Below are 57,671 nucleotides of genomic sequence, written 5' to 3'. Positions count from 1 at the left end.
GCCGCAGCCGTCCATGTCCGGCCGGCAGATCCCTTCGCTGCTCGACTGGCCGGCCGGCGAACGCCCGGCGCTCCGGATCGTCGAAAACGCCGGCCGCCGCCATTCCGACAAGGTCATCCAGCTCGAGGAGCGTCGCTCCAACCGCCGCGACGGGCTGACCCCCGTCGAACAGGCTGCTTTCCGCGAGATCGCCCGCCAGCTCGACAATTTCGTCGGCCGCCGCAACGAGGAAAAGAAGCCGGAGACCTCGACCGAGGCGGAGGTACCCGCTGTCGAACCGAACGAGCCGACCGCGATAGAGCTCACCCAGCTCGAACATGAGACTGTGCGCGAGGAACCTGTCGCCCCCGTTTCAGAAGAGATTTCCGAGGAAGAGGCGATCGCATTCGCCGAAGAAGCGAACGAGGCTTTTGCCGACGCGCCGATCGAGCCCACTGAAGAGGTGGAAGATGCCGCAGAGGCGCCCGCCGACCCGCATCCGGAGCTGTCCGATCGTGAACTGTTGAGCCAGATGATCCCGGTCCGCGAGCGGATCGGCCTTTCCGCGGAGATCGTCGACCAGATGCCGGTGGCGCTTCTCGTGCACAGCGGCGACCTTTTGATCCACGGAAATCCGGAATTCCTGCGGCTGACCGGTTATGCTTCGATCGACGAACTGGCGGACGTCGGCGGTCTCGATGCATTGCTGCAGCGCCAGGATCTCGAAGGCAAGACGGCGGAGGCCGGCGGCATGGTCGTGGTGCGCGCCGACGACGAACTGGTGCCGGTGACGGCACGCCTTCAATCCGTCCGCTGGGACAATTCGACTGTCCTCATGCTGGCGCTGATGCCGGTCGTGGCCGAGGTACAGGGCTCCACCGAGGACGGCCAAGCGGCAGAAGTCATTCCGTTGCGCGCACCCCGCGCCGCCGACCAGCTGGCAAAGCTGCAGGTCGAGGTAACGGAACTGCGCGCGATCCTGGAAACCGCCACCGACGGCGTGGTCATCATCGGTGCGGAAGGCGACATCCGCTCGGTGAACCGGGCGGCGAGCGCGCTCTTCAACTACGACAATGAAGAGATCAGCGGCAAACCCTTCGTCACGCTGTTTGCGCACGAGAGCCAGCGGGCGATCCTCGATTATCTCGCAGGCCTTGCCGGCCACGGCGTCGCCAGCGTCCTCAACGACGGCCGCGAAGTGATCGGCCGCGAAGCTTCCGGCGGATTCCTGCCGCTGTTCATGACGATCGGCAAGCTGACCTCCTCGAACGGTTATTGCGCCGTCATCCGCGACATCACCCAGTGGAAGCGCACCGAAGACGAGCTGCGTACCGCCAAGCGCGCCGCCGAGACCGCAAATGCCCATAAGAGCGAATTCCTCGCCCATGTGAGCCATGAAATCCGCACGCCGCTCAACGCGATCATCGGCTTTGCCGACATGATGGCGAGCGAGCGCTTCGGCCAGATCGGCCATGCGCGTTACGTCGAATATGCCAACGACATCAGCCGCTCCGGCCGGCATGTGCTCGATATCGTCAACGACCTCCTCGACATTTCCAAGATCGAGGCAGGCGAGATGGAGCTCGATTTCGTCGCCGTCGGCCTCAACGAGGCGGTGTCGGAAGCCGTCTCGCTGGTGCAGCCGCAGGCAAACAGCCAGCGCGTCATCATCCGCACGGCGCTCTCGCATGCCGTGCCGCAGGTGGTCGCCGATCCGCGCTCGATCAAGCAGATCGTGCTGAACATCCTGTCGAACGCCATCCGCTTCACGCCCTCGGGCGGCCAGATCGTCGTCTCCACCGCCTACGAGACCAATGGAAACGTGGTACTTCGTGTCCGCGATACCGGCATCGGCATGACCCGCTCGGAGCTGGAGCTTGCCATGAAGCCGTTCCGCCAGGTATCGAGCGCCTCGCACAAGCGCGGCGACGGTACCGGTCTTGGCCTGCCGCTGACAAAGGCGATGGTCGACGCAAATCGCGCCGCCTTCGCGATCACTTCGGCGCCGAACGAGGGCACGCTGGTGGAGATCACCTTCCCTTCGCCGCGGGTGCTGGCGAACTGATCAGGAGATTGTAACCGGATTTGGCATGCCGCAGGTAATACCCTGTTTCTCGCCAACGGGACACGGTTGAGATCGAACCTATCGGCATCTCAGAGTTGAGAATAACGTGAAAAGAAAGGCAGCCGAAGCTGCCTTTGAAGTTTAATGCTGTCCAACGAGGGTCGGTGGAGACGTCATGTCTATGAAAGCTCGCGGCTAGGCGTATTTCATACACGAGACGAAACCATGTTGCTCCACTTTTGATCAAAGCGGCTTAATAGCGCGTTAACGGCGCTCCATTTCTGGAATTTATGCTGGAGATGTACCGCATCGATACATCTCGCCTCATCGAGGATACCCGGCCATTCAGCTTTTCAACTCGGCAAGGCCGTCGAACAGATCAAGCGCTTCCGGGTTGGCGAGCGTCTCCTTGTTCCTGACCGCCCGGCCGTGCACGACGTCGCGGACTGCGAGTTCGACAATCTTACCGGACTTGGTGCGGGGGATATCGGCGACCTGGATGACCTTGGCCGGCACGTGGCGCGGCGATGCGCCGGTGCGGATGCGGGCCTTGATCGCCCTGGCAAGATCGTCACTCAGCGCCAGGCCGTTCGCGAGGCGGACGAACAGGATGACGCGGACGTCGTCGTCCCAGTCCTGGCCGATGCAGATGGCTTCCACGACCTCCTCCATTTGCTCCACCTGATTGTAGATCTCGGCGGTGCCGATCCGCACGCCGCCCGGATTGAGCGTCGCGTCCGAACGGCCGTGGATGACGATGCCGTCATGTTCGGTCCATTCGGCGAAATCGCCGTGGCACCAGACATTCTCGAAGCGCTCGAAATAGGCGGCGCGATATTTCTGGCCTCCGGGATCGTTCCAGAACATGAGCGGCATGCACGGGAAGGCCTTGGTGCAGACGAGCTCGCCCTTTTCCCGGCGCACCGGCTTGCCATCGTCGTTCCAGACGTCGACGGCAAGCCCCAGGCCTGGCCCCTGGATCTCGCCACGCCAGACCGGCTTCAGGGGATTGCCGAGCACGAAGGTGGAAACGATGTCGGTACCGCCCGAAATCGAGGCCAGATGCACGTCGGATTTGATGCCTTCGTAGACAAAGGAAAAACCTTCCGGCGAGAGCGGCGAACCGGTGGAGATGACGAGCCTGAGCGCGGCCAGATCGTGGCTCTGCTTCGGTGCGATGCCGCCCTTGCGGACCGCGTCGATATATTTTGCCGAGGTGCCGAACACCGCGAACTTTTCAGCTTCGGCATAGTCGAACAGGACGTTGCCATCCGGCGCAAACGGCGAACCGTCGAACAGGCAGAGCGTGGCGCCGGCTGCAAGGCCTGACGCCAGCCAATTCCACATCATCCAGCCGCAGGTGGTGAAATAAAACAGCTTTTCGCCGGGCTCGAGGCCGCAATGGAAGCGATGTTCCTTGAGATGCTGTAGCAGCGTGCCGCCGGCCGAATGGACGATGCATTTCGGCACCCCGGTCGTACCGGACGAGAAGAGAATGTAGAGCGGATGGGAGAACGGCAACGGCTCGAAGTCGACGGCCCTTGCTTCATAAAGCGCCGTGAAATCCGCAAGCATGCGGCCATCGGCAAGCGATGCGGCCAGTGTCAGCGCGTCGCCCGCATAAGGCACGACCAGAACCGGCGTCTTCAGCACCTCGGAAACTGCCCTCACCTTGGCGGCGACGTCCTGGAGCTTGCCATTGTACCAGTAACCGTCGCAGGTGATGAACAGTTTTGGGTCGATCTGGCTGAAACGGTCGAGCACGCCCTGTTCGCCAAAATCAGGTGAACAGGAAGACCAGATGGCTCCGATCGAGGCGGCGGCCAGCATGCAGGCAACGGTTTCCGGCATATTCGGCATCATCGCGGCGACACGGTCGCCCTTCTCGATGCCAAGCCCCCTGAAGGCCTGCTGCAGGCGGGAGACTTCGGCGCGAAGCCTATCCCAGGACCAGCGATAGCTCGCCTTGTCCTCGCCGCGGAAGATCAGCGCGTCTCCGGCGCCTGTTCCGGAAAGTAGATTTTCTGCGAAATTCAGCGTGGCATCAGGGAAAAAGCGGGCGGCAAGCATGTCTTCGCCGTTGATCAGCACTCGGTCGCCACGCTCGCCCTTGACGCCGCAGAATTCCCAGACCGCGGACCAGAAATCGGCGCGCTCGCCGATCGACCACGCGTAGAACGCATCATAGTCGGGAAAACTTTTGCCAAAGCGCTCGGCGCACCAGCTGATGAAATGATAAAGCGGGGTTTTCTGCTGCGCTTCTTTCGAGGGCTTCCAGAGCGGCTGTTCATTGCCCATTCCCATTCCTCCACCCTCGGAGAACCCCACCCCGACATCGGAACCAGGGTTCTGCCCCATCTCCATCCACGCCAGATCCTGCGAGGTCGCAGCGTATCGGTTTTTATAGCATGTTGCACCGCATTATAAAGGAGACCGCCAGGGAAGTTTCCCGGATTTGCGCGAACCCAGCATTTCCTATAATGCGCGTGTGATCATGCTCACCAACCCGTTCGGACATCTACGGAAGAACCTGAGCCGCCCGCTGGGCCGGCGATCGCGCCGCGTTCTGATCGGCGCCATCATCGCAGTGTGCCTCTTTTCGCTTTTCCAGCTCATCGCGCCGTTCCTGATTTCATCGACCGTAGTGCGCGAAAGCATGGAGCGGGCGGTCGCCGAATGGACCGGCCACGATGTAACGATTGAGGGGACGCCGGATATTCGCTTCTGGCCGGAGCCCAGGATCACGCTCAGGGAGATCACCATCCGCAAGCAGGCGGAGGGTGGCGAGCGGGTGCTCGGCCGGGTCTCGCGGCTTTCGGCTTCTTTCGATCTTCTGCAGGCTCTGCTCGGGCGGCCGGAGTTCAAGGATTTTCGCCTCACAAACCCGGAGATCTATGTCCTCAGGGAGGCCGACGGCAGGCTCGACTGGGCGAATGACGGGCTGCTCAGCCGCGCCGTGCGCGATGCGCGGCCGGACGGCAGCAGTCAGGCACTGGCGACGGATGACGATGCGCGGATGGGCGATGTCCGCATCAGCAACGGGACATTCGAGATCTCCGACATCGCCAGCGGCCGGATCACGCGGTTCCAGTCGATCAACGGCACGCTCGACTGGCCCTGGCTGTCCCGGGGCTTGGAACTGAAGGCAGATGCCAATCTCAACGGCCAGGCGCTGACGCTGGATATGAGTTCGACGCAGCCGCTGCTGCTGCTCTCGGGCAAAAGCGGCAACATCTCCGGCACGATGGCATCCGCTCTCTTTCATGGCCAGTTCCGCGGCGTCGCCAATCTGGCGGCGCATGCGTTTCTTTCCGGCGATGCCGAACTGACAGTTCCCGACCTTTTGACGGCGATGCGCTGGGCCGGGCTGAACTTTGCCGGTGTCGAACGCCTGAAGAGCTTCTCGTTGAATACCCGGCTCGTCACCAACGAAGACATCTTGCGTTTGGACAACCTGTCCCTCGGGCTGAACGACACCAAGGCGACCGGCATACTCGATCTCGTGCTGTCGCCTGACCGGCCGGCGAGGCTCACCGGTACGCTCGCCTTCGACCGGATGGATCTTTCCGCAGCGCTTGCCGCCATCGCGCCGCGCGCCATGGGTGACACCAGTCAGGGCAATGGCCATCTCGCCGGCCTGGAACTCGACCTGAGGCTTTCCGCCCAGCAGGCGACGCTCGGGCCTTTCCAGCTTTCGGAAGCCGCAGTAAGCATCATGAACGTCGGCGAGCAATCGCGCATCGACATCGCCGACAGCGATTTCGAGACCGGCCGACTGACCGGCCGGATCGCCACGGTGAAGGGCGGTGCGGCCGGAGCCGTGGCGTTGCGCCTTGCCATCCAGGACGCGGATTTCGGCAATATCGTCAAGGAACTTGGCCTCGCCGGCCCGCTTCCGGCGGCGCGCGGGTCGCTGGATCTGGCGCTCGACGTCGATCGGCCGCTGGAACCGGAAGCTTGGCGCAATGCGAAAGGCACCCTACGCTTTCGGACGGACCGCGGCTCGCTTTCCGGCGTCAACCTTGCCGGCGTCCGGCAGCTTGCAGCTCAAAAACCCTATTTTCCCTTGAGCGATGCCGGCAGCGGCAGCCTGGAATTCGACCATATCGACATCTCTGCCAATCTCGCGGATGGTTCGGCGGATATCCGCGAAGGAAAGATCACCGGCCCTTCCGAGAACCTGACGCTTTCCGGCGTTGTTCCCTACATCAACAGCAGCCTCGCGCTCTCCGCAACCATCGAGCCGATTGCGCAGGGCACCAAGGCGGCACCGCTGATGGTCTTCATCGGCGGCTCCTGGCCGAACCCGGTCATCTGGCCTGTTTCGCAAACTCCGGCAAAGCCCCTACAATGAACCGAATCAACCGGATGGGGGTTATCTGGTGTCGAGATTCCTGATCAGTCTATGCAAGGCGCTGCTCGCCTGCCTCATCATGGGCGCAGTGCTCAGCTTCTTCGGCATCACCATGCCGACGCTACTGGCGCTCCTGCATCTGACGCCGGACGATATCAGGGTCGGGCTCGAAAACGCCTATATCTGGTCGGTGCCACGCATCGTGCTCGGCGCCGTGATCGTGCTGCCGGCGTGGCTGCTCATCTATATCTTCCTGCCGCCGCGGGGCGAATGATCGTCAGGTCGTGCCGCGAGCGGCGACATGCTCGTCGCGGATGCGGCGCATTTCCGTCTGTTTGGTGCTGATCGAGGCGATGATGACGCCGATCGTCACCAGTCCGATCAGGATGGTGCAGATCGCATTGATTTCCGGTGTCACGCCCAGGCGCACCTGACTGTAGATCTTGATCGGCAGCGTCGTGGCACCCGGACCGGTCGTGAAGCTCGCGATGACGAGGTCGTCCAGCGACAGGGTGAAAGCCAGCATCCAGCCGGCGATCACGGCGGGGAAGATCAGCGGCAGGGTGATCTTGAAGAAAGTCTTGACTGGCGGACAGCCGAGATCGAGCGCCGCCTCCTCCAGGCTGAGGTCGAAGGTCAGCAGCCGAGACTGCACGACGATCGCCACGTAGCACATGGTGAATGTCGTATGCGCGATAACGACCGTCCAGAAACCGCGATCGATACCGACGGCGACGAACAGCAACAGCAGCGACAGGCCGGTAATCACTTCCGGCATGACGAGCGGCGCATAGATCATCCCGGAAAATAGCATCCGGCCGTGAAAGCGCGTGAACCGCACCAGGGCAAGCGCCGCAAGCGTGCCCAGCACCGTGCCGATCGTGGCGCTGATGACGCCAACGCGTGCGGTCACCCAGGCGGCGTCCATGAGGCCCTGGTTCGACCACATGGTGCGGTACCACTGCAGCGAAAAGCCGCCCCAGACGGTGACCAGCTTGGAAGCATTGAAGGAATAGACCACCAGGATGATGATCGGGATGTAGAGGAATGCGAAACCGAGGGTAAGGACGGTGGCGTCGAAGCGGGATGATTTCATCTCAAGCCACCTTCTTCTGCTGGTTCTGGAAAATCATGATTGGCACGACCAGCATGATCAGCAGGATGACCGCCACGGCCGATGCCAGCGGCCAGTCGCGGTTGCCGAAAAATTCCGTCCACAGCGTCTTGCCGATCATCAGCGTATCGGCGCCGCCGAGCAGATCCGGAATGACGAACTCGCCGGTAATCGGAATGAAGCAGATCATCGAACCGGCAATAACGCCAGGCAGCGACAGCGGGAAGGTGATCTTCCAGAACGCCTTCCAGGGCGGGCAGCCAAGATCGCTTGCGGCCTCCAACAACGTATTGTCCATCTTCTCCAGTGCCGAATAGAGCGGCAGGACCATGAAGGGCAGGTAGGAATAAACGATGCCGATGAAGACCGCATAATCGGTGCGCAAGATCTGCACCTGATCGTCTACGCCAAGAAGGCCGACCGACCGGAACAGCAGCGTCAGCAGTCCGTCGGGCTTCAGGATGCCGATCCAGGCATAGACGCGGATCAGGAACGACGTCCAGAACGGCAGGATGACCAGCATGACCAACGTCGGCCGCAGCATCGTCGGCGCGCGGGCCATGGCGAGCGCCATCGGATAACCGATCAGCAGCAGCAGGAAGGTTGAGATCACGGCGATGCGCAGCGAAGACAGGTAGGCTTCGATGTAAAGAGGGTCGCCGGTCAGGAAGAGGTAGTTGTCGAAGTCGAGTTCCGAGACGAAGTCGCCGAATGCGCCAAACCCTTCAAAGAGCGGCGTATAGGGCGGCATGGCGATCGTCGTCTCCGACAACGATATCTTGAAGATGATCAGGAAAGGCGCTGCGAAAAACAGCAGCAGCCAGAGATAGGGAACCGCGACCACCAGCCAGCGGGCGGGATTGGGTTTGTTGGCGGGGTGGGTTTCGGAAACGCTTGCCATCTCCCTGTCCCCCGCTCAACGCGTCAACACGAGGCCGGCATCGAGCGGCCAGGTGAGCCACACCATGTCGCCGAATGTGATCGGCCGGTCGACGAGGCGGGAGACGTTGGCCTGCGCCGCACGCACCACCCGGCCATCCGCGAGCTTGACGAGGAAAACCGAGAAGTCGCCGAGATAACCGATGTCCCAGACTTCGCCATAAACCGCATTGGCCGAGATATCGGCCGGCTGATCGGGCGAGATACGCACCTTTTCCGGCCGCACCGCGAAGGCGACCTTGTCACCCTTCACCGCCTGGCATTCCTGCTCGACGGAGACGGCGATCCCGTCGCAGTCGATCCTGACCGAGCCGGGCATGCCGAGGGCGCTGTCCGTCGAGGTGACCGTGCCTTCGAGGATATTGATGTCGCCGATGAAATCCGCAACGTAGCGGCTGTTCGGCGCTTCGTAGATCTCGGCCGGCGTTGCCACCTGCATGATCAGGCCCTTGTCCATGACCGCGATACGATCGGACACGGTCATCGCCTCTTCCTGGTCGTGGGTGACGATCAGGAAGGTGAGGCCGAGCTTGGTCTGCAGGTCCATCAGCTCGAACTGCGTCTCTTCGCGCAGCTTCTTGTCGAGCGCACCGAGCGGTTCGTCGAGCAGCAGCACCTTGGGGCGCTTGGCGAGAGACCGGGCGAGCGCGACGCGCTGGCGCTGACCGCCGGAAAGCTGGTTCGGCTTGCGTTTGGCGAACTGCTCCAGCTTGACGAGCTTCAGCATCTCCTCGACACGGGCGGCGACCTCACCCTTCGGAAGATTGTCCTGCTCCAGGCCGAAGGCGACATTCTTTTCGACCGTCATATGCGGGAAGAGCGCGTAGGACTGGAACATCATGTTGGTGGGCCGGCGATAGGGTGGCACGCCGGAAATATCCTTGCCCTGCAGCAGGATTCGGCCTTCGGTCGGCTCCTCGAAGCCGGCGAGCATGCGCATCAGCGTCGTCTTGCCGCAACCGGACGGCCCGAGCAGCGAGAAGAACTCCCGCTCGTAGATATCGAGCGTCAGGTTATCCACGGCGGTGAAGGTGCCGAACCGCTTGGTGATGTTTTCGAAACGGATGAACGGAACCGCTGAAGGATCAGCCCAGGGAGAAAATTTGCGTTTAACCGGCCCAAGAGATTTCGCCATGCCTTACCCCATTTCGCCCCGATGGCCGCCCGAAAGTAATCGGGGCAGACGTTTCCGCCTGCCCCGCCCTTGATCAGCTACCGGTCTTGATCTGCGTCCAGACCCGGTTCAGGACCCGCTGCTCGCGCGGCCCGTATGGCGAAATGGTGAAGAGCTTCTTGACGACGTCTTCCGGTGGATAGGCGGAGGGATTTTCCAAGACTTCCTTGTCGATGAACTTCTGCGAAGCCAGGTTGCCGTTGGCGTATTGAACGAAGTTGGAAGCCTTGGCGATGACTTCCGGCTTCATCAGGTAGTTGATGAAGGCATGCGCCTCGTCGACATGCTTCGCGTCCGCGGGGATCGCGAGGTTGTCGAACCACATATACGTGCCTTCCTTGGGAATGACGAACCGGATCTTGACGCCGTTCTTGGCTTCCTCGGCGCGGGTCTTGGCCTGCAACACGTCGCCCGACCAGCCGATCGTGATGCAGCTGTCGCCATTGGCGAGTTCATCGATATAGGCCGACGAATTGAAGGTCTTCACCGACTTGCGAATTTTCGAGTAGACGGCGCCGCCGGCTTCGAGGTCCTTGGTGTCCTTGCTGTCGGGATTCTTGCCGAGATAGTTCAGCGCGATCGCAAAAGTCTCGTCGGATGCGTCGAGGATGTTGATGCCGCAGGACTTCAGTTTTGCGGCGTTTTCCGGCTTGAAGAGAACATTCCAGCTGTCGATCGGCACGTCGCCGAGTGCGGCCTTCACCTTGTCGACGTTATAGCCGATGCCGGTGGTGCCCCACATGTAGTTGACGGCATACTGATTGCCGGGATCGTATTTCGCCAGCCGCTCGGTAACCACCGGCCACATGTTGGAAAGATTGGGCAGTTTCGACTTGTCGAGCTTCTGGAACACCTTGGCCTGGATCTGGCGGGCGAGGAACGGGCCGGTCGGCACGACGACATCGTAACCGGAGCCGCCAGCCAGAAGCTTGGTCTCCAGCATCTCGTTGTTGTCGAACACGTCGTAGATGACCTTGATGCCGGTCTCCTTGGTGAAATCCCCCAGGATCGATTCGTCGATATAGTCCGACCAATTGTAGACGCGGACTTCACGCTCCTGGGCCAGAGCAGCCGTCGCGGCGAAAGCCGCCGCGGCAACTGCGGCGGCAAGGCTGAGCAAATGACTTTTCATGATCTCTCCTGTTCCAGTTTTGTCTGCGCAATCGTCAAATCGCGCCTAATTCCCTTATATTTTTCCGCGAGAGTAAAAAGTAATTCTACACCCTACAAGGGGGAATGTGCGCCGCCGCAAAACTCATTGGAAATCGAAGGCGCTGAGACCGGTCACCATCTCATCCAGACCGAGCGGTCTCGTGACCGGAGGCTCGGCGCGGGAGAGGCAACCCTGCCTTTCGCAGAGCCGGCAGGCGGTGCCGGCAAGCACCGTTCCGACGGCCCCCGGCAGTGCCTCGCCATAGACGGTGTCGCCTCCGCTCGACAGATCGCAGCCGAGAAGAATTGCCGTACGGCGGATACGCTCGCCGAATCCCGCCTGCGGGCCTTCGAGCGTGCGCGACAGCGTCAGGAATGCGGCGCCATCCGGCATCTCGACCCGATCGACGAGAACCTGTCCCGGCTGAAGGAAGGCGGCATGAAGGCCTAGCTTCGGACAGAGCCCGCCGAAACGGGCCTGCGGGAACCCTTGCGCACCGGCGCGGCGGATGGCGTTACCGGCGTGATCGACTTCCATCATGAAAAACGGGATGCCCGGAGTGCCGGGCCGGGCAAGCGACGTGAGCCGGTTGGCGGCCTGCTCAAACGACACGTCGAAACGGGAGCGCAATACGTCGAGGTCGTATCGGGCGCGCTGGGCTGCCGTGAGAAAAGCCCCATAAGGCATCATCAGCGCATGAGCGGCATAACGGGCGAGCTCGAAGCGGCCGATGCGTCGCGCCTCGTTGGTGGAGAGGTTTAGATCGTCGAGTTCGGTGGCGATCTCCTGGCCTAATGCAAGCAGCGCCACTTCCATGGCAAGCTCGCGCGTCCGGTCGAAGGGCGAGAGCCGTTCTGACAGAAACAGCCGCATGGAATGGCGGTCGTACCGCCGGCGCAGGTTCGGCATGGCATGAACCGGCAGCGTACGCACCACGATGCCGTGCTCGTTCTTCGCCCAGACCTTCAAGGCGCCAGGCAGTTCGTCGCCGGTCCCGAGCCTAGCCATGAAAGTTTCGGCCGCATCCTCGATACGCGGGAAAAAGTTAGGGCGACGCTGCAGCGTCTCGCGCACCTCGTCGATCGGCAGGCGCGTGCCGGCGATCGAGGTCTCGTGACCCTCGCGGGCCAGCAGATCGGAAAGATCGGAAAGCCGGGCAGCTTGCTCGCGATAAGCGCGATAGAGCTTCATCAGCCCCAGCGCCGCGTTGGGGGCGGCCTCCGCCACCTCGATGATTTCCTGATCCCCCGGGATCTCGCCTGCCAGCAGCGGATCGGCGAACACCTCGCGCAGCCGCCCTGCAAGACCGCCACCTTCCCCCTGCAGCGTATCGAGATCGACCTTGTAGACCGAGGCAAGCTTCAAGAGGAGCTGGACCGTGAGCGGCCGCTGGTTGCGCTCGATGAGGTTGAGATAGGAGGGCGAAATGCCGAGCGCTTCGGCCATTGCCGTCTGGGTGAGCCCAAGCCCCAATCGCACCCGCCGTACCCGCGGGCCGGCAAAAATCTTTCGCTCCGCCACTTTTGTCACCGCTTTTACAAAATCGGCCAGCCCGCCGCATTTACCATTGTGACATCTTCACAGAACCCTTTGTGAAAGACAAGACAACCTAACCCCTTTCATACCCGCATTTCTGTATCTTTTCTGGCAGTGCAGCATTCTTTTCTGTAAATTCAGTCACATCAAAAGCGCCATACCTTGGCTCGCCGATTTACATAGGAGGAAAGCAATGACAGATTTTTACACGCTGGTTCCAGGCGCTCAAAAAGGGCGTTTCGAGGGTGTCGAACGCCCTTACTCCGCCGAGGACGTGAAGCGGCTGCGCGGTTCGGCCGAGATCCGTTATTCGCTTGCCGAGATGGGCGCCAACCGGCTGTGGTCGCTGCTGCACCGCGAAGACTTCGTCAACGCGCTCGGCGCGATGACCGGCAACCAGGCCATGCAGCAGGTCCGCGCCGGGCTGAAGGCAATCTACCTCTCCGGGTGGCAGGTCGCGGCCGACGCCAATACCGCATCCGCCATGTATCCGGACCAGTCGCTCTATCCGGCCAATGCGGCACCGGAACTGGCGCGGCGCATCAACCGCACCCTGCAGCGTGCCGACCAGATCGAGACCGCCGAAGGCAAGGGTCTTTCGGTCGAGACCTGGTTCGCGCCGATCGTTGCGGATGCGGAAGCCGGGTTCGGCGGGCCGCTCAACGCCTTCGAGATCATGAAGGCATTCATCGAGGCGGGCGCCGCCGGCGTCCATTACGAAGACCAGCTCGCATCGGAAAAGAAGTGCGGCCATCTCGGCGGCAAGGTGCTGATCCCGACCGCCGCACATATTCGCAACCTGACGGCCGCGCGGCTTGCCGCCGACGTCATGGGCACGCCGACGCTGGTCATCGCCCGCACCGATGCGGAAGCGGCCAAGCTGCTCACCTCGGATATCGACGAGCGCGACCAGCCCTTCGTCGACTACGATGCCGGCCGGACAGTGGAGGGCTTCTACCAGGTCACGAACGGGCTCGAACCCTGCATCGCCCGCGCCGTCGCCTATGCGCCCTATTGCGATCTCATCTGGTGCGAAACCTCGAAGCCGGATCTCGAACAGGCCCGTCGGTTTGCGGAAGGGGTCCACAAGGCGCATCCCGGCAAGATGCTCGCCTATAACTGCTCGCCGTCGTTCAACTGGAAAAAGAACCTCGACGACGCGACGATCGCCAAGTTCCAGCGGGAACTGGGTGCGATGGGCTACAAGTTCCAGTTCATCACGCTCGCCGGTTTCCACCAGCTGAATTTTGGCATGTTCGAGCTCGCCCGTGGCTACAAGGACCGCCAGATGGCCGCCTATTCGGAGCTGCAGGAGGCGGAATTCGCCGCCGAGATCAACGGTTATACCGCCACCAAACATCAGCGCGAGGTCGGCACCGGCTATTTCGACGCCGTCTCCGTCGCCATCACCGGCGGACTTTCGTCCACCACCGCAATGAAGGAATCCACGGAACACGACCAATTCCGGCCGGCTGCGGAATAAGCCTGAACCCCATCACAAGGAGGAGAACCGACATGAACATCCAGACCCACGTCAAGGAACGCGCAGAAGAGCAGTCGACGGCGATGACGCCCGACCAGCAGGCAGCAATCCGCACGCTTGCCAACGATCTGCACCGCCTCAACCATGCAATCATGAAGGCGGTCGAGGCCGGGGTTTCGGTGGAGCTCGTCCGTTCCGCCCGGCACCATGGCGGCGGCGGTCATTGGGGCGACCTGATGATCCCGGTCGTCGTCACCAACCGGATGCAGTGATCGAAAGACAGGTTTAAGGCTGGCGGCCTGCGAAAAGCGGGCCGTGGCCGCGGACGAACTTCACCATCCGATCGACCACCGCGCGGATATCCCGGCGGTGGCGATCGTCGTTGTTCATGACGATCCACTGATTGTGGCGCAGGCTTTCGATCTCTCCTCCGACGCGCTCCAGCCGCATGTCCTGATCGCCGACGAAACAGGGCAGGACCGCGGTCCCGGCGCCGCCAAGTGCCAGATCACGCAGAGAACGCGGGCGGTTGACGGTGACGACCACCTGACCTCCCCGTTCCTGATGCGGCCAGCGCAAATAGGCGGAAATCGCGTCCTCCTCCGAGACCGCAAGCCAGCGTTCGGCAGCCGAGGGATGGGCGTTGCGGGCCCGATAGGCCGCATAGGCGACTTCCCCGAGCCTGGTCGCCGCGAGGTTCGGCTCGTCCGGTTCGAACGCGCGGATGCCGATATCGCTTTCCCGATGCACAAGGCTCGCTCGTCGCTCGGCGACATAGAAATCGAGGCGGAAGTCATCGCGCTCAGTGCGGATAAGCGAGAGATTGCGGGTGAACATCCAGGCAAGCCAGGTGCCGCAGGCGACCCGCACCAGTGTCGAACCGGCGCCTTCCCGTTTCCAGCTCTCGATGCGGCGGGCGGCGCCTTCCATCTCCAGAATCTGGGCAAGCAACGCAGACCCGTCGGCGGTCAGCTGATAGCCGGTACGGCTGCGTAAAAACAACGGCCGCCCGACTGCCTCTTCCAGATCGAGCATCCTCCGGCCGATCGTCGCGGGGCTCAATCCGGTGATGCCGGCAGCACCGGACAGGCCGCCAAGCCGGGCGACCTGCATGAAAAGCTCGTAGGCATCCCAGTTGATGTTTTTCATGAGTGAAAGACATAGCGGGAAATCGGCGGTACAAGAAGCAGTTTTTGAGGTTTAATAGAGGAGACGATTTCCACAAACGGAGCAATTCCGATGCATGAGAACATCGTCGCAGCCGCCTTTTCCTATCCCTTCGGAACAAAGTCCATCCGTCGTGACGTAGCCGCGGAAAACGATTTTTATGAACGTTACGCCCAGCCCTATCCGAGCTGGTTCGCCAGCCTGCTGCGGTTCAGGAGCAGACGTAAAGGCGGCGTCACCCCTACTTTGACATCCGCAAATATTACGCAGCGCGAGAGTAACGGGAACGACTGCTCGTATCGATGCGGAACTGCTCTACCAGTTGAAGCAGGGCATCCGCTTCGCTTGCAAGGCGTCGGCTCGCTTCCGTGGTTTCGCCGACCATCGCGCCGTTCTGCTGGGTCATCTGGTCCATGCGGTTGACGGAGTTGTTGATGTCCTGCAATGCGGCCGACTGATCCTGGCTGGCGGTCGCGATCATTTCCACGTGCTGGCTGACGCCGGTGATCTGCTGGCTGATCGCCGCCAGCACTTCGCCCGCCTCCTGCACCAGGCCGGCACCGGAGCCGACCTCCCGGCTCGACTGGGTGATCAGGTCCTTGATTTCCTTGGCGGCACTGGCGGAACGTTGCGCCAGTTCGCGAACTTCCTGCGCCACGACCGCAAAACCCTTGCCGGCCTCGCCGGCCCGGGCCGCCTCGATGCCGGCATTGAGCGCCAGCAGGTTGGTCTGGAAAGCGATGTCGTCGATCACCTCGATGATCAACTCGATCTTCCCCGAAGCCTCCTCGATACGTCCCATGGCGCCGACCGCATTGCTTACCACCGTGCCGGAACTGTCGGCACTTTTCTTGGTAAGCGAAACGGCGCGGTTGGCCTCGTGGGCGCGTTCGGCCGAAGAACGGACCGTTGCGGTGATCTCATCAACGGCGGCGGCCGTCTCTTCGAGGGAAGCTGCCTGGGTTTCGGTGCGTCGCGAAAGCTCTTCCGAGGAATGGCTGAGATCGGCACTGCTCTTCTGGATGGAGAGTGTGCTTTGGCGGATGTGAGAAAGCGTATCGCGCAGCCGGATGATAGAGCCATTGAAGTCGGTGCGCAGTTGTTCCAGCCGACCGGAGAACTGCGTCTCGATCGTGCTCGACAGATCGCCATCAGCTAGGCGGGCCAAAGCCGCACCCAATTCGCTGACGGCCGTATCGATCTGACGGTCGACACGTTGTTTTTCGGCATCGTTGCGAAGGCGTTCGGCCTCCGCTTCGGCGCGATCCTCGGCACTGCGGCTTTCCATCTGTTGCTTCTCACGCGCCGCTTCCCGGAAGACTTCCAAGGCGCGGGCGATATTGCCGAATTCGTTGCGGCGTTCAGCATAGGGTATTTCGGTGGCGTCATTGCCTTGGGCAAGCGCATGTACAGTGCCGGTCAGCACGCCGAGCGGCCGGAGCAGCATACGAAGGGCGAACAGGCTTGCAATGCCGACGACGAGGAGAGCGGCGAGCGACGTGCCGATGACGACATAGCCCGCGGTAGCGATATGGGCGAAATAGACTTCCATCGGAATGCCTATGAAAAGTAGGCCGATGACGTTGTTCGAAGCATTGGTGATCGGGAAATAACCCGTCATGAAATCCTTGCCGAACAACACCGCGGGACCGAAATAAGCCTCTCCGCGCGCCAGAAACGGCTGCGCCGGGTGCTCCGCGGCAAGCTTGGTGCCGACCGCCCGCTCGCCCTTTTCCGTCTTCACATTGGTCGATATCCGGACATAGTCAGTGCCCTTCTTTTCGAACAGGGTTGCGACGCCACCGATGGCAGTTGCCGTACGATCGACCATGTCATGATCTTTCACCGTCCCCTCGCCTTGGCTGACACGGATGACCGCGCCGTCGCGGATCTCGCTTTTGGCGCCATCCAGCTCAAGATCGTAAAGCAGGCTCATGGTGCGTATCGCCTTGCGCGCATCTCCCCTCGCCGTATCCATGATATCGCCGCGCAGGTATGCATAGGTGAGACCGCCAACGGCTATCACCGCGAGGAAGATCATCAAGAGGCAGAGAAGAACGATCCGCGATACCACGGATGACGGCAGGATTTTGATCATAAAAGGCCAGCTTCCCCACAAAACTATGAACTGACCGAATATCGCTGGCGGAAGTGAAAAATTACTAAATTTGAATGTATTGAATTAAAGAGGCCGCCGAGGTGCGGAGCTGACGCAAACCGTAGGTCGGAAATGCGCAAAACAAGACGCCAGCGCTCCGCGAGCGTGGCTTGAGACCGCCGCCATTCAGGCGCGCGATGAGATCGAAGAGCGGAAGCTCTTAGAAGAAAAGCGTCGGAAGCGCGAGGAGCGCGGCCGTTGCACCGATGGCGATCGCGAGAAAACGCAGGCGAATGAGCTTCTGGTTATCCTGAACCTTAGCGATTGCGATTGCGCGGGCACGGCTGGGTCTCTGCATGGAAACGGCACTCCAAGGCAAGTTGCTCTGGCGCTCCAGCCGCCACCGGCAGGAAGCGCATGCCTGCCTTAAACCACAGGAATTGGCTGGCATTAAGGCAGGATGGGGCGCTCACATTAACAACTGCTGAATCAACCTATACTACAATGCGTCCCCACAAACATGGCCCGAAGCCCAGGCCCATTGGAAATTGTAGCCGCCGAGCCAACCGGTCACATCCACGCATTCGCCGATGAAATAAAGGCCGGATACCGCCTTTGCCTGCATTGTCTTCGAGTCCAGTTCGGACGTATCGATGCCGCCGAGCGTCACCTCGGCCGTCCGGTAACCTTCGGAGCCGGCGGGCCGGATGGGCCAGGTCTGGATCGAGGCGGCCAGGCCCTCGATCGCCTTGCCGGAAAGATCGGCGAGATGGGCCGTCAGGCCGCGCGCCTCGACGAAGAATTGCGCCAGTCGTTTCGGCAGCACCTCCGCCAGCACCGTTTGCGCCGCCTGGCGACCGTTGGTCTTGCGGGCTGTCTTGAGCATCGCTGCGATATCAAGATCGGGCTCGATGACCAGCGTCACGTCGTCGCCTTCCCGCCAATAGGAGGAGATCTGCAGGATCGACGGACCGCTCAAACCCCGGTGGGTGAAGAGCAGTGCCTCGCGAAACGCTGTGCTGCCGTGACGGACCTCGGCGGGCACCGAGATGCCGGAAAGCGGCGAGAGCTTTTCGAGCAGGTTCGGATCGAGCGTCAGGGGCACGAGCGCCGGCCGCGTCTCGACGATCTTCAGCCCGAACTGCCGGGCTATATCGTAGGCAAAACCGGTGGCGCCCATCTTGGGGATCGACTTGCCGCCGGTCGCAACCACCAGGGATGCCGCCTCCACCGGTCCATCGGAGGTGCCGATGCGGAAACCTTCTGGCGTCTTTTCGATCGACGTGACCTGCTTCTGCAGTTCAAGCACGACGTTCGCCGCTTTCATCTCGGACAGCAGCATGCGGATAATGTCCTTGGCGCTGTCGTCGCAGAAGAGCTGGCCGAGCGTCTTTTCGTGCCAAGGAATGCCGTGGCGTTCGACCATGTCCAGAAAATCGCGCGGCGTGTACCGGGCGAGCGCCGACTTGGCGAAATGCGGATTGGCGGAGAGATAGTTTTTCGCGCTTGCATGGATATTGGTAAAGTTGCAGCGGCCGCCGCCGGAAATGCGGATCTTTTCGCCCGGCGCCTTGGCGTGGTCTAGCACGAGCACCGAACGGCCGCGCCCGGCTGCGCGAATGGCGCACATCATGCCGGCCCCGCCGGCGCCCAAAACCACGACATCGAATTTCCGCGTCACCGCATGCTCCCTGTTTCGATATCTGCTGTTTTCGATCGGCAACTCAAAGTCAATGGCGTCTCCCCCTCGCCATTCGCCAATCCGTGGTTATGATGGAACATCCGATCAACCTCACCCCGATGTGTCATGCCGCGCAAAAAAAACGCTCCCGCCCTCGCAACCGGCACCGTGGCGAAAGCCGCGACTGCCCAGCCGACGCTCACTTCGCTCAGAGGTGTCGCGGACTGGCGGGAGGCCGCCGCGTGGCTTCGGGCACGGGGGATAGAGGATATCGAGTGCATCACGCCCGATCTCGCCGGCGTGCCGCGCGGCAAGATGATGCCGTCCTCGAAGTTCACCTCGAATACCTCGCTGGCGCTGCCGTCGGCCCTCTACCGGCACACCATTTCCGGCGAATACCCGGAAGAGACCGGCACCTTCCGCTACGAACCGCGCGACAGCGATTTGAAGCTGGTGCCGGATCTTTCGACGCTTTCGGTTGTACCCTGGGAAACCGACCCGACCGCACAGGTGATCTGCGACATCGTTGATACCGAAGGCAAGGCGGTTCCCTATACGCCGCGCAACGTGCTGAAGAACATCCTCAAACTCTATGAGGAGCGGGGCTGGAAACCGGTCGTGGCGCCGGAAATCGAATTTTATCTCGTCGCCAAGAACGACGACCCGGACTATCCGCTGCATCCGCCGAAAGGCCGGTCCGGCCGCTCCATCCTCGGCGGCCAGGGTTATTCGATCGCCGGCATCAACGAATTCGACGAGCTGATCGACGACATCTACCATTTCTCGGAAAAGCAGGGCCTCGAGATCGATACGCTGATCCACGAGGAAGGCCCGGCGCAGCTCGAAATCAACCTGCGCCATGGCGATCCTATCGAACTCGCCGACCAGGTGTTCATGTTCAAGCGCACCATCCGCGAGGCGGCCATGAAACACGGCATCTACGCCACGTTCATGGCCAAGCCCATGCAGGGCCAGGCGGGTTCGGCAATGCACATCCACCAGTCGGTGGTCGACATCAAGACCGGCAAGAACGTCTTCTCGAACCCGGACGGTTCGGCTTCCAAGGAATTTTTCCACTTCATCGGCGGCATGCAGACCTATGTGCCGAAGACGCTCGCCATGATGGCCCCCTATGTGAACTCCTACCGCCGCCTGACGCCCGACATGTCGGCGCCGGTCAACAATGCCTGGGGTTACGACAACCGGACCACCGCCTTCCGCGTGCCGGTCTCGGATGCGAATGCCCGCCGCGTGGAAAACCGCCTGCCAAGCTCGGACGCCAATCCCTATCTGGCGCTTGCGGCCTCACTCGGCTGCGGCCTGCTCGGCATCATGAACGCGATCGAGCCGGGACCGCCGACCGAGGATACAGCCAACGAGGGGTCGATCGAACTGCCGCGCGGCCTGCTCGAAGCCGTGTCGCTGCTCGAATCCGATCCGGCGCTTGCCAGCGTCTTCAGCTCGGAATTCATCGGCCTCTATGCGGGCGTCAAGCGCGGCGAATTCGAGACCTTCATGCAGGTTATCAGCCCCTGGGAGCGGGAATTCCTGCTTCTCAACGTGTGAGGGCTGCTCGTTGGATGAATGGCAGAGCCCGATCGCACCGGGGATTTCCTGGTATCAGGCAACAGTCCGCGAGCGGCCGACCTATCCGGCGCTCGACGGATCGAAGACGGTCGACGTGGCGGTCATCGGCGGCGGCTATACCGGCCTGCAGGCAGCCTACAATCTGGCAAAGGCGGGCATCTCCGTCGCACTGATCGAGGCCAGCCGGTTCGGCGACGGCGCCTCCGGCCGCAATGGCGGACAGATGGGAACCGGACAGCGCTGGTGGCCGGAGGATCTTGAAAAGGAGATCGGCTACGAGCGCTCCAGGGCACTGTTCGACATGGCCGAAAACGCCAAGCGGCATCTCCTCGACTTTGCCGAGACCCACGGCATCGACATGGAGTACATGCCGGGACAGATGAACGTTTCCCACAAACGGGGCCACGAGAAGGATTATCGGGCGACCGCCGAGATCGCAGCGGAGCGCTACGGTTATCCGCACATCTCCTTCATGGATGGCCGGGAGACTGCCGAGCGGCTCGGCACGAAAGATTATTATTGCGGGGTGCGCGATACCGGCACCGGCCATATCCAGCCGCTGAAGCTGCTGGTCGGACTTGCCGGGGTGGCGCAGGCGGCCGGCGCGCAGATTTTCGAGATGACCCGCGCCACGGGCATCGAAAAAACCAGAAATGGACCGGGCGGCAAGATCCTGGTCCGGACGCCCAGGGGCACGCTGACTGCCGACCGGGTGCTGATCGCCACCAATGCCTATATCGGCGATCTCGAACCGGTTACATCCGCGCATATCATGCCAATCGGCTCCTTCATCGCCGCGACCGCGCCGCTCGACGATTTTCCGTCCGTCCTTCCCGGTGGCGAGGCCGTTGCTGATTCGCGGTTCGTGGTGCGCTATTTCCGCAAGAGCCGGGACAATCGGCTGCTGTTCGGCGGCCGGGAGGTCTATACCTCAAGCAATCCGGCGGACACCGCGACGGCCATCCGCAGGCAGATCGTCGACACCTACCCGGCGCTGAAGGGCGTTGAAATCACCCATGCCTGGGGCGGAAATGTCGGGATCACCATGCCGCGCCAGCCTTTCGTGCGCGAAGTCATGCCCGGCGTCACCTCGATCGGCGGTTATTCCGGCCATGGTGTGATGCTGTCAAACTATTGTGGCAAACTTTATGCTGATATGGTCGGCGGCAAGGCGACGGATCTCGACCACCTCGCCGCACTCAAAATTCCCGCCTTCCCAGGCGGGCGTCACATGCGGACCCCACTGCTTTTCCTCGCCCTCACGTGGTTTGCGCTGCGCGACAGGCTCTGACAAGAGGGGTCCGCAACACACTTCGGAAGCCAATTCGGGCTAGCGTTTTTAAATCGATTAGAATAAGTATGCACCCAACCATGCAGGACGAAAGAACAGCGATGAGCAGCCAGATCATCCCAGTTGAACCCTTTGATTGTATCGTGTTCGGCGGTACCGGCGACCTTGCGGAACGCAAGCTCCTTCCGGCCCTCTACCACCGGCAGATCGAGGGGCAGTTCACCGAGCCAACCCGCATCATCGGCGCCTCGCGCAGCGCGCTTTCGCACGAGGATTACCGCAAGTTCGCCCAGGATGCCCTGAAAGAGCATCTGAAGCAGGGCGAATACGACGAAGCGGAAGTCCAGAAATTCCTCCAGCGGATCTATTACATCTCGGTCGATGCAAAGGCCGAAGGAGGCTGGGCGGAACTGAAGAAACTGCTCGACGATGGCAAGGAGCGTATCCGCGTCTTCTATCTGGCCGTGGCGCCGGGCATTTTCGGCCCGATTTCCGAAAAGATCCGTGACCACAAGCTGATCACCAGGTCGACCCGCATCGTCGTCGAAAAGCCGATCGGCCGCGACCTCGCATCGGCGCTGCAGCTCAACGACATGATCGGCAAGGCCTTCCACGAAGACCAGATTTTCCGCATCGACCACTATCTCGGCAAGGAGACGGTGCAGAACCTGATGGCGCTGCGTTTCGCCAACGCGCTTTATGAGCCGCTGTGGAACGCCGACCATATCGACCACGTGCAAATCACGGTCGCCGAAGCCGTCGGCCTAGAAGGCCGCGCCGGTTATTACGATACGGCGGGTGCGCTCCGCGACATGGTGCAGAACCACATCCTGCAGCTCCTCTGCCTTGTCGCCATGGAAGTGCCCTCCTCCATGAATTCGGAGTCGGTGCGCGACGAGAAGCTCAAGGTGCTGCGCGCCCTGAAGCCGATCACCGAGGCCAATGTCGAGCAGATGACGGTGCGAGGCCAGTACCGCGCCGGCGCATCCGCGGGCGGTCCGGTCAAGGGTTATCTCGACGAACTCGAAGGCGGCATTTCCAACACCGAGACCTTCGTCGCCATCAAGGCCGAGATCGGCAACTGGCGCTGGGCCGGCGTTCCCTTCTACATCCGCACCGGCAAGCGGCTTGCAGCGCGCATGTCCGAGATCGTCATCACCTTCAAGCCGATCCCGCACAATATCTTCGATGCGGCTGCCGGGCGCATTTCGGCCAACCAGCTGATCATCCGCCTGCAGCCGGACGAAGGCGTCAAGCAGTCGCTGATGATTAAGGATCCGGGCCCGGGCGGCATGCGGCTGCGCAATGTGTCGCTCGACATGAGCTTTGCGGAAGCCTTCTCGGTGCGCAATCCGGACGCCTACGAGCGGCTGCTCACCGACACGATCCGCTCCAACCAGACGCTGTTCATGCGCCGCGACGAGGTGGAAGCCGCATGGCGCTGGGTGGATCCGATCCTCAAAGGCTGGGAAGCCGCCGGCCAGCAGGTGCAGGGTTACACCGCCGGCACCTGGGGTCCGAGCCAGGCCATCGCCCTCATCGAGCGCGACGGCCGGACATGGCATGAGGGTTGAGGGTCATGACCGCGAAGATGCATGAATTTGCGGATGCCGCAGCCCTCGCCGCCAGCCTGGCGGACGAGGTTGCGGCACATCTTGAAACAGCGATCCGCGACCGGGGCGCGGCCTCGATCGCAGTTTCGGGCGGTTCGACGCCGAAGAAGTTCTTCGAGGCGCTGGCGACCCGCGATATCGACTGGGGCAAGGTTTCGGTGACGCTGGTCGACGAACGGTTCGTGCCGGCGGACAGCTCGCGTTCCAACCACCTTCTGGTGTCGACGCATCTTCTGAAGGACAAGGCGGCGACGGCACATTTCATCCCGCTCTACTACGAGGCGCCGTCGATCGATGAAGCGGCCGTGATCGCGACCGAAAAGACCGCCGGTATCGGCCATCCTTTCGACGTGGCGATCCTCGGCATGGGCGGCGACGGCCACACGGCATCCTTTTTCCCGCATGGGAATAATCTTGCCCGAGCACTCGATCTTTCCGGGCCGCGCGGCGTTCTGACGATGCAGGCGGAAGGTGCCGGCGAAGAGCGACTGACCTTCTCGTTCGCCAGCCTTTCGGATGCCCGTTTCCTGGCGCTGCATATCGAAGGCCAGGGCAAGAAGGACGTGCTCGAAGCGGCAAAGGCCGGCTCCGACGAAACGGACATGCCGATCCGCGCCGTGCTCAACCGCGCCGCATCGCCGCTGCAGATTTTCTGGGCGCCTTAAAGCGCCGACTTTTCAACGCGAGCAATCCCGGTGGCTTAGGGCCCTCCCCAAGGTCCTGTCCCTCCCAAGCCGGGGTTGAGCACAAGAGGACAAGACCATGGCCGCTCATTCCAGCATCGAGGCAATCACCGCCCGTATCGTCGAACGCTCGAAACCCCATCGCGAGGCCTATCTCGACCGTGTGCGGCGGGCGGCTACGCAGGGGCCACACAGATCGACGCTCTCCTGCGGCAATCTCGCCCATGGCTTTGCGGTCTGTTCCCCCGCCGAGAAGGACGCGCTTGCAGGAGACGTCATCCCGAACCTCGGCATCATCACCGCCTATAACGACATGCTCTCGGCGCACCAGCCCTATGAGACCTTCCCGCCGATCATTCGCGAGGCGGCACGGGAAGCCGGTGGCATCGCCCAGGTCGCCGGTGGCGTGCCGGCCATGTGCGACGGCGTCACCCAAGGGCAACCGGGCATGGAACTGTCGCTGTTCTCGCGCGATGCGATCGCCATGGCGGCCGGCATCGGCCTGTCGCACAACATGTTCGACGCGGCCGTCTTCCTCGGCATCTGCGACAAGATCGTGCCGGGCCTGGTCATCGCGGCGCTCAGCTTCGGGCACCTGCCCTCCGTCTTCATTCCCACCGGCCCGATGACCACGGGGCTTCCGAACGACGAGAAGTCGCGCATCCGCCAGCTTTATGCGGAGGGCAAGGTCGGCCGCGCCGAACTGCTCGAGGCGGAATCGAAATCCTATCACGGCCCCGGCACCTGCACCTTCTACGGCACCGCCAATTCCAACCAGATGCTGATGGAGATCATGGGCTTCCACATGCCCGGCGCCTCCTTCGTCAATCCGGGCACGCCGCTGCGCGAAGCGCTGACCCGCGAGGCCGCCAAGCGGGCGCTGGCGATTACGGCGCTCGGCAATGAATTCACGCCTGCCGGCGAGATGATTGACGAGCGCTCCGTGGTCAACGGCGTCGTCGGCCTGCATGCGACCGGCGGATCGACCAATCACACCCTCCACCTCGTCGCCATGGCCCGCGCTGCCGGCATCCTGCTGACCTGGCAGGATATTTCCGAGCTCTCCGACGTGGTGCCGTTGCTTGCGCGCGTCTATCCGAACGGGCTTGCCGACGTGAACCATTTTCATGCCGCCGGCGGAATGGGCTTCCTGATCAAACAGCTCCTGAAGACTGGCATGGTGCATGACGACGTGCGCACGGTCTTCGGCCATGGGCTGGAAGCCTATACGGTCGAGGCGAAGTTGGACGCCAACGGTCAGGTCACCCGCGAAGCGATCCCGGATCAGAGCGGCGATCTGAAAGTCCTGGCGCCGATCGAGACCCCCTTCCAGTCAAATGGTGGCCTCAAGATGCTGAAGGGCAACCTCGGCAAGGCGGTCATCAAGATTTCCGCCGTCAAGCCGGAACGCCACATCATCCAAGCGCCGGCGATCGTCTTCCACGACCAACATGGGCTGCAGGAAGCGTTCAAGCGCGGCGAGCTCAACAAGGATTTCATCGCCGTCGTCCGCTTCCAGGGACCGAAGGCGAACGGCATGCCGGAACTGCACCGCCTCACCCCGCCGCTCGGCGTGCTGCAGGACCGTGGGTTCAAGGTGGCGTTAGTGACCGACGGGCGCATGTCCGGCGCCTCCGGCAAGGTGCCGGCGGCAATCCACATCACCCCGGAAGCCTGCGATGGCGGCCCGATCGCCAAGATCAAGGACGGCGACATGATCCGCCTCGACGCTGTCGCAGGCACACTGGAAGTGCTGGTGGACGCCGCGGAGTTTGAGGCTCGTACACCGGTCGTCGTCGACCTTTCCGACAATGAGTTCGGCATGGGCCGCGAACTCTTCGCCCCCTTCCGCCGCCATGTCGGCACCGCGGACATGGGCGCCAGCGTGTTTGCGTAAACAGGCCGATTGCCGGTAGAAACAAAAACGGCGGCCCTGGAGCCGCCGCTTCCATGTCAAGCCACGAGCCGCGTTACCAGGAGCGGATATCCATCGTCCGGTCGCGATGGTTCGGATGCGTCGAGAATATGAAGATGCGATCAAGCTCCTTCTTGGTGAGAAGAGACAGGAAACGAACCTCGATCGTGTTGTTGGCATTGGTGCGCATCAGCAGGCAACCGACCTTGGAAATGCGCGCGTCGGGAATGTCGAGATAAAACTGCTTCGGCAGATTATATTGGGTCAGGATGCCGAGAACGGCGCCGCTCATCGAGATCCGAATGACGTCGCAGCGACGCTGCGCCATGTTCATCACGCCATTTTCGGTATATTCGATCCGCGCCGCATTCATCGTGTCTTCCATTTTGAACCGGGCTTCCCGGTCGTACATGAAAGACTCTTCCTTGTTCAAAAAGTGATTTTTGTTACTTGGAGCCGCGCTCACGACATCCCTCCATTGCTTTACAGGAGAAGCCTAGCCGGCGAAATTTAACAGAGAGTTTTGAAGTCCCAAATCAGAACAACTCCAATTGCATATCGCAAGATCACAGTAAACGGATGGTTACTCCTAGATGCGGTAGGCCTTACCTTCTGCATCGAAAAGGTGCAGTTTCTTGAGGTCTGCTGAGAAGCGCATCGTCTCGCCCTTCTTCACCTGCAGAATGCCGGGGATCTTGGCGATGATCGGCTCCTGATCAGCCAATCCTTCGATGTAAAGTAGCGTCACCTCGCCGAGCGCCTCGATGATCCCGATCTGGCCTTCGAAGAGGTAGTCCTCGCCCGAGGCAATCGACAAATCTTCCGGCCGCACCCCGAAACTGGCCGTCTTGCCCTTTTCCGAAGCCGCCGTCGGCACCGGCATGCGCACTGATTTTCCACCCTTCAGCGCAACCGCGGTCATCTCGCCGGTTTCGGCAATGGTGGCCGGGATGATATTCATCGCCGGCGAGCCGATGAAGCGGGCGACGAAGAGGTTCTGCGGCCGCTCGTAGAGTTCGAGCGGGGCGCCGACCTGTTCGATGCGGCCGGCCGAGAGCACGACGATGCGATCGGCGAGCGTCATCGCCTCCACCTGGTCGTGCGTCACGTAAACCATCGTCGTATCCGGCATTGAATCCTTCAGCTTGGCGATCTCGATGCGGGTGGCGACGCGCAGTGCGGCGTCGAGATTGGAAAGCGGTTCGTCGAACAGAAACACCTTCGGATCGCGGCAGATGGCGCGACCGATGGCGACGCGCTGGCGCTGGCCGCCGGACAGCGCCTTCGGAAGGCGGTCGAGATAGGGCGTGAGCTGGAGGATATCGGCCGCCGCGCGCACCCGGCGGTCGATCTCGTCACGGCTTTCCTTGGCGATCCGCATGCCGAAGGCCATGTTGTCATAGACCGTCATATGCGGATAAAGCGCGTAGGATTGGAAGACCATGGCGATGCCGCGCCGCGACGGCGGCACGTCATTGACGACCTGGCCATCGATGAACATCTCGCCGGCGGTGATGCTTTCAAGGCCGGAGATCATCCGCAGCAGCGTGGACTTGCCGCAACCGGACGGCCCAACAAACACCACGAACTCGCCCTGGTTGATCTCCAGGTCGATCCCGTGCAGCACCTTCACTTGGCCATAGGCCTTGCGGATATCTTTCAGAATGACGCCAGCCATGATTCCTCCCCTTTATCGTTATGCGTGATGGGCGAAGAACGCCCCCCAGGCCGGTAGCTCCACTCGCCTGCCTTCCAGCCCACTGTCGAAGCCGTGGCCAGTCAGCACTTCCCAATCGCCGGTCGGCAGCTCGGTTGCCGTTTCCGCCGCGCTCATGTTGAATAGGCAGAGCACCGTCTCGTTGCCGTATTGGCGCTTGTAGCCGAGAACGGCGCCGTCCTCGGCCAGGAATTTGATCTCGCCCTTGGCAAAAGCCGGGTGCTGCTTGCGGAAGGCGAGGAACCGTCGGTACTGTTCCAGAACAGATGCTGGATCGCCGTACTGAGCGCCGACGGCCCGAAGCTGATGCTCGACCGGGATAGGCAGCCAGGTTTTCTCCGCCGTGGAGAAGCCAGCCTGCAGTGCTTGGCTGTCCCAGACCATCGGCGTGCGGCAACCGTCGCGGCCCTTGAATTCCGGCCAGAACTGAATGCCGTAGGGATCCTGAAGGTCGGCATAGGCGATGTCGGCCTCGGTCAATCCGAGTTCCTCGCCCTGATAGATGCAGACCGAGCCGCGCTGGGACATCAGGATGGCGGACGCCATCTTGGCGTAACTGTCGCGATCGAGAACGTCGTGGCCCCATCTGCTGACATGGCGCACCACATCGTGGTTGGAAAAGGCCCAGCAGGCCCAGCCATCCGGTGCAGCGATAGAGAATGCCTTTTGCACTTCGGAGACACGCGCCGGCGTCAGCGGATCAGGCGCCAGGAATTCGAACGCGTAGCACATCTGCATCTTGTCGTTGCCGGACGTATACTCGCCGACGATCTCCAGGCCCCGTTGGCTGTCACCAACCTCGCCGACGGCGGCGATCGCCGGGAACTCGTCGAGCACGGCGCGGAAACGCCGCAGGAATTCCAGGTTCTCCGGGCGGTTCTTGTCGTAGAGATGCTCCTGGAAATTATAGGGGTTCACGGCCGGCGCGGTGGAGGCGTTACGGCGCGAGGGATCGAGCGCCGGGTTATCGCGCAGGTCCTTGTCGTGGAAATAGAAGTTGATCGTGTCGAGCCGGAACCCGTCTACGCCGCGCTTCAGCCAGAAGCGGGTCATGTCGAGCAGCGCATCCTGGACTTCGGCATTGTGCAGATTGAGATCCGGCTGCGAGGTCAGGAAGTTGTGCATGTAATATTGCATGCGCGTCGGGTCCCAATGCCAGGCCGACCCGCCGAAGATCGATAGCCAGTTGTTGGGTGGCGTGCCATCCGGTTTGGCGTCGGCCCAGACATACCAGTCCGACTTGGGGTTGACGCGGCTCGACCGGCTCTCGATGAACCAGTGGTGCTGGTCGGAGCTGTGCGACATCACGAGATCGATCATCACCTTGATGCCGAGCCGGTGCGCTTCGGAAATCAGACCGTCGAAATCCGACAGCGAGCCGAACATCGGATCGACATCCGTATAGTTCGAGACGTCATAGCCGAAATCCCGCATCGGCGACGGAAAGAAGGGCGAGATCCAGATCGCATCGGCGCCAAGCGCTGCGACATGCGGCAGGCGGGCGGTGATGCCCTTCAGATCGCCGATGCCGTCGCCGTTCGAGTCCTGGTAGGAGCGCGGGTAAATCTGATAAATAACGGCCCCACGCCACCAGTCCTTGTCCGGTGCTGCGGGGGCTTCTGCTGAAACGCTCATTCAATATCCTGTTGTCGTTCGATGTTGATCAGCCGCCCTTGACGGAGCCGGCAAGCAGTCCGCGGACGAGATACCGCTGAAGCGCGAAAAAGACGATAATCGGCACGACGATCGTTATGAAGGCCGAAGCCGTCAGGATTTCCCACTTTCCACCCATTGAACCCAGAAGCGCGTTCAGAGCGCCGGTGAGGACCAGCTGATCCTTGCCGGTTCCGAGGAAGACCATGGCGACGAGGAGGTCGTTCCACGTCCACAGGAACTGGAAGATCGAGAAGGATGCGAGCGCCGGAAATGAGAGCGGAAGGATGATCTTGACGAAGATCTCGAAATCGCTGGCGCCATCTACGCGGGCGGATTCGATGATTTCCCGCGGCAGACCGGAAATATAGTTGCGCAGGAGATAGATCGCGAGCGGCATGCCGAAGGCGGAGTGCGCAAGCCAGATGCCCGCATAACTGCGAGACGGCACGCCGAAGAAATTGCCGATCTCGTTGTACATCTTCAGAAGCGGAATGAGCGACATCTGCAAAGGCACGACGATCAGCCCGACCACCAGGGCGATGATGAGGGCGCGCCCGGGAAATTCCATCCAGGACAGAGCGTAGGCGGCAAAGGCTGCGATCAGGATGGGAATAATGGTTGCGGGAACCGCGACCGTCAGGGAGTTGACGAAGGACTGGCCTATCCCTTGAGAGGTCAGCACCGTGCGGTAATTTTCGGTGGTGAAGGATGGCGGCGTCGCGACGGAGAGGTAGACGCGTTTACCGCGCCCGCTCTCGAACGGCGCATTCTTGGAATAGGTATAACTGCCGTCTTCATTGATGGTCAGCGTCTCGCCGTCGCCGATATCGGCCGGCTTTCCTGCTGCAAACTCGGTTGGAGCGGCGACGCGGGTGCCGAAGGCGCGCACGCTGCCCCCCTTCCCGCCTTCGAAGACCGAACCCGAAATAACATAAGTCGCGCCATTCTGCTTGGCTGTCGAAGGTTCGCCGAGGCGTGCAGCACTCGTCTCGGCAGCGCCCGTGAAGGCCGTCCACCAGCCCGATGCGGTGATCTGGCCCGCTTCGCGGAAGGAGGTGACGAGGATGCCGAGCGTCGGGATCAGCCAGATGAAGCAGATGACGAGGACGGAGGCGTGGACGATGAGGCGTGGAAGGCCGATACGGCGAAGGCTTACAACTGCGCTCATCTCAATGGCCTCCCATTTCCTTGTTCGCCTGGCGGATGTTCCAGATCATGATCGGGGTGACGGCAGCCATGATGACCAGCGCGATGACCGCACTTCGGCCACTGTCGCCCCCTCCGCGGAACATCCAGTCGAACATCAGGTTCGCCAGAACCATGGTGTTCCACTGGCCGTTGGTCATGGTCAGCACGATATCGAAGACCTTCAGCACCAGAATGGTGATCGTCGTCCAGACGACGGCGATCGTGCCCCAGATCTGCGGCACCATGATCTTCCAGAAGATCTGCCAGCCATTGGCGCCGTCGATCACCGCCGCCTCGATCGTCTCCTCGGGGATGCCACGAAGTGCCGCCGAGAGGATGACCATGGCAAAGCCCGTCTGGATCCAGATGAGGATCGCCATCAGGAAAAAGTTGTTCCAGAACGGCAGCGAGATCCACACCTGCGGAGAGCCGCCAATGGCCTGCACGATGGCGTTAAGCAGGCCAATCTGCGTTTCGCTGCCGCCGCGATATTCGTAGATGAACTTCCAGATGACCGAAGCGCCGACGAAGGAAATCGCCATCGGCATGAAGATCAGGCTTTTGGCGAGGTTGCCCCACCAGATGCGGTCGGTCAGCACGGCGATGACGAGGCCGAAGAAGGTACATGCTGCGGGCACCACTGCGAGCCAGAGGATGTTGTTGAAGATGGACTGGCGGAACTGCGCGTCCTGGATGGCCCAGCGATAGTTCGCAAGGCCGACGAAATTGCCGCCCGACCGATCGTAGAAGGAAAGGAAGAAGGTCGCGACGACCGGATAAACGAGATAGACGACCAGCAGGAGCAGCGCAGGGCCGAGAAACAACCAGGGACGCACCATGGCGCGGCGGTTGAGGTTGACGGAAGCGGCGCGGACATTGTCCACCGGCACGGGAAAGACGATCTGCAGGATCTTATCGGAGAGCCAGTAATATAAGGCACAGACGAAAACGCCGGCGATCACGACGCCGACGGCTGAAACGATCTGCGATATCATGGCTCTCCCCTTTTCACCGTTTTATGCGTAGCTTTTTATTGTACCGCGCCGGCATCCGGCGCGGTCGTATTTGAGAGCCTACTGGGGGAGGCTTATTTCAGACCGTCCCAAGCCTTCTGGATGTCGGTCGCGACAGTCTTTGCGTCCTTGCCGCCGACATAGTCGACCATGCCGGTCCAGAACGCGCCGGCGCCGATCTTGCCGGGCATCAGGTCGGAGGCGTCGAAGCGGAAGGTCGTGGCGGTGGTCAGAAGTTCGCCCTGCTTCTTCAGGACATCATTGGCATAGGCATTCGGATTGGCGCCCTTGAACGGCGTCAGGAACGATGACTGCGCCATCCAGACCTCGTGGGCAATCGGCGTTTTCAGGAATTCGATGAACGCCTTGGCGGTAGGCGAATCCTTGGTGATGGCAAACATCGTGCCGGCGCCGAGGACCGGCGTTCCGAGCTCCGGCTTCGAAGCATAGGTCGGCAGGTAGAAGAAGTCGGCATCGGTGCCGAGCTTGGTATCCGGCGGGAAAAAGGACGGCACGAAGGATGCCTGGTGATGCAGGTAGCATTTCGGCGGAATGCCGAAGAGGCCCTTCGGGCTGTCGCGGAAATCGGTGGAGGCAACGGCCGCGACGCCGCCGCTCACATATTTGGGATTCTTGGCGAACTTGCCGAATTCATCAATCGCGCCAATAACAGCCGGATCATTGAACTTGACTTCATTGCTCACCCACTTGTCGTAGACTTCCGGCTTCTGGGTGCGCAACATCATATCCTCGACCCAGTCGGTCGCCGGCCAGCCCGTCGCGCCGCCGGAGCCGAGACCGATGCACCACGGAACCCCGCCGTCCTTGACGATCTGGTCGCTGAGCTTGATCAGGTCTTCCATGGTCTTCGGAACTTCGTAGCCGGCCTCCTCGAAGTTTTCGGGCACATACCAGACCATGGACTTGAAATCGGCCTTGAAGGGGAAGCCGAAATAGGCCTCCTTGCCGTCCTTGCCCTTGTAGGTGCCATAACGGATCCAGTCTCCGCCAGAGCCGTAGTTGGTCTTGACCCAGTCGGAGTTCTCCTGGCCGAGCGAGGTCAGGAACCCCTTGGCGGCAAGATCGGCCAGAAGGCCGGGCTGCGGAATGATGGCGATGTTCGGCGGAGAACCGGCCTGCGTGTCGATGACGATCTGCTGCTCGTAGTTTTCCGAGGAAGAATAGCGGCCGTTGATGCCGGTCGCGGCGTTGAAATAGGCCAGAACGCTGTTAAACAGCACTTCGTCCTCGCCGCGCCAGGGGCCGAAAAGCGTCAGGCTCTGCCCTTTGAGGTTGGCGTGGGCAGCCTTGAAATCCTCATAGCTCTTCCAGGTAAATTTAGAATCCTGGCCGGGCGCGAATTTCAGCTCCTGGGCGACCGCGCCACCGGCAAGAAGCGCTGCCAGCGCCGTACCGATCCAAAATGATGCCTTCATGAAATAATCCTCCCGTTGTCCCGACTTTTGCTACCTTGCCGGGAGTTTACAACATGGGAGAGATTTAACGCTCTCGCTGAGGAGTCAACCCCTGCGCAGGCCGCGTGGAACAAATGAAAAAATCCGTCCCCGCGGGATCAGAATCTGGGTGCGGTTTTGCCGGCCGTGCGATAAGCGGCAATGACGGTGTTGGCCATCAGCATGGCGATGGTCATTGGGCCGACGCCGCCGGGGACCGGGGTGATGGCGCCAGCGACTTCAGCGGCTTCCGCATAGGCCACATCGCCGACCAGCCGGGACTTGCCCTCGCCCTTGTCGGGGGCGGCAACGCGGTTGATGCCGACGTCAATGACGGTTGCCCCGGGCTTCACCCAGTCGGCCTTGACCATCTGCGGGCGGCCGACGGCGGCGACCAGGATATCGGCATTGCGGCAGACGCCCGCGAGATCCTTCGTTTTCGAATGCGCCATGGTAACGGTCGCATTGGCTGCAAGGAGCAGCAGGCCCATCGGCTTGCCGAACAGGTTGGAACGACCGATGACGACGGCGTTGAGGCCCGACAGATCACGGCCATGTATACGGTTGACCAGCAGCATGGCGCCGGCAGGGGTGCAGGAGATCAAGCCGGTCTCCAGGTCGCCTGTGGCGATCTTGCCGGCGTTGACGACGTGCAGGCCATCGACGTCCTTTTCCGGCGAGATCGACAAGATGACAGGCTCTGCGTTCAGGTGTTTCGGCAGCGGCAGCTGGACGAGGATGCCGTTGATGGCCGGATCGGCGTTGAGCTCCGCCACCAGCTTTTCCAGCGTCTCCTGGGTGGTGTCTTCAGGCAGGCTGTGCTGGATCGAGTTGAACCCACACTGCTTGGCCATCTTGCTCTTGGAATTGACATAGGCATGGCTGGCCGGATCGTCGCCGACGATGACGACCGCAAGGCCCGGCTTCACGCCGGTTTCGTATTCGAGAGAGCCCGACGCCTGGGTCACGGCAGCGATGACGGATGCCGCCACTTCTTTACCATCGATTACCACAGCCATGCGCACCTCCCGCTTGAAACCGCCACCAATGTATACATGGAGCATGTTCTGAATTTGCCCGCCAACGCCCTATGCTGGTCGCAGACAGCAAATGCAAGCGGATTCGATGTCGCAGGTCTTATCCCCGGGAGGTATTCCGGCGCGCAGAATAGACCTGCACTCGTTCGCGCAATTCCGCCATGTCGCGGCGAAGCTCGCGAAGTTCTTCGGCCTTGCGGACCTCTTCCGGCGAGGGAGCCGGACGATGGGCTGCGCCATAGGACGGGGCATCGGCAAGACGGCCGGCCATGACGGCCGCAACCAGCGGCGGAAGCTCAGCCTCCGCTGCGGGGCGACGATTGGCCATCAGCATCCCGCGGATATGATCAGCAAGCGGGCTGTCATTGGCCGGCGCCGGATGGCGCGGGCGCCAGGGCCGCTGCGGCTCATAAGCTGGCCAATCGTAGCCAGGCTGATCGTTGGCCGGGTCGTCTTCCTCGGAAAAAAAGTCCTGCTCGTCCAGATGCTCCGCCAGCAGGTGCCGATCGATCATCAGCGCGGGCTCGTCGGTGAGATCCAGTTCCTCCGTCGAGATTGCCGAAGGCGTGGAGAAGCTCCTGCCCCGGGTCATGAAGGCGAGCCCGATGCCGAGGGAGAAACCGATCAGCGCACCGATGCCCGAAACCTCTGCCAATGAGGGGCCAAGGGCTGCCGCCGCTGCTGCCTCAGCCGGAACCAGCACGGTCACCTTGGCCGTTGATGCCTTCGTCTCGGTGCCGTGAAGCGCGTCGAGATAATTCCGCCGTGCCTCGTCGACCGCAGCCTCGAGCGCCGTCAGCCGCGCCGCGGATTCGGTAATTTCCTTGTCGTCAGGCTTCTTTACCTGCTTCGCCTTTAGATCGGCCAAATGTCTGGCGGCTGCCGCCTCCTGCTGGCGAAGCGAGGCGCCAAGCTGTTTCAGCGCGTCCTGAATGTCGTTTTTGACATCCGCCAGAGCTGCCTGAGCCGCGGCAAGCCGCGGGTGGCGCGGGCCGAGATCACTCGAAAGCTGGTCGACGGCAAGCTTTGCCTCGACATGCCGCTGTCGCTGATAATCGAGGCCGGTATATTCGAGACTGTCCGGCAGAGGCTTGTTCAGCACGTCCGAGAGCTTCATGGCGGAGGCCTGTGCCGCCTTTTGTCTCAGGTCGCCCAGCTGCGCCGTCGCCTCGTTTATCTCTGCGACAAGCTGCTGCCCGTTGTCCTCGGTCCGGCGCAGTTCGGCAAGCTTCTGCGCATCCGTTTCGGCGATGAAACCGGCAAGGGCTGCTTCTGCATGCTCGAGCGTCTGGCGCAGCTTCTCCGCCACCGGCGCGGACGACGCTGTGCCGGAGAAGGCGATCTCGTCGTGGAAAGTGTTGCCGAGCATGTTCGCGATGCGCGCCGCCTCGCCCGGCTCTTCCGCCGTAACGGAAATCACAAGCCGCCCGGTGCGGCGGTCGTAGCTCGTGGCAATCGCCTGGGAAAGTCGCGCGCGTAACCTGTTTTCAGCCTCCGATACCGTCATCGTCTCGCCGGATACGATATCGGACACGATCCTGACGACACTCGGACGGTCGGCAGAGAATTCACTGTCGCGGCCAAGGTTCAGGGCACGGATGACATTGTCGAGGCTGGCCTTCGAGCGCAATGAGGCGGCAGCTGTATTGACCGCCGCCTCGCTCGCCGTTTCGATCTTCAGCCTGGTTTCAACGTTGAATTTATGCGGAAACGTATCAATGAACAGCAGCGGCAAGAAGACGCCGATCAGCGTGAGGGCGCCGACCTTGAGGACGGCGGATCGCAATCCGGTCGACACGGAACCGGCGCCGGCGAGCGATGCTGCCGGTTTGGGGTTTCGGTCGTCTTCGATTTTCGCCGACTGATACATGGGATGACCGCGCTGATCTGGTGCTGCCGACATCCCGCAGGCAGCCCTCTGATTAAGGCAGTCTAAAATTTCATGGCAAAGAAAGGGTTAACTTGTCAGGCGAAAGACGGTTGCGGCGAAGGAACATCCGCCTTTGGCACCACACGCACAGGTTTGCCTTCAATGAAGGTGGACAGTCCGGCCCCGGCCATGACCACCAATCCGGTGCGGACCGAAGCGAGCCGGCGCTCGATCCGCCGTTCCTGAGCAAGGCTTGCCGCATCGACGAGGACGAGATCGAAGCGCTGCGAGATCTCCGGGTCCAGCGCGACCACCGCCATGTCATGCCAGGGCGCATGGCGGGCGAAATGCTCGCGGAGCGCTTCGACACGTCCCGTATCCTCGCCGGCTATGCCGATGCAGTGGCTCTTTTCCATGAAGCTCAGCAGGGCTGGCACGAAGGTCGTGGCCGAAAAACGCACCGGTGCGGGCTTCTCATGCCGCGCCTTGGTGAGGAGGCTGAAAGCACGGCCGCCGCCCGGCAGAAGCACCCTGCGGCCCAGCTGACTGCGGTAGGCAGGATCGACCATCTGGCGGAGAGTAGTCCGTTCATCCAGGAAGCCGAGGGTGGAGCGGTTGCCGCGCAAGGCGATCAGGCTTTCCACGAGGCCGAGCGTGGCGTTCCACCCGAGATCGCAGACACGCAAACCGAACAGGGTCCGGGGTGACGCGGATGCCAGGAAGTCTCCGGATGCGTTCATCGATGCGCTCCCCATGGGGCAAGACCAATTCTCCCCAAGGTCTAACAGCGCGCTCTGAAATCGCCTTTAAATCGATCGGTAAAATGCAAGCGATGCCCGTATTTTCGGGGCTTCACAACAAAAAGGCCGACCATCGCGGCCGGCCGTTATGCTCTATCGTGACCGCCGCCGCGATGCCTCGGTGCGCGTCAGTGACCCGCGGGCGCGGCTTTCGGATCGTCGATCTTCACACCCTCGACAATCTTCTTGCCCGGGTTCGGGTTCTTGTTGCCGCGCGAGGCATTGTTGCGGATGTCTTCCTTCGAGAGATAGTCGAGCTGCTCGACCAGGACCTCTGCCACCAGCCCGTCGCCGAGCTTCTTGTTGAAGTCATCCTTGATGGCCGTGCGGAACTTCTCGATATTGAAAGCGCCGGGCTTGCTGAGATCGACCATCTGGTTGCCGATCAGCAGCGTGAAAAGCTCGTCGGTCGTCAGTTCGGTGATCGGGAGCTTGGTGTTCTTGATCTTTTCCTTGTCCATCATGAACGAGACGCGGCCCAGGAAATAACCGGTGATCGCGCCGTCCGCGATCATCGGAATGGTGATGGATTCCCCGCGCACCAGCGTCTGAAGCTCCTTGCGCCTGGCCGCTTCATCGACCGGCGCCGGCGCTGCGGACATCTGCACGGAGAAATACACCGCCGCAAGCGTGACGATGCAGACCCATAGACCGGTGAGAAGGAGCTTGACCATCAGGCCTCGCCGTAGGTGAACTGTTCTTGGGTGTAGGTACCGTCGTCGTCCGCGTCACGGGCAGCGTTCTTCAGAAGATCCGCGACGGCGCGGACGGCGTGGAGATGCGCCTCGACCCGGCGGGCATTGAGGGCCAGCTTGCTCTTCAATCCGTGCATCTGATCGATATGGCCGGTGGCGAGCTGCTTCGGGTCGGTGCCGCGGAACAGCATGGTCAATTCGTATAGGCAGCGGCTTTTGTGCGCGTTCGACACTTTCAGGTCGAATTCCGGATCGCGGCCGATCCGCTGATTTTCGTTGTCGATTATCAGCTCCAACCGGCCAAGCACGGTCTTGATGCGATAATCATTCGAAACGACTTCCATATTTTCTGCCCCAGTCTGATGCATATCAGGCCTCACTCTTCTTGCCGACGCCGAGAACCTGCCGCTCGAAATCGGTGATCATGCTTATTGCGCGGCTACGATCAGTTTCATTGGTGGTCGGATTGACCGTGGCCTGACGTTCCGCACGGGCGACCGCCTGCGAATACATCTGCTCGGCAATACCGACGCCGCCCTTTTTCGACATCTCGTCGGCAATCTTCTCAGCCATCATGCTCTTCCAGAATTCCCCGGCAGAGCCCTTGCCGTAAACGTCCTCGGTCTCCTTCGGGAGCATGGAATTCACGAAGGTCGAAAGCACCGAGGCTTCGAACTTGCGATATTCCTCCGGCATTTCGGCAACCTTGTTCGGCGCCTCCGGATTGCCGAGACCCGCCGTCGTGCCGGGTGTATCGATGAATTTCATGGCAGCACCAAAACCCTTGCCGACTTCGGCAAGGCTGGTCGCGGCAAAGGCCGCCTTATTCGCCTTCAGCTTGGCCTGCGCTTCCTGAACGGCAGTCGGGTCCGCAGCGCGGACGACGTCCATGACCAGATCGCTCGGAGGTGAAATCGCCACGTCAGCTCCCTTCATGACTGCCGCGGACTGCATCCCCAAAGGTGCCCGAGCGCAGCAACAGTTTGAAATGGCACGTGATCCCGCCGATCTCGATTCGAGCCGGCAATCAGTGCAATGACGAGACTATGACGTTCGAAGCTTGCTGGAGGCTGGCGAGTCTATTTGACCTGATCGAGGGCGAGCGTGATATCGATGAGCTCATAGATCGAGTCGTCCGCGGCTTCGCGGTCTTCATGATCACGAGCGTCCTTCATGTTCTCTTCCAGGCGGTCTGCCTTGGTGCGCTCCTTGAGAACCTTCATTTCCTGGATCTGCTGAACGCCGGCAAGCTGGCGTTCCTTCGTCGTCAGGCGACCGAACCGCTCTGAATAATGCTGCGAGAACTGTCGATGGACCGGGTTCATCGAGCCGATCGCATCTATGACTTCCTCCATCGACTGATTGACCTCCGCGCGATAGCGAGTGGTGGCCGCAAGCTCGTGTTCGGCCATCGTCTCGAGATGCCGCTGGACCGCAACGAGACGCTTGAGCTTGTCCGACCGCTTGACTGGGCCTGCCATTGGCGCCTCCTAGAAGGACCTGAAGATCGGCGCGAAGCCATCCGCATACTGGCGAATGAAGGCGGCGATCGACAGATAGAGAAGGAAAAGCCCGCCCATCAATATGAAGGGCGTCGAGATGAAGAAGATCGGGATCTGCGGCGCCATCTTGTTGATGAGGCCGATTGCCACGTTGAACATCAGGCCAAAGATCAGGAATGGGCTTGCCAGCCGCAGCATGATCACGGTCGACGCCCTCAGGGTATCCGTCAGGGTGATCAGTATCTTCTGCGGATCGATCACCGCACCGACCGGCGTTGCCGTGTAAGAATCGACCAGCGCGCGGAATACGATGTGATGGAAATCCATCATGAACAGGAGGAGCAGTCCGCTCAGCGTCAGCAGGATAGTCAGCGAGTTTTCCTGCGAGTCTTCGAAAACGTCGTGGCCGCCAGGCGCCGTGAAACCGATCGAGAGGGTCAGGACCGTGCCGGCAAACTGCATGCCGAGTGTATAAAGCCGGGCGATCAATCCATAAACGGTGCCGATCGCGGCTTCGGTGAAGATCAGGCCAAGATAGGTGGCCGTCGGCTCCGACGCTTTCGGGTAGATCTGATCCCAGAGAACCGGCAGCACGGCCATCGACAGAGCGACGGCCACAAACAACCGCACCTGCACCGGAACGCGACCGCTTCCCAGCCCCGGGAGAACCATCACGCACGTCCCCATACGGCAGAACGCAAGGAAAAGTGCGAGAATGGTCCCCTGCGGGTCGGTAATCATGCGAGAATCGTCCTTTGCGGACAGCCTATCACGAAATGGCGCCGAGTATTTTGATTTCGAGACCCTTGGCGAGTTCTACATGGGAAAGGACGGGCAGGGTTGCGAACAGCCGCTCGATGATCATGCGGACGTAGGAGCGCGTTTCCGGCGAGGTGACGAGCACGAAAGGCAGGCCGCGGTCCATGAATTCACGGATGACCTTGGTCGCCTGTTCGCTGAACTCTTCGAGCGTGCGCGGATCGATGTCGAATTCGACCACTTCGCCCTTGCCGTCCCGCTTCAGCGCCTGATGGAACAGCATGTCCCATTTGTTGCCGAGACGGAGCACACGCAGCACGCCGTTGTCGGCCAGGTCGCCGCAGAGCTGCTGCGACATGCGCACGCGCACATGTTCGACGATCTGCTCCGTCTTGCGGACATGCGGAGCAAGCTCAGCCACCGCTTCCAGGATGAGATGCAGGTTGCGGATCGACACGCGCTCGGCAAGCAGAAGCTTCAGCACCGCCTGCAGGCCGGAATAGGACATATGCGACGAGCAGATCTCGTCGGCGAGCTTCTTGTACTCCGGATCGAGACGCTCGATCAGGATCTTGACGTCCTTATAGGACAGAAGCTGCGGAAGGTTGTTGCGGATGACTTCCGACAGGTGGGTCAGCACGACCGAGACGTTGTCGATCGGATGGAAACCCTCACGCTTCAAGTCTTCGGCAAAGGTTTCGAGGATCGACACCGCCGGCATGCCGAAGGCGGGTTCCCGGATCTCGTCGCCCGGGATGCTCGGCTTGCGACCGGATCCGGTCACCACGAGGACGTCGCCGACCCGCAGAGCGTTCGAAGCGATCGTCGTGCCATGGATGCGGATCTGGTAGGACTTTTCCTGGATCGAGATGTCGTCGGTAACCTTGATTTCCGGGACCACGAAACCGTATTGCGTCGCGAACTTCTTGCGCATCTTGCCGACACGGAAGGCAAGTTCCTGATGGGCACCAAGCAACCGGGTGGAGACCTGCTTGCCGAGAGCGAGCTCGATTTCGGAGGTCTTGAGGACCGATTTGACCGAGTCCTTTTCCGCTTCCTTGGTCTGGACGACCTTCTGCTCTTCGTCTTCGCGACGCGCCTTGTTCTCCGCCTCGATACGGCGCGGAACGAGCCAGGCGCCGAAACCCATCAGGCCGCCGAGTGTCATAAAGGGCAGGAACGGCAGTCCAGGGATGATCGCCAGAAGAGCCATCAGACCAGCCGACATCGAAAGAGCGCGCGGATAGCCGCTCAGCTGGTCGATGACGGCCTTGTCGGTGGAGCCGGCGGTGCCGCCGCGGGTGACCAGGAGGCCGGCGGCGAGCGAAACGATAAGGGCCGGGATCTGCGTGACGATACCGTCACCGACGGACAGCTTCACGAAGACATCGGCGGCTTCGCCGATCTGCATGCCGTGGCGGAAGTAACCGATGATGATGCCGCCGAAGATGTTGATGGCGGTGATGATGAGACCGGCGATCGCGTCGCCGCGCACGAATTTCGATGCACCGTCCATGGCCCCGAAGAAGGAGCTTTCTTCTTCGAGCTCGGAGCGGCGGCGTTGCGCTTCCTTCTCGTCGATGATGCCGGCCGAAAGGTCCGCATCGATCGACATCTGTTTGCCGGGGATGGCATCGAGAGTGAAGCGGGCGCCGACTTCCGCGATACGGGTGGCACCCTTGGTGATGACGATGAAGTTCACCGTGACGAGGATCATGAAGACGATCACACCGATCACGAAGTCGCCGGACATGACGAGGCCCGCGAAGCCCTGGATCACGTTGCCGGCCGCGCCATGGCCCTCGTTGCCGTGCGACAGGATCACGCGCGTCGTCGCGATGTTGAGCGACAACCGTATCATGGTGGCAATCAGCAGGATGGTCGGGAAGGACGAGAAGTCCAGCGGCCTCTGGATCCAGAGCGCCACCATCAGGATCAGCACCGAGAACGCGATCGAGAAGGCAAGGCCAAGGTCGATCAGGAACGGCGGGATCGGCAGGAAAAGGATGCAGAGGATGGCGACGATGCCGCCCGCAAATCCGAGATCGCGACCGCTCGGAGCTACTTTCGGAATGGATAGTGAAGGTGGTTGCGCCATGACTTTCCCGTCTCTTCATGAGATGGCGGCAGGAAGTACTCCTGCCAGTTCATGTCCTGCCTAAAGGGCGAAGCTTGCGCGAAGGTGGGTAAGCGAAAAAGATCAGGCAGGCCACAACCGGGTCAGAACCCCGATTGCACCCGCGAAAATACCAGATGAGCAAAAAGATTGATCTGGCCGCCGATAAAAGGCGCAGTAATGCCGATCGTGATCATGATGGCGACGATTTTCGGCACGAACGTCAGCGTCATTTCCTGGATCTGCGTCAGAGCCTGGAGAAATGCAATAACGACACCCACGACCATCGCCACAAGGACCGCGGGACCGGAGGCGATCAGGATCGTCCAGATCGCCGCCTGCATGATATCAAGGGCATCGGCCTCATTCATTGCGCCGGCTCCGTCTGCTTTAAAGTTTCGGCGTCATGCCGAGGTATTCCCGCTCTTAGCTACTCGCTGCAGGCTGATTCGAAAGAACGATCCCCGGCTGGATGAGAACCTTATCACCCTTCTCGGTGATCGCCACCAGACCGTCGGAATAGATTTCCACCTGTTTGATGACACCGGTGGTCTTGTCGTCGGCGCTGGTGATCGTCTTGCCGATCATGTCGGCAGCCTGCGAGAACGAGGACGCCTGGATCAGCGATTGCAGGTTCGAGTTCATCTTCACCGACTGCTCGACTTGCGAGAAGGTTGCGAGCTGGGAAATCTGCTGGCTCGCATCCATCGGATCGGTCGGATCCTGATACTTCATCTGCGCGATAAGCAGCTTCAGGAAGTTGTCGTAGTTCAGGCCTGCGGCCGACTTGTCGGACGATGCCGCCTTGCCGTCGCCGGCGGCGTAGGGGTTCTTGGTATTGATCGAGTCTACCGCCACGGTGCGATCTCCTTGCGAATCCGCTCGACTGTCGCCGGCGCGATTTCCCGATTGTTGAGGATACGGTCTTCGATGGAGTAGAGCGCGCGGATCGCCTTCAGAGCGTCGAAGGCGCGACCCGATGCAACCATACCGTCGATGCGCTTCAGTTCGGCCAGCATCTCATCATCGGTAAAGCAGGTCAGCAGCATGGCGACCGACTTGCGGAACAGCGCGTTCGACTGTTCCTTGCCATCCGGATTGATGAGCATCATCTGGGCGATGAAATAGAGCTGCCGAAGCGGCGTTGTCGCATCTTCCGGCTGAAGAACGTGGTTCTCCAGCAGGAACGTGACGTCATTGAGAAATTCCAGCGCGACCTTGCGATCAACGCGCAGAACCGCGCCGTTGATGAATATCCGCTCGCCGGATTTCAAAGAGATGCGAAGCGTACTTTTCATTTAAGTCCATCCCTGATGATGGTGGTCACTTCAATAATGCCCTGGAAGTTGGTCGATTCACGGTTTCTGATCTTCTCGCATTCCTTCAGTATCCAGATTGCGATCGAGATCAGATCCGCTCGAAGTTCGTTGGCTAACTCGTTGTCCGGATGTTTCAGATCCTCGACGAAACGGATCCAGACACGCCGGGTATAGAACAACGCCTCAACCGTGGTGCGCGTATAGGCTTTCTCATCGCGCGCGGCGATCAGAAGCTCGATAGAGCGATCCAGGGCCTGCCGCTCGCGATCCTTGGCGTTGGCAACGCCGTCCTCCATGATCTCGGCATATGAAAATTGGTACATTCATGTATCCTTCGTCACGAGCCTTCCTTTATTCATCAAAGGAAGTTGGCCAGGCTCAACTGCTGTATCTTTGCCGTTACTGTATATGCGGTTTCGAGAAGCGTCTTCATCGTATTGAGACGGGTCGCGGCCTCCTCCGGATCGACGTTCTCCATCGATCCGAGACTGGTCGTCAGAATATCTTTCTGCGCCTGCAACCTTTCCTCAGCCTTGGAGACGCGTTCGGTATAGATACCGATCGACGTCCGCTGCTGGTTGATGCTGCCGTCGCTGTTCATCGCCTTGTTGATGAGGCTTGTGGTGCGGCTGGCGACCGCGGCCCGGGCATCCTTGTCCATCCCGGTCTGCAGGTATTCCATCGAGATGATCGACGCGAAAGCAAAATTGCGCATGCCCTGACTGTTGGCATTGGTCGAGCTTTCGACCACCTCTGTCGGGCTGATGCGGCTCTTCATGTTTTCGTCGCTGGCATCCGAGAAGAAGGTCTTCCAGAAGTCCTGGCCGGCGACGGCCGCCGGATGGGGCGGGCTTGTCAACGGCGCGGAGCCGTCGAACTTGGCTTGCAGATTATCTAGAAAGCCGTCCATCTGGGCCTTCGTCATCTGCTCCTTGCTCGGAATCGCATTAGCGGAAAGATATTGCGTGAGCTCGGCGGCGACGGCGGCCTTGGCCGGCGATCCGGGTGCGAAATAATCCTCCATCGGCTTCACGTCGGAATTGATGCCGGAGAAGATATACTCGCCCTGGACCGCGGTATTGGCAAAGTTCGTGAATGCATCGAGCGCGTCGGACATCGCCATGCGCGCCGTCGCCAGGCTTGTTTCGTCGGCCGAGCTTCCAAGCGTCAGGATCGCGCTCTGAATCTTCAAGCCCTGTTCGTTCATGCTCTTGAGCGAAAGCTCAGCGGTTTGGAGACGCTGTGTCGCGAGTGCTGCGGTTGTCAGAAGCGAGTCGGTGCGGCTGATGTCGCGGGAAAGATCGAGAGCGCGCGACGTATTGGCTCCGAGGGCGACGCCGAGATCGGCGTGTTTCTGGCTCACCGCCTCCTGGTTCGCCTTCACCATCTCGCGCTGAACGTTCGAGATGGAGTTTCGCATCGTGGTCTGGATCGACAATGTGGAAATGAAAGAGGTCTTCATGATCAGCTCGCAATATCCAAGAGGGCTTTCATCATATCGTCGACCGTCGACATGAGCTTGGCCCCCGCCTTGTAGGACTGCTCGATATCGAGAAGCAGCGACAGTTCTTCGTCGAGGCTGACACCCGTATTGCTGGAAAATGCTTCAAGACTGCGCGACAGCATGGCCGTCTTCGTCTCGTCTGCGGCGGTCGCCGTGCTGCGAAGCTGCTCGAGCCAGCCCATGGAGTCCGCGGCAAAAGAGAGGACGTCCGGCGCATCGGCGATTTCCGTGTCCGTATCGAAGGCCATCGGGCTGGTCAGGTTTTGGTTGTACTTGTCGAGGAGGTCCCCGTAACTGCTGCCACCCGTGTTTACGATATAGGTCGCGCCGTTGATGCCACCGTCGCGCACCTTGTCGGGCGTGCCTGCCGGGGGGACGACCACCGGATTGACGAAGATCTTGGAGGCGAGGCCCGGAACGATCGTGCCGGCAGCGGGAATGGCCGTCTGCTGGACGCCGGCGCCATCCTTGTATGTGAAGAGACCCGTCGTCGGCGTCAAAGCGCCGGTCGGCCCGGTTTCCGCAAACGAGGTGATCAGACCGCGGGCGATTTCGTCGAGCTGGCTCTGGAAGGTCGGTGCGATCTTGTCGCGGATCTGCATATGGGCCTGAATGGAGCCCTTGGCGGTGGTGTTGCCCGAATCTCCGGGCTTGAGCGCCACGCCGTCGATATAAACACCGTTGCCGGAGGTCGATGCGTCGAAAGCGGCTGTCTGCTGGAATGTCACCTTGCGCGGTACCGCCTCGAACAGCGTCGTGCCGTCCGTGGTGTAGAGCACCATGTCGTTGCCGCCGCGCGTATAAGACGTGACGCCGACGATTTCCGAGATCTTCTTGACGAGGCCATCGCGCTCGTCGAGAGAGTCGTTCGGGTCGGCGCCGCTGGAGACCGCGTTCTTGACCTGGTTGTTGACGGTCTCGAATTTCGCAAGCAGCGCGTTCAGATCGATGACGTTCTGCTTGATCTGATCGTCCGCGTCCTTGCGGATCTGCTGAAGCTTATCGGAAGCGATATTGAGGCCGGCCGCCACGTCCCGCGCGCTCGAAATGAAGGAGATGCCGATGCCGGTATCGTTCGCCTTTCCGGCGAAGGCATCGAGGTTGTTGCGGAATGCCGCGATGAGCTTGGCGGGGGAGAGCTCGTTGTCGTTCCCCCCCATCAGGTTCTTGATCTCCTGGAGGCCGTCCAGCACCGTCCGCTGGCCGCTTGCGATCGACGAGCTTGCGATCGTCTGGCGCAGGAGCGGCTCGTTCTGGGACCGTGTAATGTCGCCGATCATGGCCCCGTTGCCGCCGGTCACGACCATCGCGGATCGGCGGCTGTAATCAGGGTTCTGTGCATTAGCGATGTTCTTCGCCGATACTGCCGACTGCGTGCCGGAGTTGGTGAAGATCGATTGTGCCGTAGACAATGCTGATGCGAGCGACATTTTTTACTAACCTCTTGAGACTTATTCTCTCGATCGTCGGTCCGATTATCTCTTCAGATTGATCAGAACGTCCATCAGGTCCGAACCGGTCTGGAAGACCTTTGAATTCGCGGTGTAGACGCGCTGCGATTCGATCATTTCAGTGAGCTCGCTGGCGATATCGACGTTGGAGCTTTCAAGCGCGCCGGAATAGACTTGGCCGAAGGCGCCGGATTGCGGGAAGCCGATGGTGACGACGCCCGAGTCATTGGTCGGCAGGAAGACGTTGCCATTCTGCGGAAGCAGCTTGTCGATGCTCGGAACTGTTGCGAGCGCGACCTGGTAGATAGGGCGACGGCCACCATCCTGGTAGACCGCCGTGACCAGACCGTCGCCGCCGATTTCGACATCGGTGATCGGGCTCGGCGCATTGCCGTCAATGATACCCTTGCCCGGCGTGAAAGCGGCTGCGAACTGCGTCATATCCGAGAGGTCGATGGTGATCTGTTGCGACGGGGTCGCTCCGTCGGTCTTGTCAGTGAACTTGATGGACTTGTCGGAACCCGTCGCCGGCGGGCCGGCCGCATAGGTGCCTGCCTGCAACTTGTTTGTGTTCGGATCGAATACCAAGTTTGCGGTCTGCTTCACTAGGTTGGCAGCCGGAACCCCTACGTAGGGAAAGCCACCGTTGGTGGACTGATCCTGGCGATAGACCGAAACTTCCCAGGTATCCGGGCTAATGCCGGTCTTGGTGTAGTAGAAGTCGTAGAGCACTTTGCTACCGGCATGGTCGTAGGCCGTCAGCGAGCTCTTGTTGGTGATGACACTGCCTGCGACGTTGTCGCTCGGACGAGTGCCGGCAGGCACAACGGCCGCTCCCTTGTCCAGGTTGGCAGGGAAGCTGCCCGTGCTGGACGGCGAAGAGACCATCCCGAAGTCGTTGATGTTGATTTCTTCGAGACCGTTGAAGCCGTTGACGACGGCTGCCGGCGGGTTCGAGCCGTAGGGATAACCCATCAGGTTGAAGCCGGCAGTGTTCTTGAGGAAGCCCGTCGCATCCTTCACGAAGGCACCGGCGCGGGTCAGGTAAGGAGTACCGTTCGGATCGCTGACGATGAAGAAGCCTTCGCCCTGGATGGCAAGATCGGTCGAGGAGGTGGTGTACTGGATGCCACCTTGGTCTGCGATGCTGTAGCGAACGTTGGTTTCGACACCGCCGGAAGAATACGAACCCTGAGTCGAGGGCAGGACCAGCGTTGAGAACGCCGTGGAAGAACGCTTGTAACCGACGGTGCTCGAATTCGCGATGTTATCGCCAACAGTACCGAGACGGTTTGCCTGAGCGTTCATGCCCGAGACGGCCGTTTTCATCGTGCCGAAAATACTCATAGGAAATCTCCTTTTTGTCTGATGGAGAGAGTAAGTGGCGGGCCTTGCGTGAAGCTGTCTGCTTACGGTTCCCGCCGAAAATATGCGGCAAGGCCCTTTTGGAAAATCAGCTCCAGTCGATGCAATAACCAAGGAAACGCTTGGAATCGACCGGATCGAAGCCGAGCTTCTTGCGCAGCTTCTTGCGCAGCTTGCTGATGTGGCTTTCGACGACGTTCTCTTCGACTTCTTCGTCGAAGATGCCGTAGATGGCGTTGAAGATCTGAGTCTTGGAAACGCGACGACCGCGGTTGGAGACCAGGTATTCGAGGATGCGGCGCTCGCGGCGCGGCAGGGCGAAGACATCGCCGTCAATTTCCGGATCGCGACCGTCGGAAAACACCCGGATCGAACCGATGTCGGTGAAATTCGAGATTGCCTTCAGCCGACGACGGATCGCCGCGGCACGCGCCAGGATCTCGCGGGGATGGATGGGCTTGCGCACCACGTCGTCCACGCCGCTGTCGAAGAAGGCAAGGGTCGCCTCCAGGGAGGGCTGATCGCTGACTGCGATCACCGGTGCCATGGACCGGTCCCGGATAGCCCGCGGCAGTTCGAGCGTCCGCTCGCCCTGACCGATCAGGAAGGCTTCGACCGCGGCGATGTCCGAATCAGCCGCCGTGCTTACCCATTCGCCGAATTCTTTTGGATCGAACCCCTGGGACGGAATTCCTTCGCGTCCAAAAAGAGATGTGTATCCGTCTTTCACGAGCTCACGCTCATCAACCACTACGATCATTCGTCCGCCTCCGAATCACTTGTGGTGCTTCAATATGTCTATGGGTACGAATCGGCGGAATCCGAGACAAGCTGTGTGAAGTTAACCAAACAAATTAATAGTTGATTAATAACCGCACTGCGATTTGCACTAGATGTAGTGGGTGTACCGATTTTGAACACAAGTTTCCGGTGGAAAAATTAACGCATCGTAAAAGAAGGCTTGCATGGCCATTTTTGCCATAAATGCAAACCGCTGCAATTTTGCGATTCTTTATTTTAACGATTCAACTACAGATTGCTTAGCTGGCGCAGAACCGGGAAGCGTTGGAGGTCCACTCTCCGTAGCCTGTGGCGACGAGATTGCTGATCACCCGGCAGACATATTGCTTCTGAGCGGGATTGTTATTCGGTCCGGCGTGGTATCGCGCCACCGCCATCGTCCAAGTTTCGTGTTTGTCGTGCAGGTTCCGGAGGAACTTTGCCGCGTATTCAACATTGCGTTTCGGGTCGAACATCTCTTCCGGGGACGAAAAATTTTCGCCGTGGAAGTAGTGGTTGATCTGCATGCAGCCGATGTCGATGAGCTTCATGCCCTGCCGCTTGGCGTCGTAAAAGGTCGTCATCGCCGCCTGCTGCGAGGGTGGAAAAAAGGCCTTTCCCTCGACATTCATGGCATAGGCGCTGAGGCTGCCCTTGCGGCCGGTCTCGGTTAGACCGACCGAATAGAGAATACCTTCCGGTACGCCGTATTTTGCCGCGGCTGCCTGTATTTCCCGTTCGCAGACGCCGGAATTGACAGATGAACCTGTGGCTGGCGCGCTGCTAGCCGGCGTTCTGACGGGCGCGCGGCGCGTGATGGCAGCTCGGCTCGGAGGTGCGGCGGGCGCAGCTGCGCCCTGCTGCGTTCCCCAACCTCCAGAACTGAAGAGCGACCCGGCGTCGACGTCAAAGGTAGAGCTGACCAGGACGAGCGCCGCCAGGAGCGGTCCCCGCCACATTGTCCGATGCCGCGTCATTTGCATTCCTCGTCCCCTGATCGGCGGCCTGGCGCTCCCCATTCTGCTGCTGGCCACGACCGGCAGCCTGGCCTTGGCGCCCACCTTCGGCCATGGCCTGCTGGCCCGTCTGGCCGGGTTGCCCCTGCTGGCTGCTGGTACCGTCGGAATCTGCCGTCGGCGCGATGCTGATGGTCACCTGGTCGACGGCAAAGCCCTGCGCACGCAGCGCATCGAGAATACCGCCGCTGTCCTCGCTGAGCTGCCTGTAGGCCGCCCGCGTCTCGACGGTGAGATGAACATTCAGCTCCTCGCCGTGAAGCCGCAGCATGGCCGTCACCGCGCCGAGATCGTGCGGGTTCATCTGCAGCTTCAGAGTATTCACGACAGTGCCAGTGCTGCTTTGCGCAGCGGCATTCGAAAGAGCCGAACTGGGGCTCATGGCGCCGGCCCATTCCGGGTCACCCGACAACATCGCCGTGAGATTGGCGCCGTTCGAATTCGCTGCGAGCCCGAGGAACCGGCGCGCGTCGAGCACGGTAACGTTTTCCGCGACCCCGTTCGACGGCACTCTGGGCTCCATGGCGCCGCGCTCGCCTCGACCACCGACAGTCATATCGACATGCTGGTCGCCACGTGCATTGCTGAAACGGAAGACACGGGTGCCGGGAGCGCTCGTGTCGGTATCCAGCGGCGTCGAAAGCGGATCACCGTCCGCCTCACTCCGCACGCCGGCGTGCTTGGCATCCTTGACGGCAAGAGCATCGCCTTCGTGCCCGCTACCGTCCTGACCTTTTGCCCGCCTGTTCGGCTGCTGCCCGGGCGCATTCTTCGATATCATCGCGCTGATCTCGCCGACGCTCGTTTCGCCGCTCGTCAAAAGCGAGAGCATGTCGGTAATCTTGGCATCGTCTGCGACCAGCATGGAGAGGTCGAGATCTTCGCTGCCGCCCGTCTCCGTCGCCGCAGCCTTTTCGGATCTGGCGGCGCGCTTGCCCTGAACCTCGTCCGACTTCCGCGCGACGGCTTTCGCGGCCTCCAGGGCCTCGCGAAGCTTTTTCTCGGCAGGGGTCACCTGCTTTTCCTTGGGCTCGTTCGCAGCGGCCTGCTTCAGAGCGCCTGCGGTTTCTTCCGTCTCCTCGATCGGGCGACGGAGTGATTCCGGTTTGATGTCGATGATCGGCTTTGGCTTGCCGTGCTTCACGTCGCCGGCCATGCGCTCTTCCGCAGAAGACGCGCGAGCGCCCTCCTCCGGTACGTCCTTATTGTTCGCAGATGCATCGCGGTCAAAACCGGAAAGAGCGTCGGAGAACCCAGAGGAACCATCGGCGCCTTTGCGACCGGCAACACCCTGCTTCGTGGACGAAGCCGCATCGGCCGCGCCAGTCTTACCACCACCAAGAATGTCTGTAATCATTTGGAAGCGTTCTCCTCCTTCAGCATTGCGTCGATAGCACTCAATTTCGAACGACCGCTATCGACGAATGTCTGGAAGGCCGGATCGAATTTGGCAGCGGTGCCGGCCATCGGACGTTCCGTGGCGGAGGCAGGCCCAGCGATCTCATTCCTGGGCAACGCGACTGGAGATTTCGCGTCTTCTGTATTAGTCAGTTTGATAGCTTTATCTTGTGCGAGGCTGTCGGCGACGGGCCGGCTAACGACCTGCTCTGCCACTGTTTTTGCCGCCTGCCTCAATGCGCGGTCACGCGGCGAAAGAGTTTCCTCGGGAATGTCGGCTATCGCCTGGATGGCCTGCCCGATGTCCTTGGTAGGGATATTGGCAAATCCGCCGTAAAGCTTCGCGAGCGCCTCGGGCGTCGGACTTTTGGCGAGTGTTTCGGCCTTTGCGGAGGCGAGGCGCGCAAGATCGTTCTTGCCGGCGATTGCCGCCGAGCGAGCGATGCGCAGGAAAATCTCACGACGCCGGTCGGCGTCCATGAATTCCACCGCTCCGTCGATATCGTCCTGCGTGATCTCACCGAAGTGGCCGACGACCAGCTGCACGAAGAAATCGGCGAATTGGCTGGCATAGGGCGAATGGATGAAACGCCGCGCGTATTTGCGTGAATAGGAGAGCGCCTGTGCCACCATGTTGGCATCGACGGTGATCGCGACCGATCGGCGCAAAGCGGCTTCCTCGATGATCGTGCCCGGCGCGGTCAAGCGCGCCCAGTCATAAAAGACCAGAGCGCCCTTCGGATCCTTGGCGACCATCACGTTTCCGCTGACGAGCGAAAGGTAGGGGCCGATCTTCTCGTCGCGATATTCCTTGGCCATTTCGCTCAGGCTCTTTTCGATCAGCGTCCCGCGGCCGCCGAGATACTTTCTCAGCCCATCGGCAACGCGATTGTCGAAATTGCCTGCAACGTCGCGCGAGGCGAGATATTCGAGCGTCGCGGGATTGCCGCCGCTCATGGCATAGACCAACGCAGCGTCGACATTGCGCGGATCCTCGAAGACCGACGGATCGGCAGTCCGCAGGCGCTGATCGATCGTTTCCAGCATGAAGCGTTGCATTTCGGCGGCCGAATGGTCGCCGAGCACAACGGAATCCTGCACGAACTGCAGGGACCTGAGCATCGCATAGGGCGCAAGGTCCGCACGATCCTGAGCCGATGCCGCAGGCGCGAGCGCGACCCCGAGCACGAGGCCAGCCGCAACTAAGGACTTTATGCCCACAGCCATCACTATCCCTCGTCCGACCCGATCAGGATTTCGATACGCCGATTGCCAGCGGCGAGCGGATCCGCCGGGACCTGCAGGCGCCTGTCCGCGAAGCCGGAAACCTGCTTGATACGATCCTCCGCCAGGCCGCCATGCACCAGCATGTAGTAGGCGCTGTGAGCGCGGGACATGGAAAGACGCCAGTTGTCGTTCTCGGTGCCCTTGAACTGACGGCCGTCGGTGTGTCCGCGCAGGACGATACTGCCCTTGCGGTCCTTGAGGATCTGGCCGATCTTCTCCATTGCCAGCACCATTTCGCGACGCGGTACGGCCGAACCGATATTAAACATCGGGTCGTCGGTCTGGTCCGAAATCGAGACGAGCAGACCGCCTTCTGCAGGCGTTACGACGAGACCTTCCGCCAGCTTGCCGGCAATGCCGGAAAGCTTCTGCTGGATTTCCTTCTTCAGCTCGTCGGCAGCCTTCAGCTCGGCCACTTGTTCCGCCTTCGCGCCATCCTCCGGCTTCTGGCCCTTGAGATTGGCCGGTTTCACGGCCTCGGCGCCCGACGGCGTCTGAGGCTTGTCCAGCTGGGTCGGATCCGGGCGCGGAGTCGGGATGGCGACGGCCATCTGGGTCTGTTGCAGCTGTGTCTTGGCTTCCGTGGACTGCGGGGCCTGCTGATATTGCGGCGCCTGCCCCATCTGGGCCAATGGATCGTCGCTCGCCGTGGTCTTGACGGCTTTTTCAGGTCCGTCGGCGCGGGTCACCTGCATCTGTTTGGTCCAAAAGTCCGGATCGAACGGATCGCGATAGGCCTGACCGCCGTCGGCACCGGTCGCGGGGCCTGAGTCACTGGCGCCGCCCTCGCCCTTGGCGCTGACATTGGCCTGCTGGCCAACCTGCTGGGCAATTTCGGCAAGAACGGAATAGGGATTTTCGAAGAAATCCGCTTCGGAATAATTGGGTTCGTCGCCGGACGTCGAGGTCATGTCCTCGCCGGTCGCTGCCGCGGAGCCCTGAACGTCACCCTCCGCCTTGACCTTCGACTTCTCGCCCTTCTCCTGACCCTCGGCCGCATCGACCGGCTTTTCCAATCCCTTCGAGGCCGGGGTCTCGTCGGAAAGCTTGATCGGGTTGAAATAGCTCGCCATCGAGGCCTTCGTCTCCTCGTTGGCGGCGTTGACCAGCCACATGACGAGGAAAAACGCCATCATCGCAGTCATGAAGTCGGCATAGGCGATCTTCCAGGCGCCACCATGGACGCCTTCGTCGTGTGCGCCGCCATGTCGCTTGACGATGACGACCTCGTTCTTGCCGTGGTGATGGTTTTCGCCTTCGCTCATCCCAATACCTTCTTCAGACCCGCCAACCACGCAGACATGCGGGTCACAAGGGCGGTTTCGCCGATGTCGACCGCAATATCGAGGTCAGGCGCTTCGATATGGCGCAGGAGTTGGGTGGGCGCTCCAAGCGCAGTTTTCAGTTTTTCGAACAGATGCACCGGACCGCGAACCGTCAATGTGCCGACGTCGCCCTCGAGCATGGCGCTGCGGATGATGTCGGCCATGTCGGAGATCGCCTTGGCGACGAGCGCTTCGTCGAGGAGGGGCGACAGTATCCGTGCCGTCTGATCACTGACGGCCTGCGCCGTCAGTCCGGCAATGTCCTGAAGGCCCATCGAGATCGTCGTAGCCACTTCGGTTTCATATTTTTCGTGCAGCGCTGCGATTTCCTGCGCATGCGCGGCCAAAAGCGCTTGCCGCTCTTCGTCAAAACGCTGTTGAAGTTCCTCCGACGCTGCCTCGTGACCCTTCGCATAAGCCTCGGTGCGCTCGGCTTCGATATCGATTGGTTCTTCGACCATGGCGGGAAATGCCAGATCGTCTTCGAGACCATCGCCGAAACCATCGGCCGACAGGGATAAAGGCAGGGTCTGCGGCTCGCTGAAATCCTTCAGATAGCGGGCGATCGAAGCACTCATCGTGAGCCCCCCCGCCCTGCCGTCGCCTTTCGTGCGGGGCTCGTCATGAGCCTCCCGAAAGCGCAAATCGTCACCGCTGCAATCATCGTATCATCCCGACAAGGTTGCCATTCATCTGTCCTCGGCGACACAAGACACTTCGCCGGACTTTAACGGAACGGTAGGAAGTTAAACTTGCGCGAGGATGAAGATGCCGTATCGCCTCGAACCTCGCGGACAGGTCCGGCCGAGTATTATCGGGCGACGGAGTGACCGGCGCCGCTCAATCTTACCCCTGCCGGAACAACTGCAGGATGTTTTCGGCGTTGCTGTTGGCGATCTGAAGCGACTGAATGCCGAGTTGCTGCTGGGTCTGGAGCGCCTTCAGACGGGTCGACTCTTCGTTCATGTCCGCATCGACCAACCGGCCGACACCCTTGTCGATCACGTCCGTCAGCGAGGCCACAAAGCTCTCCTGCAAATCGATGCGCTTCTGGATCGAACCAAGGCTCGAAGCAGCACTGGTCATGGCCAAAAGCTGTTTGTCGAGGAACCGCTCCATCATATCGAGCACGGCATCCGTGTTCGGCGCCGAGCCAGGGACCATCGTGTTCATCTTCACCACGAGATCATTCAGCTTGTTGATGTCGAGATTAGTGACGGACATCCCAAGTTTTCGATTGTTGAGATTGTTCGCGGCAGTGACGACGAAGTAATATTTTGTCGTGCCGTCATCATGCGCCGGCGTGGTTACCGCGGGCGCCGTCGCCGGATCGGTCGTCGTCACTTGTGCCCATTTGCCTTCGGCGACCTTCAGATAGAAATTACCGCCGACGGCATAGATGCTCGTATCGATTGTATTCGTGTCGGCACCGAGTGCCGTCAGCTGGCTTTCCGTCAGGAACGAGACGGCGTAGGATGCGTTGGTCGCGCCCATCGTGCCGTTGCTCGTGGCAATGTCGACGGGCGTCTCGCTCTCGGCAACGAACTTGACGGACGAATCCAAGATCCCGAGATTGCCGCCATTGAGGTCGAAAAGGACGGTCTTGGAATCGAGCGTATAATCGACGGTCTTGACCGCGACATCGCCGGAAGCGGTGCGGGTGAACGAAGCGACGACCTGTTTGATGACCGGCCGTTCCTGGGCGTTGGTCCCGCCGTCGCTGATATAATCCTGAAGCCAGTTCTCCCCGGAGAAGGTCGCTGAGTCCGAGATGCTCTTCAGCTGTTCCTGGAGCTGGGCGATTTCTTCCTGGATCTTGCCGCGATTGGCGCCGACGCCATAGGCAGCAACGATCTTGGACTTGATTTCGACGACGGTGTCGATCGCACTTTCCATCGCCGTGTAGGCCGTATCGACCTTGGCGGCCCCGAGACCAAGCGCGTCCTGGATCGTCGAAAGCGCGTGATTGTCCGACCGCATCGTCGTTGCGATCGACCAATAGGCGGCATTGTCGGCTGCCGTCTGGACACGCATGCCCGAGGAAACCCGCGCCTGGGTCACTTCCATACTGCGGTCGATCGAGCGCAGCGTCTGCAGGGCAGCCATAGCGGCGGGATTGGTCAGGATACTGGTCATAGGCCGTGCCTCGGTCAAATATTCTGGAAATCCGGGGTATTTTCACCGGAAACGACGAGAGGCATCATGCGTACCGCCACTCAGCATCACAGAATGCGGGCGGTCTGTCGTTCTTAACAAATCGTTAAGTCGACAGTTAGCAAAGGCAATTGTGGATTGGCAAGATGTTAATGAAGTCTTAACGGCGGTATCCGACAACCGTGCAGGTTTCGCGCAAGCCACGGGCCAAAATGCGGAAAAACCGCGTCCCTTTCGAGACGCGGTCTTCATTTTCCGGAATATTTGCTGCCACGTCAGAGCGGGACGAACCGCTCCTAGCCTAGAGCGCCGCTTACTGACGGAACAGCGACAGAATATTCTCGGAACTGCTGTTGGCGATCGAAAGAGACTGGATCGCCAGTTGCTGCTGGGTCTGCAGTGCCTTGAGCTTGGTCGACTCTTCGCTCATGTCCGCATCCACCAATCGGCCGATACCCTTGTCGATGGAGTCGGTCAGCTTGGAGACGAAGTCGGACTGCATATCAATACGCTTGGAGATCGACCCGAGTTTTGCGGTAGCGCTGATAAGCGCTTCGAGCTGGCCGTCGACGAAGGAGTTGAGGGCCCCCATGAGGTCCGCGTCGGTGGCCTTGGTCCCCATGCCGAGGTAACTGACACCGTTGGAATTGCGGTAATCGTCCAGCTTGGTGATATTCAGTTCGGAGATCGAAACGTTGGCGGCGTATTTGATACCGCCCGTTGCGGTCGCACCGGCCGAGTAGTCGTAGCCCTTGGTGGTGTAGATGGCATCGATATAGGCGCCACCGATCTTGATGAGGTAGGTGCCGCTGGAACCCGAGGTATAGACGCCGTTGGTATCGCCCTTCATGTAGACGCCGCCGCCAACATCCTTCCAGATCGCGTCCGTTGCGTATATCGCGGCTGTATTGATCTTGCCGAAGTATTCCTTGTGATTGGTCGTGCCGTCGTCGTAGTTGATCGAGCGGAAGCCGCTGTAGGAATTGCCGTCGAGCAGACCGGCATGGCCGCCGCTCAAGTCGAACAGAACATTCGTTTCGTTCAGGACGACATCCACCGATTTGACCGCAACATTGCCGTCCGGATCACGGATGAACGAGCTGACAACCTGCTTGACGACCGGGTTGGCCGCATAAATGAGGCCTGTAGTGGCGTTCGTGGCGCCACCGACTTCTGCCTGCAGCCAGTTTTCACCGGAGAACGAGGCGGAGGATGTGATGCTTTTCAGCTGATCCTGGAGCTGCGAGATTTCTGCCTGGATCTTCGACTTGTCGACGCCTGCTTCAGAGGCGGTAACGAGCTTGTTCTTGATTTCCTTGACGACGTCGACAACGCTTTCCATTGCGGAATAGGCCGTATCGACCTTGGCAGCGCCGAGACCGAGTGCGTCCTGCACAGCGGAAAGCGCACCGTTGTCGGAACGCATGGTGGTCGCGATCGACCAGTAGGCAGCGTTGTCGGACGCGGTACCGACGCGCAGGCCGGAGGAAACCCGGCTCTGGGTGGTCTGCATCTGACCATCGAGATTGCGCAGAGTCTGGAGTGCAGCCATGGCTGCTACATTGGTAAGAATGCTGGTCATTTGATTGCCCCTTGATTGGCTAGATGGAAGGGACATTTCCGGGATCACACCGGTGAACGTTGGCTTGGCCTGATGCCTGTTAACCTCTTCTTCGTCTTGGTTAACCCATCGTTTCGATGAGCTCAGTTAAGGTGGAAATGGTTAACAAAGGTTAAACGGTATTTACGAAAGTTAACAAAAACTACCGGGGCATAAAAAAAGCCGCGCCTGGGAAGGGCGCGGCTCCTTGATGCGATATCTGCGCGTCTTACTGACGGAAGAGCGACAGGATGTTCTGCGAGTCGGAGTTGGCGATCGAAAGCGACTGGATCGCCAGCTGCTGCTGGGTCTGCAGTGCCTTGAGCCTGGTCGACTCTTCGTTCATGTCGGCATCCACCAGTCGGCCGACACCCTTGTCGATCGAGTCCGTCAGCTTCGAGACGAAGTCCGTCTGCATCTCGAGGCGCTTCGAAACAGCCCCGAGCTTGGCAGCCGCACTCGCCATCGATTCCAGCTGACCGTCGACGAACGAGGTCAGCGCGGCCATGAGGTCTTCGTCAGTCGCCTTCGTACCGAGACCAAGGTAGCTGACGCCGCTGGAGTCGCGATAATCCTTGAGCTTGGTGATGTCGAGGTCGGAAACCGAGACGTCAGTTCCGTACTTGATGCCGCCGGTAGCAGTCGCACCAGCCGAGAAGTCGTAACCCTTGGTGGTGTAGACGGCATCGATGTAAGCACCGCCGACCTTGATCAGGTAGGTACCGTTGGAACCCGACGAATAGACGCCGTTGGTATCGCCCTTCATGAAGACGCCGCCGCCGATGTCCTTCCAGACAGCGTTGGTTGCGTAGTAGGAAGACGTGTTGATCTTG

Annotated in this window: 51 protein-coding genes (1 of these 51 running past the window's edge); 10 read left to right on the top strand and 41 right to left on the bottom strand. The window is 60.8% G+C overall.

Annotated features, from left to right (window positions below):
• Window positions 1-2,044, top strand: the 3' portion of a protein-coding gene (locus MOV63_RS09735) for an ATP-binding protein (RefSeq protein ID WP_247033494.1). 1,856 nt of this gene lie to the left of the window's left edge; 2,044 of the gene's 3,900 nt are visible here — the last part of the coding sequence; the start codon falls outside the window, past its left edge; its stop codon occupies window positions 2,042-2,044.
• A 345-nt stretch (window positions 2,045-2,389) separates the two neighbouring features.
• On the opposite strand, the gene MOV63_RS09730 is transcribed toward MOV63_RS09735, so the two are convergent.
• Window positions 2,390-4,342 carry an acetoacetate--CoA ligase gene (locus MOV63_RS09730; RefSeq protein ID WP_247033493.1) on the bottom strand — a complete coding sequence of 651 codons (1,953 nt, stop codon included), beginning with the start codon at window positions 4,340-4,342 and terminating at the stop codon, window positions 2,390-2,392.
• Between the two features lie 157 nt (window positions 4,343-4,499).
• On the opposite strand from MOV63_RS09730, the gene MOV63_RS09725 reads away from it, so the two are divergent.
• Window positions 4,500-6,398 (top strand): AsmA-like C-terminal region-containing protein, encoded by a 1,899-nt coding sequence (locus tag MOV63_RS09725; protein ID WP_247033492.1) that lies wholly within the window; start codon window positions 4,500-4,502, stop codon window positions 6,396-6,398.
• A 28-nt stretch (window positions 6,399-6,426) separates the two neighbouring features.
• Window positions 6,427-6,672 carry a hypothetical protein gene (locus tag MOV63_RS09720; RefSeq protein ID WP_038539882.1) on the top strand — a complete coding sequence of 82 codons (246 nt, stop codon included), beginning with the start codon at window positions 6,427-6,429 and terminating at the stop codon, window positions 6,670-6,672.
• A gap of 3 nt (window positions 6,673-6,675) precedes the next feature.
• Here MOV63_RS09720 and MOV63_RS09715 read toward each other — a convergent pair whose 3' ends face one another.
• The 5 genes from MOV63_RS09715 to MOV63_RS09695 all read right to left on the bottom strand — a co-directional run bounded on the left by MOV63_RS09715 (window position 6,676) and on the right by MOV63_RS09695 (window position 12,299).
• A complete protein-coding gene (locus MOV63_RS09715) occupies window positions 6,676-7,494 on the bottom strand; it encodes an ABC transporter permease (protein WP_038539880.1) in 819 nt (272 codons plus the stop codon).
• 1 nt (window position 7,495) lies between these two features.
• Window positions 7,496-8,413 (bottom strand): ABC transporter permease subunit, encoded by a 918-nt coding sequence (locus tag MOV63_RS09710; RefSeq protein WP_247033491.1) that lies wholly within the window; start codon window positions 8,411-8,413, stop codon window positions 7,496-7,498.
• A gap of 15 nt (window positions 8,414-8,428) precedes the next feature.
• Entirely contained in the window at window positions 8,429-9,586 is a 1,158-nt protein-coding gene (locus MOV63_RS09705) for an ABC transporter ATP-binding protein (protein WP_247033490.1), read from the bottom strand.
• Window positions 9,587-9,659: 73 nt separating this feature from the next.
• On the bottom strand, window positions 9,660-10,757 hold the full coding sequence (locus tag MOV63_RS09700) for a polyamine ABC transporter substrate-binding protein (RefSeq protein ID WP_247033489.1): 1,098 nt from the start codon (window positions 10,755-10,757) through the stop codon (window positions 9,660-9,662).
• A gap of 123 nt (window positions 10,758-10,880) precedes the next feature.
• Window positions 10,881-12,299, bottom strand: a complete 1,419-nt coding sequence (locus MOV63_RS09695) for a short-chain fatty acyl-CoA regulator family protein (protein ID WP_247033488.1) — start codon at window positions 12,297-12,299, stop codon at window positions 10,881-10,883.
• A 208-nt stretch (window positions 12,300-12,507) separates the two neighbouring features.
• On the opposite strand from MOV63_RS09695, the gene aceA reads away from it, so the two are divergent.
• Both aceA and MOV63_RS09685 read left to right on the top strand, forming a co-directional pair.
• Window positions 12,508-13,797 (top strand): isocitrate lyase, encoded by a 1,290-nt coding sequence (gene aceA / locus MOV63_RS09690; RefSeq protein WP_247033487.1) that lies wholly within the window; start codon window positions 12,508-12,510, stop codon window positions 13,795-13,797.
• A 32-nt stretch (window positions 13,798-13,829) separates the two neighbouring features.
• Complete coding sequence (locus MOV63_RS09685) at window positions 13,830-14,069, top strand: hypothetical protein (protein WP_038539861.1); 240 nt, start codon at window positions 13,830-13,832, stop codon at window positions 14,067-14,069.
• A gap of 13 nt (window positions 14,070-14,082) precedes the next feature.
• On the opposite strand, the gene MOV63_RS09680 is transcribed toward MOV63_RS09685, so the two are convergent.
• From MOV63_RS09680 to MOV63_RS09665, 4 genes are all read right to left on the bottom strand, one after another.
• Window positions 14,083-14,946 carry a LysR family transcriptional regulator gene (locus MOV63_RS09680; RefSeq protein WP_247033486.1) on the bottom strand — a complete coding sequence of 288 codons (864 nt, stop codon included), beginning with the start codon at window positions 14,944-14,946 and terminating at the stop codon, window positions 14,083-14,085.
• A 280-nt stretch (window positions 14,947-15,226) separates the two neighbouring features.
• Complete coding sequence (locus MOV63_RS09675; RefSeq protein WP_247033484.1) at window positions 15,227-17,062, bottom strand: methyl-accepting chemotaxis protein; 1,836 nt, start codon at window positions 17,060-17,062, stop codon at window positions 15,227-15,229.
• A 220-nt stretch (window positions 17,063-17,282) separates the two neighbouring features.
• Window positions 17,283-17,420, bottom strand: a complete 138-nt coding sequence (locus tag MOV63_RS09670; RefSeq protein ID WP_247033482.1) for a hypothetical protein — start codon at window positions 17,418-17,420, stop codon at window positions 17,283-17,285.
• A 141-nt stretch (window positions 17,421-17,561) separates the two neighbouring features.
• Window positions 17,562-18,743: an NAD(P)/FAD-dependent oxidoreductase gene (locus tag MOV63_RS09665; protein WP_293405118.1), complete on the bottom strand. Its 1,182-nt coding sequence runs from the start codon at window positions 18,741-18,743 to the stop codon at window positions 17,562-17,564.
• A gap of 126 nt (window positions 18,744-18,869) precedes the next feature.
• On the opposite strand from MOV63_RS09665, the gene MOV63_RS09660 reads away from it, so the two are divergent.
• The 5 genes from MOV63_RS09660 to edd all read left to right on the top strand — a co-directional run bounded on the left by MOV63_RS09660 (window position 18,870) and on the right by edd (window position 25,814).
• Window positions 18,870-20,309, top strand: coding sequence for a glutamine synthetase family protein (locus tag MOV63_RS09660; protein WP_247033480.1), 1,440 nt, complete (start codon window positions 18,870-18,872; stop codon window positions 20,307-20,309).
• A gap of 10 nt (window positions 20,310-20,319) precedes the next feature.
• Window positions 20,320-21,621, top strand: coding sequence for an FAD-binding oxidoreductase (locus MOV63_RS09655; RefSeq protein ID WP_247033478.1), 1,302 nt, complete (start codon window positions 20,320-20,322; stop codon window positions 21,619-21,621).
• A 101-nt stretch (window positions 21,622-21,722) separates the two neighbouring features.
• Window positions 21,723-23,195: a glucose-6-phosphate dehydrogenase gene (gene zwf / locus MOV63_RS09650; RefSeq protein ID WP_247033476.1), complete on the top strand. Its 1,473-nt coding sequence runs from the start codon at window positions 21,723-21,725 to the stop codon at window positions 23,193-23,195.
• A gap of 5 nt (window positions 23,196-23,200) precedes the next feature.
• Window positions 23,201-23,899 (top strand): 6-phosphogluconolactonase, encoded by a 699-nt coding sequence (gene pgl, locus MOV63_RS09645; protein WP_247033475.1) that lies wholly within the window; start codon window positions 23,201-23,203, stop codon window positions 23,897-23,899.
• A gap of 97 nt (window positions 23,900-23,996) precedes the next feature.
• Entirely contained in the window at window positions 23,997-25,814 is a 1,818-nt protein-coding gene (gene edd, locus MOV63_RS09640; protein WP_247033474.1) for a phosphogluconate dehydratase, read from the top strand.
• Window positions 25,815-25,887: 73 nt separating this feature from the next.
• On the opposite strand, the gene MOV63_RS09635 is transcribed toward edd, so the two are convergent.
• From MOV63_RS09635 to MOV63_RS09480, 31 genes are all read right to left on the bottom strand, one after another.
• The gene (locus MOV63_RS09635; protein ID WP_038539838.1) at window positions 25,888-26,244 is read right to left on the bottom strand and encodes a hypothetical protein; all 357 of its coding nucleotides are present in this window, start codon (window positions 26,242-26,244) and stop codon (window positions 25,888-25,890) included.
• Window positions 26,245-26,421: 177 nt separating this feature from the next.
• Entirely contained in the window at window positions 26,422-27,510 is a 1,089-nt protein-coding gene (locus tag MOV63_RS09630) for an ABC transporter ATP-binding protein (protein WP_247033473.1), read from the bottom strand.
• Window positions 27,511-27,528: 18 nt separating this feature from the next.
• Window positions 27,529-29,184: an alpha-glucosidase family protein gene (locus MOV63_RS09625; RefSeq protein WP_247033471.1), complete on the bottom strand. Its 1,656-nt coding sequence runs from the start codon at window positions 29,182-29,184 to the stop codon at window positions 27,529-27,531.
• 28 nt (window positions 29,185-29,212) lie between these two features.
• Complete coding sequence (locus MOV63_RS09620; protein ID WP_038539829.1) at window positions 29,213-30,373, bottom strand: carbohydrate ABC transporter permease; 1,161 nt, start codon at window positions 30,371-30,373, stop codon at window positions 29,213-29,215.
• Window position 30,374: 1 nt separating this feature from the next.
• Window positions 30,375-31,388 (bottom strand): carbohydrate ABC transporter permease, encoded by a 1,014-nt coding sequence (locus tag MOV63_RS09615; protein ID WP_038539827.1) that lies wholly within the window; start codon window positions 31,386-31,388, stop codon window positions 30,375-30,377.
• Window positions 31,389-31,480: 92 nt separating this feature from the next.
• Window positions 31,481-32,842 carry an ABC transporter substrate-binding protein gene (locus tag MOV63_RS09610; RefSeq protein WP_247033469.1) on the bottom strand — a complete coding sequence of 454 codons (1,362 nt, stop codon included), beginning with the start codon at window positions 32,840-32,842 and terminating at the stop codon, window positions 31,481-31,483.
• 137 nt (window positions 32,843-32,979) lie between these two features.
• Window positions 32,980-33,879, bottom strand: a complete 900-nt coding sequence (folD, locus tag MOV63_RS09605) for a bifunctional methylenetetrahydrofolate dehydrogenase/methenyltetrahydrofolate cyclohydrolase FolD (protein ID WP_247033467.1) — start codon at window positions 33,877-33,879, stop codon at window positions 32,980-32,982.
• Between the two features lie 118 nt (window positions 33,880-33,997).
• A complete protein-coding gene (locus tag MOV63_RS09600; protein WP_247033466.1) occupies window positions 33,998-35,800 on the bottom strand; it encodes a hypothetical protein in 1,803 nt (600 codons plus the stop codon).
• Between the two features lie 62 nt (window positions 35,801-35,862).
• On the bottom strand, window positions 35,863-36,507 hold the full coding sequence (locus tag MOV63_RS09595) for a hypothetical protein (RefSeq protein WP_247033465.1): 645 nt from the start codon (window positions 36,505-36,507) through the stop codon (window positions 35,863-35,865).
• 188 nt (window positions 36,508-36,695) lie between these two features.
• Window positions 36,696-37,241: a hypothetical protein gene (locus tag MOV63_RS09590; RefSeq protein ID WP_038539817.1), complete on the bottom strand. Its 546-nt coding sequence runs from the start codon at window positions 37,239-37,241 to the stop codon at window positions 36,696-36,698.
• Window positions 37,241-37,606 carry a hypothetical protein gene (locus MOV63_RS09585; RefSeq protein WP_038539815.1) on the bottom strand — a complete coding sequence of 122 codons (366 nt, stop codon included), beginning with the start codon at window positions 37,604-37,606 and terminating at the stop codon, window positions 37,241-37,243. The genes MOV63_RS09590 and MOV63_RS09585 overlap by 1 nt, the downstream gene beginning before the upstream one ends.
• A 25-nt stretch (window positions 37,607-37,631) precedes the next feature.
• The gene (locus tag MOV63_RS09580) at window positions 37,632-38,183 is read right to left on the bottom strand and encodes a rod-binding protein (RefSeq protein ID WP_247033464.1); all 552 of its coding nucleotides are present in this window, start codon (window positions 38,181-38,183) and stop codon (window positions 37,632-37,634) included.
• Between the two features lie 158 nt (window positions 38,184-38,341).
• Complete coding sequence (locus MOV63_RS09575; protein WP_247033463.1) at window positions 38,342-38,743, bottom strand: hypothetical protein; 402 nt, start codon at window positions 38,741-38,743, stop codon at window positions 38,342-38,344.
• Window positions 38,744-38,752: 9 nt separating this feature from the next.
• Entirely contained in the window at window positions 38,753-39,505 is a 753-nt protein-coding gene (gene fliR, locus MOV63_RS09570) for a flagellar biosynthetic protein FliR (RefSeq protein WP_038539809.1), read from the bottom strand.
• 28 nt (window positions 39,506-39,533) lie between these two features.
• The gene (gene flhA, locus MOV63_RS09565) at window positions 39,534-41,621 is read right to left on the bottom strand and encodes a flagellar biosynthesis protein FlhA (RefSeq protein WP_038539807.1); all 2,088 of its coding nucleotides are present in this window, start codon (window positions 41,619-41,621) and stop codon (window positions 39,534-39,536) included.
• Window positions 41,622-41,743: 122 nt separating this feature from the next.
• A complete protein-coding gene (gene fliQ, locus MOV63_RS09560; RefSeq protein ID WP_038539804.1) occupies window positions 41,744-42,010 on the bottom strand; it encodes a flagellar biosynthesis protein FliQ in 267 nt (88 codons plus the stop codon).
• A gap of 55 nt (window positions 42,011-42,065) precedes the next feature.
• A complete protein-coding gene (gene flgD / locus MOV63_RS09555) occupies window positions 42,066-42,497 on the bottom strand; it encodes a flagellar hook assembly protein FlgD (protein ID WP_038539801.1) in 432 nt (143 codons plus the stop codon).
• Window positions 42,488-42,937: a flagellar biosynthesis repressor FlbT gene (flbT, locus tag MOV63_RS09550; protein ID WP_038539798.1), complete on the bottom strand. Its 450-nt coding sequence runs from the start codon at window positions 42,935-42,937 to the stop codon at window positions 42,488-42,490. Before flbT ends, flgD begins: the two co-directional genes overlap by 10 nt.
• Window positions 42,934-43,281, bottom strand: coding sequence for a flagellar biosynthesis regulator FlaF (gene flaF, locus MOV63_RS09545; RefSeq protein WP_038539795.1), 348 nt, complete (start codon window positions 43,279-43,281; stop codon window positions 42,934-42,936). Before flaF ends, flbT begins: the two co-directional genes overlap by 4 nt.
• A gap of 35 nt (window positions 43,282-43,316) precedes the next feature.
• Window positions 43,317-44,420 carry a flagellar hook-associated family protein gene (locus MOV63_RS09540; protein ID WP_247033462.1) on the bottom strand — a complete coding sequence of 368 codons (1,104 nt, stop codon included), beginning with the start codon at window positions 44,418-44,420 and terminating at the stop codon, window positions 43,317-43,319.
• Between the two features lie 2 nt (window positions 44,421-44,422).
• On the bottom strand, window positions 44,423-45,892 hold the full coding sequence (gene flgK, locus MOV63_RS09535) for a flagellar hook-associated protein FlgK (RefSeq protein WP_247033461.1): 1,470 nt from the start codon (window positions 45,890-45,892) through the stop codon (window positions 44,423-44,425).
• 45 nt (window positions 45,893-45,937) lie between these two features.
• On the bottom strand, window positions 45,938-47,260 hold the full coding sequence (locus MOV63_RS09530) for a flagellar hook protein FlgE (RefSeq protein ID WP_247033459.1): 1,323 nt from the start codon (window positions 47,258-47,260) through the stop codon (window positions 45,938-45,940).
• 106 nt (window positions 47,261-47,366) lie between these two features.
• Entirely contained in the window at window positions 47,367-48,038 is a 672-nt protein-coding gene (rem, locus tag MOV63_RS09525) for a transcriptional activator Rem (protein WP_038539784.1), read from the bottom strand.
• A 280-nt stretch (window positions 48,039-48,318) separates the two neighbouring features.
• Window positions 48,319-48,876 carry a transglycosylase SLT domain-containing protein gene (locus MOV63_RS09520; protein WP_038548716.1) on the bottom strand — a complete coding sequence of 186 codons (558 nt, stop codon included), beginning with the start codon at window positions 48,874-48,876 and terminating at the stop codon, window positions 48,319-48,321.
• Window positions 48,877-48,964: 88 nt separating this feature from the next.
• Window positions 48,965-50,431: a flagellar hook-length control protein FliK gene (locus tag MOV63_RS09515; RefSeq protein WP_247033457.1), complete on the bottom strand. Its 1,467-nt coding sequence runs from the start codon at window positions 50,429-50,431 to the stop codon at window positions 48,965-48,967.
• Window positions 50,428-51,699, bottom strand: a complete 1,272-nt coding sequence (gene motC, locus MOV63_RS09510; RefSeq protein ID WP_247033455.1) for a chemotaxis protein MotC — start codon at window positions 51,697-51,699, stop codon at window positions 50,428-50,430. Before motC ends, MOV63_RS09515 begins: the two co-directional genes overlap by 4 nt.
• A 2-nt stretch (window positions 51,700-51,701) precedes the next feature.
• Window positions 51,702-53,024, bottom strand: coding sequence for a MotB family protein (locus MOV63_RS09505; protein WP_247033453.1), 1,323 nt, complete (start codon window positions 53,022-53,024; stop codon window positions 51,702-51,704).
• Window positions 53,021-53,662 carry a hypothetical protein gene (locus tag MOV63_RS09500; protein WP_038539777.1) on the bottom strand — a complete coding sequence of 214 codons (642 nt, stop codon included), beginning with the start codon at window positions 53,660-53,662 and terminating at the stop codon, window positions 53,021-53,023. Before MOV63_RS09500 ends, MOV63_RS09505 begins: the two co-directional genes overlap by 4 nt.
• 268 nt (window positions 53,663-53,930) lie before the next feature.
• Entirely contained in the window at window positions 53,931-55,220 is a 1,290-nt protein-coding gene (locus MOV63_RS09495) for a flagellin (protein WP_038539774.1), read from the bottom strand.
• Between the two features lie 331 nt (window positions 55,221-55,551).
• Complete coding sequence (locus tag MOV63_RS32770; protein ID WP_038539771.1) at window positions 55,552-56,820, bottom strand: flagellin; 1,269 nt, start codon at window positions 56,818-56,820, stop codon at window positions 55,552-55,554.
• 247 nt (window positions 56,821-57,067) lie between these two features.
• The coding region (locus tag MOV63_RS09480; RefSeq protein ID WP_258719151.1) for a flagellin at window positions 57,068-57,671 on the bottom strand (604 nt) is incomplete at its 5' end.

Origin of the sequence: Neorhizobium sp. SHOUNA12A (assembly GCF_023006505.1) — a bacterium.
Taxonomy (GTDB): domain Bacteria; phylum Pseudomonadota; class Alphaproteobacteria; order Rhizobiales; family Rhizobiaceae; genus Neorhizobium.
The sequence above is the reverse complement of the archived record's forward strand: the minus strand, read 5'-3'. Positions and strand labels throughout refer to the sequence as shown.

Excerpts from the sequence above, each read along its gene's own strand:
- MOV63_RS09730 (WP_247033493.1), bottom strand. The coding sequence starts at position 4,342 with ATGGGCAATGAACAGCCGCTCTGGAAGCCCTCGAAAGAAGCGCAGCAG.
- MOV63_RS09715 (WP_038539880.1), bottom strand. The coding sequence starts at position 7,494 with ATGAAATCATCCCGCTTCGACGCCACCGTCCTTACCCTCGGTTTCGCA.
- MOV63_RS09710 (WP_247033491.1), bottom strand. The coding sequence starts at position 8,413 with ATGGCAAGCGTTTCCGAAACCCACCCCGCCAACAAACCCAATCCCGCC.
- MOV63_RS09705 (WP_247033490.1), bottom strand. The coding sequence starts at position 9,586 with ATGGCGAAATCTCTTGGGCCGGTTAAACGCAAATTTTCTCCCTGGGCT.
- MOV63_RS09700 (WP_247033489.1), bottom strand. The coding sequence starts at position 10,757 with ATGAAAAGTCATTTGCTCAGCCTTGCCGCCGCAGTTGCCGCGGCGGCT.
- aceA (WP_247033487.1), top strand. The coding sequence starts at position 12,508 with ATGACAGATTTTTACACGCTGGTTCCAGGCGCTCAAAAAGGGCGTTTC.
- MOV63_RS09685 (WP_038539861.1), top strand. The coding sequence starts at position 13,830 with ATGAACATCCAGACCCACGTCAAGGAACGCGCAGAAGAGCAGTCGACG.
- MOV63_RS09680 (WP_247033486.1), bottom strand. The coding sequence starts at position 14,946 with ATGAAAAACATCAACTGGGATGCCTACGAGCTTTTCATGCAGGTCGCC.
- MOV63_RS09675 (WP_247033484.1), bottom strand. The coding sequence starts at position 17,062 with ATGATCAAAATCCTGCCGTCATCCGTGGTATCGCGGATCGTTCTTCTC.
- MOV63_RS09670 (WP_247033482.1), bottom strand. The coding sequence starts at position 17,420 with ATGCAGAGACCCAGCCGTGCCCGCGCAATCGCAATCGCTAAGGTTCAG.
- MOV63_RS09660 (WP_247033480.1), top strand. The coding sequence starts at position 18,870 with ATGCCGCGCAAAAAAAACGCTCCCGCCCTCGCAACCGGCACCGTGGCG.
- zwf (WP_247033476.1), top strand. The coding sequence starts at position 21,723 with ATGAGCAGCCAGATCATCCCAGTTGAACCCTTTGATTGTATCGTGTTC.
- pgl (WP_247033475.1), top strand. The coding sequence starts at position 23,201 with ATGACCGCGAAGATGCATGAATTTGCGGATGCCGCAGCCCTCGCCGCC.
- edd (WP_247033474.1), top strand. The coding sequence starts at position 23,997 with ATGGCCGCTCATTCCAGCATCGAGGCAATCACCGCCCGTATCGTCGAA.
- MOV63_RS09635 (WP_038539838.1), bottom strand. The coding sequence starts at position 26,244 with ATGTACGACCGGGAAGCCCGGTTCAAAATGGAAGACACGATGAATGCG.
- MOV63_RS09630 (WP_247033473.1), bottom strand. The coding sequence starts at position 27,510 with ATGGCTGGCGTCATTCTGAAAGATATCCGCAAGGCCTATGGCCAAGTG.
- MOV63_RS09625 (WP_247033471.1), bottom strand. The coding sequence starts at position 29,184 with ATGAGCGTTTCAGCAGAAGCCCCCGCAGCACCGGACAAGGACTGGTGG.
- MOV63_RS09620 (WP_038539829.1), bottom strand. The coding sequence starts at position 30,373 with ATGAGCGCAGTTGTAAGCCTTCGCCGTATCGGCCTTCCACGCCTCATC.
- MOV63_RS09615 (WP_038539827.1), bottom strand. The coding sequence starts at position 31,388 with ATGATATCGCAGATCGTTTCAGCCGTCGGCGTCGTGATCGCCGGCGTT.
- MOV63_RS09610 (WP_247033469.1), bottom strand. The coding sequence starts at position 32,842 with ATGAAGGCATCATTTTGGATCGGTACGGCGCTGGCAGCGCTTCTTGCC.
- folD (WP_247033467.1), bottom strand. The coding sequence starts at position 33,879 with ATGGCTGTGGTAATCGATGGTAAAGAAGTGGCGGCATCCGTCATCGCT.
- MOV63_RS09600 (WP_247033466.1), bottom strand. The coding sequence starts at position 35,800 with ATGTCGGCAGCACCAGATCAGCGCGGTCATCCCATGTATCAGTCGGCG.
- MOV63_RS09595 (WP_247033465.1), bottom strand. The coding sequence starts at position 36,507 with ATGAACGCATCCGGAGACTTCCTGGCATCCGCGTCACCCCGGACCCTG.
- MOV63_RS09590 (WP_038539817.1), bottom strand. The coding sequence starts at position 37,241 with ATGGTCAAGCTCCTTCTCACCGGTCTATGGGTCTGCATCGTCACGCTT.
- MOV63_RS09585 (WP_038539815.1), bottom strand. The coding sequence starts at position 37,606 with ATGGAAGTCGTTTCGAATGATTATCGCATCAAGACCGTGCTTGGCCGG.
- MOV63_RS09575 (WP_247033463.1), bottom strand. The coding sequence starts at position 38,743 with ATGGCAGGCCCAGTCAAGCGGTCGGACAAGCTCAAGCGTCTCGTTGCG.
- fliR (WP_038539809.1), bottom strand. The coding sequence starts at position 39,505 with ATGATTACCGACCCGCAGGGGACCATTCTCGCACTTTTCCTTGCGTTC.
- flhA (WP_038539807.1), bottom strand. The coding sequence starts at position 41,621 with ATGGCGCAACCACCTTCACTATCCATTCCGAAAGTAGCTCCGAGCGGT.
- fliQ (WP_038539804.1), bottom strand. The coding sequence starts at position 42,010 with ATGAATGAGGCCGATGCCCTTGATATCATGCAGGCGGCGATCTGGACG.
- flbT (WP_038539798.1), bottom strand. The coding sequence starts at position 42,937 with ATGAAAAGTACGCTTCGCATCTCTTTGAAATCCGGCGAGCGGATATTC.
- flaF (WP_038539795.1), bottom strand. The coding sequence starts at position 43,281 with ATGTACCAATTTTCATATGCCGAGATCATGGAGGACGGCGTTGCCAAC.
- MOV63_RS09540 (WP_247033462.1), bottom strand. The coding sequence starts at position 44,420 with ATGAAGACCTCTTTCATTTCCACATTGTCGATCCAGACCACGATGCGA.
- flgK (WP_247033461.1), bottom strand. The coding sequence starts at position 45,892 with ATGTCGCTCGCATCAGCATTGTCTACGGCACAATCGATCTTCACCAAC.
- MOV63_RS09530 (WP_247033459.1), bottom strand. The coding sequence starts at position 47,260 with ATGAGTATTTTCGGCACGATGAAAACGGCCGTCTCGGGCATGAACGCT.
- rem (WP_038539784.1), bottom strand. The coding sequence starts at position 48,038 with ATGATCGTAGTGGTTGATGAGCGTGAGCTCGTGAAAGACGGATACACA.
- MOV63_RS09515 (WP_247033457.1), bottom strand. The coding sequence starts at position 50,431 with ATGATTACAGACATTCTTGGTGGTGGTAAGACTGGCGCGGCCGATGCG.
- motC (WP_247033455.1), bottom strand. The coding sequence starts at position 51,699 with ATGGCTGTGGGCATAAAGTCCTTAGTTGCGGCTGGCCTCGTGCTCGGG.
- MOV63_RS09505 (WP_247033453.1), bottom strand. The coding sequence starts at position 53,024 with ATGAGCGAAGGCGAAAACCATCACCACGGCAAGAACGAGGTCGTCATC.
- MOV63_RS09500 (WP_038539777.1), bottom strand. The coding sequence starts at position 53,662 with ATGAGTGCTTCGATCGCCCGCTATCTGAAGGATTTCAGCGAGCCGCAG.
- MOV63_RS09495 (WP_038539774.1), bottom strand. The coding sequence starts at position 55,220 with ATGACCAGTATCCTGACCAATCCCGCCGCTATGGCTGCCCTGCAGACG.
- MOV63_RS32770 (WP_038539771.1), bottom strand. The coding sequence starts at position 56,820 with ATGACCAGCATTCTTACCAATGTAGCAGCCATGGCTGCACTCCAGACT.